This is a genomic window from Streptomyces sp. NPDC059851, assembly GCF_042732005.1.
Classification (GTDB): domain Bacteria; phylum Actinomycetota; class Actinomycetes; order Streptomycetales; family Streptomycetaceae; genus Streptomyces.
Window position 1 is genome coordinate 27,872 of record NZ_JBHWJJ010000030.1, and the last position, 44,499, is coordinate 72,370.

The following is a 44,499-nucleotide window of genomic DNA, read 5'->3' on the forward strand; positions in this document are numbered from 1 at the left end:
GGGGTGTGTGTTGCCCCGCCGCCCCCTCAGGGTGGTGGGGGGGGGGGGGCGGGGGGGGGGGGGGGGGGCCCCGGGGGGCGGGGGGGCGGCGCGGGGCGCCCCCCCCCCCCGCGACGCGCCCGCCGTTGAACCGGGCCACCGAGTAGAGGGCGACGGCGAGGGCGGCCCCGAAGTGCGGGATCAGCGGGGTCGTCAGGTTCAGCAGCACGCCGAGGGCGAGGACGGCCGCCAGCGTCCCGAGGGCGTGGCGGCGCCGGAGCACCAGGCACAGCCCGGCCGACACCAGCAGGGCCAGTGCGGGCACGGTCAGGGGCCGGCCTTCGCCGGTGACCCCGAGCGAGTAGCCGGTGAGGTCGACGGCCGCCGCCCCGACGGCCACCAGCGCGTCATTGCGGCTCCAGGCGAACGCCCGGGCCGGCGCCCGGGTCCGGGAACCCGCGGCCGGGTCGGCCGGCGCGCAGGCACCGGCCGACGAGCCGGCGGCTGCGCCCGCGGGCCGGGCTCCCGTGGCGGCGCGGCCCGGCGGGGCGGTCCACGACGTCAGCGGGGAGTCGTGTGTCCTGTCGTGGCGCGTCGGCATGCCCGTGCAGTCCCCTCCCTCGTCACCGGCCCCGCCGGTTGCCTCGCCCGGGCCGCGTACCGGTCCATTCTCGCAGCGCTGCCCCACCCCGCCCCGGGCCCTGAGGAGGGTTCCGACCAGGACCGGAGTCCTGGTCCGAGGGGCGCGCACCGGACCCGGGTCCCGGGGGCGGATCCTCCCCCGCCCCGACGTGTCGGGCCCCGCCGGGTGATGGTCTGAAGGGGCACCGGGGCCGGCAGCCCCGGCCGCACCGTCCGCCGTCCCGTACGAGGAGTCCCCCTTGATCCGCGCCCTGACCGGCTTCGCGATCCGGAGTCCGTGGAAGGTCATCGCCCTCTGGGCGGTGCTCGGGCTCGCCCTGTCCTTCCTCGGCCAAACCCTGGTCTTCCGCGCCACCCAGCCGAGCAACGCCGCGTTCCTGCCCGCGCAGTACGACTCGGCCGCCGCGCTGGAGGTCGCCGAGCGCCACTTCGGGTCCACCCCGGACACGAACCCGCTGACCGTGCTGGTGGCGCGTACCGACGGCGAACCGCTGTCGGCCGAAGACGAACGGCACATCGACGCCGAGGCCGCGAAGCTCTCCCGGCGGTGGGTCGAGATGCCCGTGTCCCGGGACGTCCCGCCCCTGTTCGCCCGGGACCATTCCCAGGTCCCCCGCCTCGCGCCCGCGATGACCGCCCCCGACCGGTCCTTCCGGCTGCTGTCCGCCGAGTTGACGGGCAATCCGGCCGACCCCGGGCTGCAGGCCACCTACCGGGCCTTCCGCGAGCACGCACGGGCCGCCTTCCAGGACGCGGGGCTGCGGACCGGCTTCACCGGCCCCCTGGCGGACACCGTCGACGCGGGCGATGCGGAGAAGACCCGCTCGCTGGTGGCCGGGTTGGTCGTGGTCGGGGCGATCGCACTGCTGCACGTACTGGTCTTCCGCAGCCTCCTCGCCGCGCTGCTGCCGCTCCTCGCGGTCTCGGTCGTGGGCGGCGCGGCCACGGGCACGGTCGTGGTCGCCGCGCTACTGACGGGCGTCGAACTCTCCCCGTCCACCCCGGCGTTGATCAACGTGGTGCTGGTCGGCATCGGCATCGACTACTTCCTGTTCCTGCTGTTCCGCTTCCGCGAGCACCTGCGCGACCGTCCCGGGCGGTCCGGCCGGGCGGCGGCCGCCGCGGTCGCGGGCCGGGTCGGTACGGCGATCACCTCGGCGGCACTCACCATCGTGGCGGCGTTCGCGACGCTCGGGGTGGCCTCCTTCGGCCAGTTCCGGGTGCTGGGCCCGGCCGTCGCGGTCTCCGTCCTGGTGATGCTGCTGGGCAGCCTGACGCTGATGCCGGCGCTCCTGGCCGTGTGCGGGCACCGCATGTTCTGGCCCTCGCGCGCACTGGACCGCCAGCCCCCGGCCGGGGTGGCGGCACGGCTCGGCGGGCTCACGGCCCGGCGCCCGCTGCTCCTCGTCCTCGCCTCCACGGCCCTGCTCGGCGCGCTCGCCGCGGGGCTCGCCGGGATAAGGATGGACTACGGCCAGGGCGGGCCGGGCGGCGGGCGCACCGCGTCCGCCCGTACGGCGGCCGAGATCGCCCGGGCCCTGCCCGCCGGGACGGCGGACCCGACGACCGTGTTCGTCACCGCCGACCACGGCGGGCCGGTGGCGCCCGAGCGACTGGGCGGACTCGCCCGGGCTCTGGCCGGGGTGCACGGTGTGGGCCGCGTGGCCCCGCCCGTGTTGAGCGAGGACGGCCGGGCGGCACGCATCGACCTGTTCCTGGCGGTCGATCCACAACACCAGGAGGCCCGCGACCTCGTGTCCGGACCGGTCCGGGACACGGTCGCCGCGCACCGGCCCGCGGGTACCGAGGCGCACGTCGGCGGCACGGCCGCGGTGTTCGCCGACATCTCCGCCGCGGTGGAGGAGGACCTGCGGGTGGTCTTCCCGGTGGCGGCGGCCCTGATCGCGCTGATCCTGCTCCTTCTGCTGCGGAGCCTGCTCGCCCCGCTGGCCCTGATGGTCTCGGTCGGTCTGGGCTTCGCCGCGACCCTCGGTGCCGCCGCCTTCGTCTTCCAGCACGCGCTGGGCCGGCCGGGCGTGGACTTCACCCTCCCGCTCGTCCTGTTCCTGTTCGTGGTCGCACTGGGCACCGACTACAACATCCTGGTGACGGACCGCATCCGAGAGGAGATGGAACGGCCCGGTCCGGCCCGTGCGGCGGTGGCCCGCGCCGTGCGGCACACCGCGCCGGCCGTCGCGACGGCCGGTCTGGTGCTGGCCGTTTCCTTCGGAAGCCTCGCGGTGAACCCGTCCGCGTCCACCCGGCAAACGGGGTTCGCGACGGCCCTGGGGATCCTGCTCTCCGCGTTCGTCCTGTCCATCGTGTTGGTACCGGCGCTGGCCGCGCTCCTGGGCCGGTCCCTGTGGTGGCCGGGCGCGGCCGCCCCGGCCACCACCGGCCACCACACCGCAGACCGCGGCTGGGGACCGGCGGCCGGACCACGGGCCGAGGACGTCGGAGGCGGGCGGACGCGGCCGCACACCCCCGTCAGCTGACGCGGAACCCGCCCGTGGCGCGGTCCCGGTGGAAGGTCAGCCGGTCCCAGGTGGGGAAGGCGAGGTCCGTGACGGCGAGCAGCCGGCCGGAGTCGTCGTGCAGCACGCGGCGCACGGTCAGGCCGCAGGCGGGGACGGTGGCCTGGGGGTGGCTGCTGCGGGTCATGGTGATGGTCTCGGCGACACGGCCCCGCTCGGCCGCCCGGTCCAGCCACCGGTGGAGGGGGCCGAGGTCCTCGTCGCGCACCGCCGCACGGTCGCGGTAGGCGGCCAGTTCGGGAGTCTGCGCCACGGCGCTCGGGCAGAGGTAGGTCACGGCGTGCTGCAAGGTCTGCCCCGCCGGGCCGCGCTCGCGCCGGTGGTGCACCAGCGTGCGCTCGCCGCCCCGCAGGCCGAGGAGCGGGGCGAGCCCGGGTGGCACGGTGACCAGGGCGAGCCAGCTCTGGGCGACCACGGCCGTGGGCGCCCCGGCCGGGCCCGCGTGGGGTGCGGCGGCCGGCCCGGCCCCCCTCGCACCCCCGGACACGACCTCGGACGCGGCGGGGACCGCGTACTCGTAGGGCCCCTCGGCCCCGTGGGCCCCGTAGACCCTGTCGGCCCCGGACCGCGCGGGCGGGCCGAGGACGGTGGGGGCGCCGGGGACCACGGGCGGCGCGGGCAGGGCCGCACGGGTGCCGCGGCGTTCGGTCACGATGAGGCCGGCCTCCCGCAGGTGCTGCAGCGCCGCCCGGACGGTCTGGCGGTTGACCCCGTGGCGCGCGGCCAGGGTGCGCTCCGAGGGGAGTCTGCCGCCGGGGCCGTGCACGCCGTCTTCGAGCTCCTGCCACAGCGCTGCGGCGATCCGCTGGTACTTGGGGACGGCGGCCGGGCCGCCGTCCCGCGAAGGGGAGGGCATGGCTTCTCCTCTGACGGGGGGTCAAGGAATGCGGACTGCCCACCCAACGTAGCATTGGTCTATACCTCTTGCCCGGGGTGGAACGAGGCCTCGCACCACCTTGGCCGGATCCCGCCGCCCTCCCGGCCTCCGCCTCCCCCGCCCCTACCGCAGGGGGTTCGGCAGCGGGATGTAGCGCGCGTCCGCGCCGTCCGCCCGGGTCCAGCGCAGCAGCAGGTTCGTCTTGGCCGGCAGGGCGGGGGCCGCGAGCAGTTCCGCGACCTCCGGCAGGCCCCGTTCGGCGTCGTAGCGCAGGAACTCCTGGCGCGCGGCGGGCCACACCATGTCCGCCACCGCGGGGTGCGCCTCGGCGAGGGCTCCGGCCACCTCCGCCAAGTGGTTGACGACCAGGCAGTAGACCAGGCGCTGCCAAGCGGCCGCCCGGTCCGGTTCCGGCAGCAGTTTCACGCCCTCCGCATCGCGGAACAGGGCCTGCACCGGCATCCCGTCCCCGTCGAACGCGACCAGGCTGTTCTGGAGGTGGGCCTCCAGGACGGCACCGTGCCGGGCGAACAGCTCCAGCACCGGCGGCACCACCTGGCGCACGTACGCCCGCCACCAGCCGGCCGGATCGCCGGTACGGGTCAGCGGGCTGTCCGCGTACCCCTCGGCGAGGGCGGCGGCGAGCACGGGCACGGCCCCGGGCACCACGTGCGCGCGCAGCCCGTCGCGGACCAGCACGGCGAGCTCCTCGAAGGCGAAGGCGGCGGTGCGGTAGCCGCGGTCGGCGAGCCAGGCCGCGTTCGACCCGGTGTGTTGCCGCAGTGCGGTGAAGCCCGCCTCGACGGCCGCGTCCGTGCGGCGGAGCTTCAGCAGGTCGTGCCGCCACAGCCGGCGTACGTCGTTGGTGATCCGGACGTCGAGGCTGAACTTCACGAAGAGGTCGCCGGCGGCACCGCCACCGGCGGCCACGCCCTGGCCCTCGCCCCCGGGCACGTACACCGTCCGGACCGAGGCGGTGGGCCAGGCTGCCCGCCGCCCCCGGCCGAGGTGCAGCAGCCGCCCGTCGGCGAAGGCCGCGCGGACCGCGACGGATCCGTCGAGCAGCTCCAGCTGCCACGGGTGGGCGGGCAACAGCCGGTAGCCGGCGGGCGGGCGGGGGCCGTCCTGCAGTTCCGCCAGGGCGTCGATCGCGTCGGCCGCGGCGGGTCCGCCCTCCTCCACGACCTGGTCCTCGCGCAGCCCGAGGAAGACCAGCGGGAAGCGGGCGTGGGCCTCCGGCGCGTACGGCAGCCAACTCGCGGCGGGCGCCCCGCCCCGGGCCTTGGGCGCGGGGTGGTGGGGGTGGCCCATGACGAGGGACTGCTCGGACAGGACGTACGGGTCCTCGGGCGGTTCGGCGACGGACCGGGCGCCGAGCAGGGCGGCGATGGCCGCGCGGCTGTCGGCCATCTCGACCGGGAGCTCGTCGTTCGGCGCGCCCGTGTACCGGAGCAGTTCGTCGGCGACGAGCTTCACCAGTGCGGAATGGGCGAGGGGGTGCCAGCCGTCGGCCGTGCCCAGTTCGGGGTGTGCGGGCCGGCGGCCGGGGCGCACCCGCAGCAGCCGGCCACTGCCGCGCAGCCGGTGGACGCCTCCGCCCTCGGGGTCGGCCGCCTCCCGCAGCAGGCAGTTGAGCAGGGGGGCGGCGGCGCGTGCGTCGGCGACGGCGTTGAGGTCCACGGATTCCATTCGGTCCATCCCATGCGCCGGAAGCCCGTTGCGCGGACGACCGGCCGTGATCATCAGTATCCGCGATGATGACGTGATCACCGCAACCATCCGCGAGAGCGAGAGGAACAGGGTGCTGCACCCCGGCATGAACCTCCCCGACTCCCCGGCCGAAGAGGCCGTATCCGCCGAACTGGCCGACGTACGCCCCGAACTCGGTGCCCCGTACGAGTCCGCCCTCGGCGGCGCCCGGGCCGCGGTGCTGACCCGGCTGTGGCGGGCGCTGGCGTACGAACCGCTGCCGTGGGTCGTGCGCCGCGAGCGGGGCTCAGGCGGCCTGGCCCTCCTGCTGGCCGACGGCAGGCGACTGGAGGGCCCGCCCGCGGACCCGTACGCCACCGGCGCGCACGTGGCCGAGCTACTCCTCGACGGCACCCCGTACCGGCAGGCCGGGCGGCTGATGGCGGCCCTGCGCGTGCCGCACGGGGACGCGTTCGCCGCCGAGCTCGACGGCAGCACCGCCTCGCTGGCCCTCTCGCGGGCGGGACAGCCGTCCGCGGGCGAGCCGGACCCGGAGACCACCCGGGAGTGGGAGCAGCGGGTGGTCGACGGGCACCCGTACCACCCGAACTGCCGTTCCCGCCCCGGGTTCTCGGTGGCCGAGCAGCTGGCGTACGCACCCGAGCACCGGCCGGTGGTGCAGCTCGGGCTGGTGTCCGTACGGGCCGAGGAGTGCTTGGTCACGGGCGACTGGCCGGCGGAGCTGCGGGCCGGGGGCCGGATCCTGCTGCCGGTGCACCCCTGGCAGGCGGAGCACGTCCTGAAGCAGACGGGCCGGGGACCGGACGCGCTGCACCCGGGTGGGACGGCGCATCCGCTGATGGCGCTGCGCACGCTCAGCCCGACGGCGGGCGGTGCGCACGTCAAGACGGCGCTGAGCACCCGTCTGACCTCCTCCGTGCGGGACATCTCGGGCTATTCGATCGAGACGGCGGAGGCGGTGTCCGCCTTCGCGCAAGCGCTGGCCGAGCGGCTGGACGGGCGGCTGCACATCACCCGCACCCTGGGTGCGGCGGCGCACGACCCGGACCTGGCCGCGGTGCTGCGCGAGCCTCCGGAGGCGTACGCGGACGCGGCGGCGGGCGAACGGGTGGTGCCGGTGGCGGCGCTGGCCGGGGCGGCGTTCGCCCGTTCGGCGGCGTGGCAGGCGGCGTTCGCCCGCCTCGCGCTCTCCGTGTGCCTGCGGGTGCTGGACCTCGGGGTGGCGCTGGAGGCCCACGGGCAGAACCTCCTCGTGGTCCTCTCCGCCGACCACGCCCCGCTGCGGCTGGTCTACCGGGACCTGGCCGACATCCGGATCAGTCCGGCCCGGCTCGCCCGACACGGCGTGCCGGCGCCGCCGGTGTCGGGCCGGCTGGTCACCGACGACGTGACGGCCTTGCGGCGCAAGTTGTTCGGCTCCCTGCTGGCCGGAGCCCTGGGGTCCACGGCCGGGTCGGCAGGGGCCTTCGCGGAGGTGCTCGGGCGGGCGGCGGACGGGCTGGCGCCCACCGCCGACACCGGCGCGCTGCTGGGCGCTCCGCTGCCGGCGAAGGCGCTGACCCTGATGCGGCTCAGCCCGGGGCTGCCGGGCGACCAGTGGACCGGCCTGGACAACCCGCTGATCGGTGGTGAGTCGGGCGGGCGCGCGGGCTAGTCTCCGGGGGCATGAGCGAGACCTCGTACCTGAGCTCCGTACGGGCGTCCTACGACGCCGTTGCCGTCGACTACGCCCGGCTGTTCGGGTCGGACCTGGACGGCAGACCGCTCGACCGGGCCATGCTGGCGGCCTTCGCCGAGTGCGTGCGGGGCGGAGGGGGCCGCGGGGCGGCCGGCCGGGTGGTCGCCGACCTGGGCTGCGGTCCGGGCCGGATCACCGCCCACCTGGACGCGCTCGGCCTACGGGCCTTCGGGGTCGACCTCTCGCCGGCGATGGTGGCGGTGGCCCGGCGGACCTATCCGGGCCTGCGGTTCGAGGTGGGTTCCATGGCCGCGCTGGACGTGGCGGACGGCGTGCTCGACGGGGTCCTGGCCTGGTACTCCACGGTGCACACCCCGCCGGCCGGGCTGCCGCCGCTGTTCGCGGAGTTCGCGCGGGTGCTGGCTCCGGGCGGGCATCTGCTGATCGCGTTCAAGGCAGGCGACCGGCGGATCCGCCTGGAGCACGCGTACGGGCACCGGGTCGACCTGGACGTGTACTGGACGCCCCCAGAGCTGATCGCCGAACTGCTGGCCGATGCCGGACTGGCCGAGGTGGCCCGCCTGGTACGGCAGCCCGGTGCCCGGGAGGCGGGCCCGCAGGGCTTCCTGCTGGCCCGCCGCGCCGGCGGAGCGGAGCAGGCAGCCGGGGAGGCCGCGGCCCGGGAGGTGGAACCCGCCACCTCCGGGCCGGAACCCGCCGCCGGGCCGGGGCCGGCTCCGGCGCGCTGACGGGCCGCCGGACGGCCGTCGGCCGTTCGGGGGGCAGCGGGGCGGCGGCGGTCCCGCCTGCACGGGGATCGGCGCGGGCGATGGCAGGAAGGAGGAATGAGCCTCCACCGACGCCAACTCCTGGCCGGCGCCCCCCTGGCCGTCCTCGCGGCCGCCGGGTCCTGCCTCGGAGCGGGCTCGGGGTCCGCCGCCGGGGCTGATCCGGGTTCCGCCGCCCGGCCCGGCGCGGGTTCCCCCGTCCGGTCGGGCCCCGGGTCCGGCACCCGGTCGGCGGCCGGTGCGGGAGCGCCCGGCCGGGGCCCGGACTACGGGGCGCTCGCCCGCGGCATCGACGGGCGGGTCATCCTGCCGGGCGACCCCGGCTACCCGGAGGCCCGGCAACTGTTCCAGCCGCGCTACGACACCGTCGCCCCGGCCGCCGTGGCCTACCCGGCGCACGCCGGGGACGTGGCCGTCTGCCTGGACTTCGCCCGCCGCTGCGCGGTGCCGGTCGTACCGCGCTCCGGCGGCCACAGCTACGCCGGCTGGTCCACCTGCGCGGACGGGCTCGTCGTGGACGTCAGCGCCATGGACGGCGTGGTTCCGTCGGGCGCCGGAGTGCGGATCGGCGCGGGCGCCCGGCTCGGCGACGTCAACCGGACCCTCGCCGCCCACGGTCGCGGCATCCCGACCGGACTGTGCCCCACCGTGGGCATCGCCGGGCTCACCCTCGGCGGCGGGCTGGGCCTCGCCTCCCGGGCGTACGGGGCCACCTGCGACCGTCTCACCGGCGCGACCGCGGTCACCCCGGACGGCGTCGTGCGGGAGGTCGACGCCCTCCGGGAGCCGGACCTGTTCTGGGCCCTGCGCGGCGGCGGGGGCGGCAACTTCGCCGTGGTCACCGAACTCCGCTTCGACACCCACCCGGCCGCGGACTGTGCCTACGCCGAACTCCAGTGGACCGACTCCGACGCGGACTCCTCGGCCGTGCTCCACGGCTGGCAGCGCTGGCTGCCCGCCCTGCCCGAACCGTTCTGGAGCCAGGTGGAGTTCCTCCTTCCGTCCGGCCCGCCGCCACCGCCCACCGTCCGCGTGCTCTGCCTCGACGGGCGCGCCGAGCTCGACCGGCAGCTGACCCGGCTGGCCGATCTGGTCGGCAGGCCGTCCCGCGACGCCCGCACCGTCGTCCGCGGCTACGAAGAGACCCTGCGGGCCATGTCCGGCTGCTCGGAGCGGACCGCCGCCCAGTGCCGACTGCCCGGCGCGCTGCCGGGCCGTGGCGCCGAGGGCCGGATCGACCGGGACTCCTACGGCGCCCGCTCGGACTTCTGGCCGGCCGCCGGACTCCCGGACCCTGCGGTGGCCGCGGTCCTGGCCCGGGTGCGCCGGTACGCGCGGGACGTTCCCTCCGGTGGCACGGGCGTCGTGCAGTTCACCGGGGACTGCGGCGGCGCCGTGAACCGGCCGGCGCCCGCCGACACCGCGTTCGTGCACCGCGACAGCGCCTTCCTCACCCAGTACTTGGCCTACTGGCCCGCGACCGCCACGGCCGCCGGGGCCGCCCGGCACCTGGCGTGGCTCGACGGGCTCTGGCAGGACCTGCGCCCCTGGGCGGGCGGGCGCGCGTACCAGAACTACATCGACCCGAAGCTGCCCGGCTGGCGCACGGCCTACTACGGGCCGAACCTCGCCCGCCTCGAAGAGGTCCGGCGCGCCCACGACCCGGGGCGGCTGTTCCGTTTCCCCCAGGCCGTCTAGCGGAGCCCCAAGGAGCCCGACATGCGACGACTGTTGACGGTGGCGGCGATCGCAGCCGCCCTACTGCTGCCGAGCGGGCCGCTGCCCGTGGCCGAGGCGGGCAGCGGTACGCCGCCGGCGACCGGCAGGTGGTCAGCCCGGGAGGCGGAGGCGTTCTGGACGGCCGACCGGATGGCGTCCGCCGCCCCCGTCAACGCGGGCACCCCCGACGGTCCGGCCGCGGCCGCCGAACCCCCGGGCACCGGCACGGACTTCGACGGGATCCCGGTCGTCGGCCGCATGTTCGTCATGAAGGACGGCGGCGCGTACTTCTGCACCGCCAGCGTGGTCTCCTCCCCCGGCCGCAACCTGGTGCTCAGCGCGGCGCACTGCCTGCTCGGCACCGACGCCCGGCAGGTGGCGTTCGTACCGCTGTACACGGCGGAGAACCCGCAGCCGTACGGCATGTTCCCCGTGCTGCGGGACGCGCAGGGGCGGTCGAAGGTGTGGATCGACCCGCGCTACAAGAGCCTCGGGGCCGACGCGGCGGCCACCCTCGACGTGGCGTTCGCACAGGTCGGCCCGGATGCCGACGGGTTCCCGGTCGAGGAGGTGGTCGGCGGGAACCGGCTGGTCACCGACGCGGGCTACGCGCACCCGCAGGTGACGCTGATCGGCTACCCGGCGTCCGCGGCGCGGCCCCGGCTGTGCGTCAACCGCACGACGGAGTTCACGAGTACCGATCCGGGCATCCCCGGGACCTTCCTGCGGATCGACTGCACCGGCTACCCGGGCGGGACCAGCGGTGGCCCGTTCCTGACCCACTACGACGAGGAGACCGAGACGGGGAACGTCGTCGGGGTCATCGGCGGCTGGAAGACCGGCGGGGAGACCGCGGACACCTCGTACAGCTCCTACTTCGGGGCCGACGTCAGGAAGCTGTACCAGAAGGCTGTTGCCGAGGCAGCGGCGGGGTGACCACCCGCACCCAGCGGGTCCGCCGCGGGTTGCCCACGCTGCGGGGCGTCGCCGGGACCTCGTCGGCGTCCAGCGGGTCGGCGGGCGCGAGGGCGAACTGGCGGCGCAGGTCGGCGAGGGCGGCGTGGACCGGTGCCAGGATGACCTCGGCACGCGGGTGGAGACACGCCAGCGCGTGCGCGGTGGTCTCGATGGTCTCGGCGGCGTCCTCGGCCGCCGTACGGCTCCACCCGCCGGTCCGGGCGGAGCTCCAGGGGGCGACGGCGTCGTAGAGGTGACAGGCGGCGTCGGCCGCGGCGTCGGCCCGCTCCCCGACGCCGGGGGCCGCGAGGGTCGGCAACTGCTCCATGCCGGGTCAACGAGCGGGACGGCCGCGGGGAACGAGCCGGCCCGCCCGTATCAGCCGGCCGGCCCGGTGCGGCGCCGCAGCCGTCGGGCGGCGGCCTGTGCGCCGGCCGCGGTGGCGGCGGCCAGGGCCAGCCCGAGCGCCGCGTCGCGCGGCCGGGTCGGCCGCAGCACCCCGGCGCGCCGGAGCCTGCCGCGGGCCCAGACGGTGAACGGGACGACGAGCAGCGGCGAGGTGACCACGCCGGGGGTGTAGCCGCGGGTGGCTGCGGCCTGGGCGACGTGGACCAGGCCGTGCAGGCCGAAGGCGTTCAGGGAGGCCTGGTAGAAGGCGGACCGCCCGCCGGTGCGGTACCCGTCGGCTGCGGCGGCGCCCACGACGACGGCCGCGACGGCGACCGCGGTGGCGAACTCCCGCCCGTCCACCGAGCCGAGGCGGTCCCACACCCGGTCGGGCACCCCGGGGTGGCGGGCCCGCAGCACGGGGACCCGGTCGCGGGACCAGCGCCCCATCGTCGCGATCTCCTCCGTGTCGTGCACGGCCCAGGCTGCCAGCAGACCGAGCGTGGCCGCTGCGGTGACGCCGGCCGGAGCAGTGGCCGGTGCAGGGGGCATGGCGGGGGTCCCGGGTGCGCTCATGGGCCACAGTCTGCAAGATCGACAGCCGCGGCGGGAGCGGTATTCGGCCGAACTCGCCTTCAGCGCACACCAGATGCCGGTCCCGGGGTCGGCCCCCGTACGACATCCGGGCGGTGGCCAGGGGCGCCTTCGCGGCGCATACGCTGGTCGGACCATGAGCGATCGCGATGAGCCCCGCAGCCGTTCCCGGTTCCGCCGGCGCCCCCGCGCGGTGGAAACCGACCCCGCGCCCGCGCCCGCGGCCGGCGTCGCAGCCGCCGACCCCGACCCCGACCCCGGCCCCACCCCTGCACCGGCACCGGCACCGGCACCGGCCCCTGCGGGACGCGGAACGCGGGCGCCGACGGCCCGGCTCGGCCGGATGCTGCGCTCGCCCGTCCGGCCGGGGGAACCGCTGTTCGCGCAGGCACCGAAGGCCTGGCAGCGGCTGCTGCCCTTCGCCGTGACCGCGGCGTGCGTGGCGTCCCTCCTGCCCGTCACGGTCGTGGTGCTGAGCGACGCGTACGGGGTCGGCGGAGGCTGGGCGGGGGCGCTGGGCGTGGCCCAGACCGTGCCGCTGCTGCTGGCCTTGACCCGGCCGCTGCGCGCCTGGGCGGTCGTGCTGGGCGCGGACACGGTGGGGGCACTGGTGGTGCTCCAGTCCGACGGCCTGACGGGGCTCGCCTGGCCGTGGACCCCGATGGGCATCGTCGGCTACCTGGTGGTGATGGTGTGCCTGGGGCTGCGCGAGCCCGTCAGGACGCTGGTCGGGGTCTGGCTGACGACGGGTGCGGTAGGGGTGGTACTGGACTTCTTCCAGCCGGCGGGGACGACGGACACCGTCGCCCTCCTCTTCGTCCTGAGCGGGGCGCTGCTCGCCGTGACGGGGTCCCTGCGCGGTCTCGGCGACGCCCAGCGGCGGATCGCCGAGCAGGAGAGCATCAGCGAGGCGGAGCGGGCCCGGCGCACGTTGCTGGAGGAACGGGCGCGGATCGCCCGCGAGTTGCACGACGTGGTGGCCCACCACATGTCGGTGATCACCGTGCAGGCGGATTCCGCGCCGTACCGGCTGCCGGGCATGGCGGAGCCGGTGCGCGAGGAGTTCGCGGCGATCGCGGCGAGCGCGCGGGAGTCGCTGGGCGAGATGCGGCGGCTGCTGACGGTGCTGCGCAGCGACCAAGGGAACGGAGCGGACGGCGGCGCCGGCGGCCCGGGCGGTGCGGGCGGTGCGGCCGGTGCCGAACGGGCGCCGCAGCCCGGCATCCGCCGCATCCAGCAGCTCGTCGAGGCGACCGTACGGGCCGGACAGCCGGTGGAGTCGTCGCTGGCCGCCGGGGCGGACGAGGCGGTTCCGCCGGCCGTGGGCCTGTCGGCGTACCGGATCGTACAGGAGGCCCTCGCGAACGTGGTGCGGCACGCCCCCGGGGCGCGGGCCCGCGTGTCGGTGACGTACGACGCGCAGGAGGTCCTGGTCCTCGTCGTCAACGGGCCCGGCCGGGACGGCGCTGCGGTGCTGGAGACCGCGGGCACCGGGCACGGCCTGGTGGGGATGCGCGAGCGCGTACGGTTGACGGGCGGGACGCTGGACACCGGTCCGCTGCCCGACGGCGGCTTCCGGGTGGCCGCCCGCCTGCCCCTGAACGGATCGAGCGAGGACGCCAGTTGACCATCCGAGTGATCGTCGTCGACGACCAGGCCATGGTGCGTGCCGGTTTCGCCGCGCTGCTGTCGGCACAGGCCGACATCGATGTGGTGGGCGAAGCCCCCGACGGGCGGCAGGGGGTGGCCCTGGCCCGGTCGGTCCACCCAGACGTGGTGCTGATGGACGTGCGGATGCCGGAGCTGGACGGGCTGAGCGCGGCCCGGGAGGTCCTCGACCCGCCGCCCGGGGTGGTGCACCGGCCCAAGGTGCTGATGCTGACCACCTTCGACATCGACGACTACGTGTACGAGGCGCTGCGCGCCGGCGCGTCCGGGTTCCTGCTGAAGGACGCGCCGCCCGCCGACCTGATCTCGGCGGTCCGGGTCGTCGCGTCGGGCGAGGCCCTGCTGGCGCCCTCGGTGACGCGGCGTCTGATCGCGGACTTCGTGCGGCGGCAGCGGCCGGCCCCGCGCCGGGACCCGGCGCTCCGACTGAACGGGCTGACCCCGCGCGAGAGCGAGGTGCTGGAGCTGATCGCGCGGGGGCTGTCGAACCAGGAGATCGCCGGGCACCTGGTGGTGGCCGAGCAGACGGTGAAGACGCACATCGGGCGGGTGCTGGCCAAGTTGGACCTGCGCGACCGGGCGCAGGCGGTGATCTTCGCGTACGAGGCGGGAGTCGTGCGTCCCGGCGACGGCGGCTGACCTCTTCCCCGGCCGGCCCGGTCGGGTACTCCTCCACCCCCTACCCGGGTATGAAGTCCCGCTTGGCTCCCCGGTCCGACGCGGCGGCGGACACCTCCTTCCTACCTTCCTCGGCGTCACGAGGAGAGGAGAAGGGGCATGCGCCGCTTCGGAAGGACCCTGGCCGCTGCCGCGATGGCGTTGGCCGTGGTCGCGGGGACCGTCGGCTGGGCCGCCGGGGACGGTCTGCAGACGGCGGTCACCGGCCCGCCGCCGGGGGCGTCCGCGTGGCGGGCCGACAGCGCGTCCGGGCGGCCGCTGCCCGATCCGGCGACCGCGTCCCCGTACGAGGTGGCCCGTTTCTTCGCCGGGCTGAACGAGGCGGGGCGGCGGGATCTCGTCCGCCGGCACCCGCTGGTGGTGGGCAATCTGGACGGGGCCCCGGTCGCCCTGCGGTACGAGGCCAACCGGCTGGCGGTGGCCGCCGCGGGGCGGGCGCACTACGCACCGCTCGCCGCGCCCGGGCGGCAGGTCCTCGCGTTCGACCCGCGGGGGCGGGGGCAGGTCGCCGAGGTGTTCGGGGACCTGGAGCGGGCCGCGCACGTCGCGGTGGTGGTACCGGGGTCGGACAACGACGCCGCCACCCACGACGCCGGCCGTGCCCCGCACACCGGCCCGGCAGGGATGGCCCGTGCGCTGCACGCCGCGGTCGGCGGGGACACCGCCGTGGTGGCGTGGACCGGCTACACCACACCCGTCGGGGTCGGCCTGGACGCGGCCGCCGGGCGACTGGCGGAGGCGGGCGCCGTCCGGCTGGCCCGGTTCACCGCGGGGCTCGACGCGGTCGGGGCGCCCGATCCGGTGCTGTTCGGGCACAGTTACGGGTCGGTGGTGTGCGGGCTCGCGGCCCGCCACACCGACGCCTCCGACATCGTCGTGTTCGGCTCCCCCGGCGTGCGTGCCGACACCGTCGCCGGCCTGCGCACCCGTGCCCGGGTCTGGGCGGCGCGGGGACCGTCGGACTGGATCGCGGACGTGCCGAACGTGGCGTTCGCCGGGCTCGGCCACGGCGCCGACCCCACCTCGCCCGCGTTCGGCGCCCGTACGGTGCCGGCCTCCGACGTCCGCGGCCACACCGGGTACTTCGTGCCCGGAACCCGGTCGCTGGCGGCGTTCGCCGCGATCGCGAAGGGGCAGGCCCGGTGAGCGCCGCGGCAGCGCTGCGGCGGACGGCCGACCGCATCGAGCGGCGGACGCCCGCCCACCGGGACCGGGCGGTCGACGGGCTGCGGGCGCTCGCCCTGCTGGCCGTGCCGACCGGGCACTGGCTGCTCGGCGGGTTCACCCTCGACGCCGACGGCGGCCTGCACAACGCCAGCCCGCTCTCCTCGGTCGGAGCGCTCGCACCGGCGAGCTGGGTGCTGCAGATGCTCGGCATCTTCTTCCTGGTCGGCGGCTACGCCTCGGTGCTGTCGTACCACCGGCGCGCGGGCTCCACCTGGGACTGGCTGCGGGGTCGGTCCGCCCGGCTGGGGCGGCCGGTGCTCGGGGTCACGGCGGTGTGGGCGCTGGCCGCGCCGGTCCTGTACGCGGCCGGGGTGCCGGAGGTGACGCTGCGGACCGCGGCGACGCTGGTGATCCAGCCGCTGTGGTTCGTCGGGGTGTACCTGGTGGTGACCGCGCTGACCCCGTACTGCGTGCGGGCCGCGCGACGGCTCGGCGGGTGGGCGGCGGCCCCGCTGCTCGTCTCGGTCGCGGTGGTGGACTTCCTGCGGTACGGGCCGTTCGCCGACTCGGTGCCGTCCTGGCTGGCAGTGCTGAACGTCTTGCCGGGCTGGCTGTTCGCCTACCAGCTCGGGGTGTCGTGGGGTGAGCGGCGGATCGGGCGGCGCGGGGCCCGGCTGCTGCTGGTGGGCGGGGGCGTGCTGTTCGCGCTGCTGCTCGTGGTGTTCCACTACCCGGCGTCGATGGTCGGCGTACCGGGGGCGGCGCGGACCAACTCGCACCCGCCGTCGCTGCTGGTGCTGGCTCTGGCCGCGGCGCAGTCGGGGGCGGCGGTGCTGCTGCGGGACCGGCTGGGGCGGCTGCTGGCGCGACCGGCGCTGTGGGCGCCGGTGGTGGTGGTCAACCTGTGTGCGATGACGATCCTGTGCTGGCACCAGACGGCCATGCTGGCGGCGGCCGTTCCCGGCTCGTTCGCGGGCGGGGTGGCGGGTCTGACGACGGCTCCGGACGGTCCGGCCTGGATCGCGGCGCGTTCGGCGTGGCTGCCGGTGTTCGCGGTGCTGCTGGCGGGCATCGCCCGGTACGCACGGCGGTTCGAGGAGCCGTGGACGGGGGTGACGGCGGTGCGGCGGACGGCTGCCGGGCTGCTGGCGGCGGGGTACGCGGTGTTCGCGCTGGGCCTGGCCTGATCCCGCAGTACGACGAGAGCGCCGCTCCCTTCCGGGTGCGGCGCTCTCGTGTCGGCGGTGGTGGGCCGGGGCTCCTTGCGTGTCGGTCAGGCGATCGAGGCCGCGACGATGGCGGCGACCGCCACGTTGCAGCAGGCCGTCACCCAGACCGCCGGGTGCGGCTCCGGGTCCACCACTATGGCGCCGAGCTTGCCCGGGGTCACCCAGTCCAGCACCAGGAAGGCCAGCGCCATCAGGACCAGGCCGAGGATGCCGAAGGCGGCCGTGGACATCAGGCCCTTGGCGAAATCGTCGTACGTCGTCCAGATCGAGGTGAACACGATCCCGCCGATGCCGAGGAGGGCCGAGCTGAGCGTGATCGCCGCGTTGCGGTTGCGCTCCTCCCAGATCTGCTTCGGGAGCTTCCCGGGGGTCAGCACGTCCACCAGGACGATCCCGAGGATCAGCAGGACCAGGCCCAGGGCGCCGTAGGCACTGGTACGGCCAAGTCCGTTGATGATGTCGCTCATTGTGAAGCCTGTCTTCGCGGGGGTGGAAAGGAACCGGTGGGAGGGGCCGGGAGTGGCCGAATCTATCGCACTGCCCGTCGAGGGACCATGGGGAGGTCAGGAAAGAGTAAAGGTCATGGACGGGCCACTGAGTTCACGGGACGGCCGACGACCCGACGGTTGACCTCAAGATTGGTTGAGGTTCTAGCGTTCCCCTCATGGACATGGAAGTCACCGCCTGGACCTCACTGCGCAGCGCGATCGACGCCCAGCAGGACCGCCGCCCCGTCTCCCGGGCGAGCCTGCACCGGATCGCCGCGTTCGCCCGCCCGCACCGCCGTGGGCTGATCCTGTTCCTCCTCCTCAGCGTCGTCACCGCCCTGCTCGCGGTCGCCACCCCCGTCCTCGCCAGCCGGGTCGTCACCACGATCGTCAACGGTGGCGGAAGCTCCACCGTCGTCCGGCTCGCCCTGCTCATCGCGCTCATCGCGGTCGCGGAGGCCGGACTCGGGCTGCTGTCCCGCAAACTGTCGGCCACCCTCGGCGAAGGCCTGATCCTGGACCTGCGGACGGCGGTCTTCGACCACGTCCAGCGGATGCCCGTCGCCTTCTTCACCCGGACCCGGACCGGCGCCCTCGTCAGCCGGCTCAACAACGATGTCATCGGCGCCCAGCGGGCGTTCAGCAACACCCTGTCCGGGGTGGTCGCCAACACCGTGACCCTGCTGCTGACCCTGGCCGTCATGCTGGGCCTCTCCTGGCAGATCACCCTGCTGGCCCTGGTACTCCTGCCGGTGTTCGTGGTCCCGGCCCGCCGGACGGGGGCGCGGATGGCCGCGCTCCAACGGGAGGCGTCCGCCCTCAACGCCGCCATGGGCACCCAGATGACCGAACGCTTCTCCGCGCCCGGCGCCACCCTGGTCAAGCTGTTCGGGCGGCCGGCCGACGAGTCCGCGGAGTTCGCGGCCCGGGCGGGCCGGGTGCGCGACATCGGCGTCCGTACGGCGATGGCGCAGTCGGCGTTCATCACCGCGCTCACCCTGGTCTCGGCCCTCGCCCTCGCGCTGGTCTACGGGCTCGGCGGCTACTACGCGCTGCGCGGCACCCTCGACGCGGGCAGCGTCGTCGCCCTGGCCCTACTGCTCACCCGGCTGTACGCCCCGCTGACCGCGCTGGCCGGCGCCCGCGTGGAGGTGATGAGCGCCCTGGTGAGCTTCGAGCGGGTCTTCGAGGTCCTCGACCTGGAGCCGCTCATCGCGCAGAAGCCGGACGCCCGCCGGGTCCCGGACGGGCCGGTCTCCGTCGAGTTCGACCGGGTCTCCTTCGGCTACCCCACCCCCGACAAGGTTTCGCTCGCTTCCCTGGAGGAGGTCGCGACCCTCGACGCCCGCGGGGGCGACCGGGTCCTGCACGAGGTGTCGTTCCGGGCCGAGCCCGGCCAGATGGTCGCCCTCGTCGGCTCCTCCGGCGCCGGGAAGTCCACCATCGCGCAGCTGCTGCCCCGCCTGTACGACGCGGACACCGGCGCCGTGCGCCTCGGCGGGGTCGACGTACGGGACCTCAGCGCGGACTCGATCCGCGAAACCCTCGGCATGGTCACCCAGGACGGGCACCTCTTCCACGAATCGGTACGGGCCAACCTGCTGCTGGCCCGGCCCGGAGCCACCGAGGAGGAGCTGTGGGAGGCGCTGCGCCGCTCGCGGCTGGACGGGCTCGTCGCCGCGCTCCCGGACGGCCTGGACACGGTGGTCGGCGAGCGCGGGTACCGGCTGTCGGGCGGGGAGCGGCAGCGGCTGACCATCGCCCGGCTGCTGCTGGCCCGGCAGCGGGTGGTGATCCTGGACGAGGCCACCGCGCACCTGGACTCCACCTCCGAGGCGGCGGTGCAGGAGGCGCTGGGCGAGGCCCTTGCGGGCCGGACCGCGGTGGTGATCGCGCACCGGCTCTCGACCGTGCAGGCGGCCGACCTGATCCTGGTGGTCGAGGACGGCCGGATCGTGGAACGCGGTACGCACAGCGCGCTGCTGGCCACCGGCGGACGGTACGAGGAGCTGTACCGGACGCAGTTCGCGCCGGCGGGGGAAGCGGCGGCCGAGCCGGCGCCGGCCGGGGCCTGAGGCGCCCGCCGGGCACGACGTACCGGCCGCGCCCGACGCACGCGTGCTGGCGGCGGGCGCCGTCCGGCGGCAGCATGAGGCGGACAGGTCCCGCACCGCACAGGCAACGTGGAGCAGCAGATGGACATCAAGCTGGAGCTGGTCGCCGTCCCCGTCACCGACGTCGACCGGGCCAAGGCCTTCTACGAGCAGGTCGGCTTCCGTGCCGACCACGACGTCACCGTCAGCGAGGAGATCCGTTTCGTCCAGCTGACCCCGCCCGGGTCGGGCTGCTCGATCGCCCTCGGCAAGGGGCTCACCCGGATGACCCCGGGGTCGCTGGACAACATGCAGGTGGTCGTCGCGGACATCGAGGAGGCGTACGCGGAACTCAAGGGGCGGGGCGTGGAGGTGAGCGAGATCGAGGACCTGCCGTGGGGGTCGTTCGTCCGCTTCTCGGATCCGGACGGGAACCGCTGGGCGGTGCAGCAGACCACCCCCCGTACGGGGGCGGCCGGCCGGTGACGGGTGGTTCTGCTGCGTCCGGTCCGTCACGCGACCGATTCCCGGGGGCCGTTGAACGGCTCCTCCGGTTCCGTCTGCGCGGCCACGCCGTCGTGCGGGCCGGCGATGACGGGGGACGGCGAGGTGACGGGCCGTGAGGGGCCGTGACGTGAGGGACGGCCGGCGCGTGAGGGTGGTGGTCATGGGCGTGACCGGCACGGGCAAGACGACGGTGGGCCGGCTGCTCGCGGACGCCCTCGGCGCCCCGTACACGGAAGGCGACGACCTCCATCCGCCGGCCAACGTCGCCAAGATGTCCGCCGGCGTCCCGCTGGACGACGAGGACCGCCGGCCCTGGTTGGACGCCGTCGCGGACCGGCTCCGCCGGCTGCCGGCCGGCCGGAGCGCGGTGGTGTCGTGCTCGGCGCTCAAGCGGGCCTACCGCGACCGGCTGCGGGACGCCGCGCCCGACGCGGTGTTCGTCCACCTCACCGGGGAACGCACGCTGATCGAGCGGCGGATGGCGGCGCGTACAGGGCACTTCATGCCCGCCGCCCTGCTGGATTCGCAGTTCGCCGCGCTGGAACCGCTCCAGGCTGACGAGCGGGGCGTGGCCGTCGACGTCTCCGGTACCCCGGAGGAGACCACCGGGCGCGCCCTCGCAGCCCTGGCCGCGCTACCGGCCCCGCACCGCCCCTGATCCCGCTTCCTCACCGGCCCTGGAGTCGGGCCACGGCGAGGGCGAGGCCGCTCGCGGCGGTCGCGCAGCGCTCGGCGAGGGACGCGACCTCGGCCCGGAAGGCGGCGGCGTGCGGGCTGTCCTGCCGCTCCAGTTCACCGGCGGCCGCGGCCAGCCGGTCGGCGTGGGCGCGCAGGGCCGCGCAATGGGCGCGCAGTCCCTCGACGGGGTCCGGCCGGGACGGCCGCAGGGGCGCCTTCACCGGGCGCGCCAGGGCTGCACGAGCAGGAGGCCGCCGGTGCCGAGGAGTCCCATGGTGTGGACGCAGCCGCGGTGTCCGGCGGGTGGCGGCGGGTCGGCGGCGGCCCGGGGGTCAGGGCCCGTCTTCCGCCCGGTTCCGTGCCCCCGGGCACGGCTCGGGGCACGGCCGCGGGTACGGCCGCGGGCGCCGTCGCGGGCGCCGTCGCGGGCGCCGTCCCGGTGCAGGAAGGCCCGAACGGCGGCGCCGAGGCCGAGGAGCGGCTCTGCAGTGGCGGCCCGGCCGGTCGCCACCTGCCACCCGGCGTGGTCGTTGAACGGATTCGCGTCGGTGAGGGCACGCCAGGCGAACACGTCGGCGAAGGCCGGGGCCAGCACGGTGAACGCGTGCTCGGTGCCCTGCTCCCGCACCACGCGGCGGAACACGCGGGCCGCCACGGCCTGCCGGTCCTCGTCCACGGCCCGCAGCAACGCTGCCCCGTCGGGGTCTGCCAGCAGCTCGGGGCGGTCCAGGCCGGTCGCCCGGATCCGGGCCTTGAGCCCGCACACGGCGAGGCTGACGGCGAGGCTCTCGCGTCCGGTGAGGATCCCCGCGAGCCAGCCGGCCCGCGCCACGCCCCTGCCGCGCGGGGCCCATCCCAGCCCCGCCGGGTCGGTGAGGGTGCGCAGGAGGGCGCGGCGGGCGAGGCGGCTCCGGCCGCCGCGGCTCCGGTGGGCGGGCGGGTCGGTGGTGCGGCCGTGGTCGGCGGCCGGGAAGCGGGGGCCGAGGGCCAGTTCGGAGGCGTAGCGGGCGGCCTCCGCGACGGCGTCGGCGGCCTCGGCGAGTTCGCGGGACACGGCGCCCAGCAGATCGGCGTCCGGGTCGGTGGACACGGAGGAGGTCGCGGCGTCGGACATGGGAATCCTCGCGGGATGTGGGGGCAGGAAGGAGGAAGGTGTGCCGTCGGCGGCGGTGCGTCAGCGGTGGGTGAGGGTCAGCCGGATGGCGCGCGGGTCGAGGACCGCGGGCAGCGGGCCCGTCGGGTCCAGGACCGGCCGGATGCCGGTGATCCGGCAGCGGCGCAGCACCTCGGCGCACAGGCCGGTGGTCACGGCCAGTCCCAGCCGGCTGCCCGGGCAGCGGCCGGGCCCGTGGCCGAACGGGGACATCCGGACGTCCTCGTCCGCCCCGGGCGTTTTCCAGCGCCCCGGGACGAACACGTGCGCGGCGGGCACGTGGTCGGGGTCGCGCTGGAGGAAGTGGACGGGCAGCAGCAAGCGGGTGCCGGCCGGATACCGCACCCCGCGCCACTCGGTGTCGGTCCGGGTGACCCGGAGCAGGTCGGGCACCGCCGGGTACAGTCGCAGCGACTCCCGGACGCAGGCGACCAGCCGGGCGAGGCCCTCGGGAGCGGCGCAACCGGCGGCCTCCGCAGCGGCCGCTTCCTGCTCGGCGGGATGCGCGCCGAGCAGCAGCAGGGTGCGCAGGACGGTCGCGGGGACGGTGTCCAGGGCCCGCAGCCAGGGGTGCGAGGGGGCGGCGGGACCGGCGTACGGGGTGCCGCGTCCGGCCGGGAGGTGCCCGTCGGCGGCGCCGTGGTCGGAGCGGCCCCGGCGGCGCAGCAGGCCGAGCAGGCCCGCGGTTCCCCGGTCCCCCGACCCGGGGAGGGGTGCGGGTACGGGTACGGCGTCCCGGTCGCCGAGCACGATCCGGCGGACGGCGCGGGCCATGGCCTGGCGGACGCGGACCAGTTCGAGGGTGGTGGCCGCGGTCAGCTGCCGGGCCTCCTCGGTGATCACGGCGTGCAGCGCCTCGCCCGGGAGCGGCGCGGGCTCCGCGGCATCGCTGCCCGCCCCGGCCGGAGCACCCGGTCCGCCGGCCGGTGCGGCGACCGGTTCGGCGTAGAACCGGCCCAGTTCACGGGGGTCCAGGAGGACGAGCACGGTGCCGGAAGGGCCGCGTACCGGGACGGGTGCCCCGCCGTGGCGGGTCCGCAGCTCCCGCAGGGTCTCCGCGGAGAACGCGGGGCGGGCGCCCGGGACACTGCGGACGAAGAAGGGGATCGCCCGGGTGGCGGCGAACCGCACGGACTCGGCGCGCCCGGCGCGTTCCGCCGGCCCGCGCCTTCCCTGCGTGACGGCCGCCCGGGTCGGCCCGCCGGGGGCGGCGTAGTGGAGCATGCGCATCCGGTACCTCCGCACAGCCGGGAACCAACGGTCGGTGACTTCGAGCTCACCGTACGTCGATCTTGGACGGGCCGCGCTCCGAGGACGGGTGGTCCGGGGCCGGGCGGGCGCGTCCGTACGGGCCTGCCGGGCCGCGGCGGCGGCCGGACCCCGGGGCGGCGGGCACAGCCGTACGGGCGATGTGGCTGCGGCGCCGGTGTGACGGCGGCCGCCGCTCAGGCGCCGTGCGGGGGCGCGAACACGGCGTCGCGGAAGGGCCTGCGCAGGGGTTCGCGGGGGTCGGCCGGGAGCAGGACCGCCCAACGCCGAAGGCCCGGGTGGACCCACACGGCGGCGGTGTCGCCGTGAGTCCAGGTGCCGTGGGCTGCGGGGTGCCACAGCAGGCCGCGGGGCGGGGTGAGTTCGCCGGTCCGGATGCGCAGGGACTCTGCCGTCCAGGCACGCGGGACGGGGTGGTCCGCCGGGGACAGGAGGTGGCCGAGGAAGCGGGCGAGGTCGGGGAGGGCGGTGTACAGGGTGCCGTCGGCGAAGCGGGTGCCGGTCATGCCGAGGGGCTGCCACACGCGGGCGGCGGCGAGTTCGGGGAGCGGGCCGCCGCCGAGGTGCTCGGCGAGGCGGGTGAGGGCGGCGGCCGGGGCCGGGGCGGAGCGGCCGCCCGCGTGGGTGAGGAGGTGGTGGGTGGTGGTGCCGGCGGGGGTTCCGGCGGCGGCCTCGGCCCCGTAGGCGCTCAGCGGGGTGTGCAGGTGCAGGGCCCCTTCGGCGACGAGGCCGCCGATCACGGGCCACAGGGCGAGGACACCGGCCAGGTCGCCTGCCTCGTGCCCGGCGGTGTCGCACCCGGATCCGTGGTGGCCGGGGCCCGTCCGGGGGCCAGCCCCGTCGCCAGCCCCGTCGCCAATCCCGTGGCCCGTCGCGTGGCCCGTCGCGTGGCCGGCCGAGCGGGCCAGGACCCCGTCCGGTCCGCCGACCGCCCAGTCGGCCCCCGGGTCGGCGGCTTCCAGGACCCGCCGGATCCGCTCCGCCACGTCGCCGCAGCCGGTTCGGTCGTCGCTCAGGAGCGTCATGGTGCCCCACGCTAGCGACCGCCGGGCCGCCCGCCCGGCCGCGCCGCAGCGGGGCCGGCGCCCGCCACCCGAATGCCCCGCGGCAGCGGTGGGGGGCGGGACGCCCGCGGCGCCCCGCCCCCGGTCAGCCGGCGGAGCCGTGCTCGATCACCTGCCCGGCTGGTTCTTGTCGGGCCGGTCCGTCACCCGCAGCGTGTTCAGCAGCGGCTTGCCGAAGCCGGTGTGCGTGACGAAGCGGAGGTTGAGGACCCCGTCCGTGACCATGACCGTGTAGGTGCGGGTCAGGGCCGTGTAGCTGCCCGCCTCCAGGGCGACGTCCAGGGACGGCAGGACCTGCGTGCCCTCGGCGAGCACGTCGAAGACCCGCTTGTTCGGCCTGGTGGAGGACAGCTCGGCGAAGCCGAGTTCCACCGTGTACGTGCCGTTCGGGACGTTGTCGAAGCGGTATTCGTACATGCCCTCGCGGGCACTGCGGAACAGCTGCTGCTCGTCCGTCCCGGAGATGCCGCGGCCGGTGGACCGCACCGAGCTGCTGCCCTGGTAGCCGTACGAGCCGGGGGCGTACTTGCGGTCCGGGGACCAGCTGTCGCCCACCGTGTCCGTGACCGTGCGGTCGGAGCCGGCGTCCAGGGCGACCTGGTAGCGCGGCACGACCACCTTCACCGGCACGGTGAGCACGGGGCTGCGGCCGCTCACCGAGCCGATCCGCAGGTCGGTGGTGAGGACCGAGCCCGCGGGCAGGCCGGCGGTGTCGACGGCCAGGGTGACCGTGGCCTTGCCCCCGACCGGAAGGTTCGCCGTGTCGGCGGTGGCCGTCAGCCACGGCGCGTCCTCGGCTACGGTGACGGCCGTGTCGATGCCGCCCGTGTTGGTCAGGCCGAGGGTGCGGGTGCGCTTGCGGTCGGCGGTGAGGACGACCTCCACCGACGGCTGGGAGGCGGTGACCCGGCCCGTGGCCAGGGACGGCGCGACCGTGGTGACGCCGCCCGCCTCGACGTTCAGCGCCTCGGTGAGCCCCCGGTAGTTCTCGGCCAGGATCGTGACGGTGTTCCGGCCGGCCCGGGCCTGCAGGGCGTAGCTGCCGTCGGCCGCGGTGGTCGCCGTGACGGCGTCGCTGCCGGTGCCGACGGTGACGGTCGCGCCCGCGATGCCCCCGCCGTCGTTGGCGTCGAGCACCCGGCCCGCGACGACACCGGTCCTGGTGGTGCGGAAGGAGACGACCGTCCCGTCGCTGATGACGGGCGTGTTGAAGGAGTACTTGAAGGCGTCCGTGCCGGTCGCGTTCTCCACGCCGACCGTCGCGGTGGACCCGCCCTTGATGCCGGTGCCGCCGGTCCCCTTGTACGCGTAGGTGACGCTGCCGTCCTCGCCGACGGACGCGGAGAAGGAGAACGTGTCGGCCTGGGCGGACCAGTGGGCCACGTTCCGCCACTCGATCACGTACTGCCGGTGCGGGGCGGTGCCGGTGACGGCGGTGAAGACGCCCGAGCCGCTGCCGGCCGGACCGACGACCAGGTCGTCCCAGAAGGGGTAGAGCGCCGCATTGGGCGTGGCCGTGCTCGGGAGGTCGCCGTTGATGTCGCCGGTGTGGGCGCCGCCGAAGCTGACCGTGCCGTTCGTGCCGATCCAGGCCTGCCCGTACGTCTTGCCGTACAGCGGGAGCGGGAACGGGAGGTCGACGCGCTCGGTGGTGTTGTCGCCGGTCAGCGCGAGCTGGCGGGTGCCTGCCTGGTACGGGCGGCCGCTCGGGGTGGAGCAGGCGTAGCCGTAGCCGTCGGTGCGCTCGGGCAGGGTGAGGGCGACGGTGGTGTCGCCGGAGACGACCGCCTGCGCGCTGCCGCCCGTGACGCAGCGGGAGGCGTGGGAGGCCCGGATCTCGTACGTGCCGTGCGGCAGGGTGACCTCGAAGCGGCCCTGGTCGTCGGCGGTGGCGGTCACGGGGGTGTCGGCGACGGTGACGGCGGCGCCCGCGGCGGGCCCGGCGGGCGCGGTCACGGTGCCGGTGACCTTGCCGGACGGGGCCTGGGTGAGGGAGAAGTCACCGGTGGCGGTGGTGTTCTCGGTGACCGTCGCGGTCGCGGTCTCCTGGCCGTAGCCGAACTTGGCGGCCGTCAGGGCGTACGAGCCCACCGACAGCGAGCGGAAGGTGTACGTGCCGTCGGCGGCGGTGGTCGCCGTCCGGGCGATCGGGCCGGTCGCGGTGACCTTGACCCCGGCGAGCGGGGCGCCGGCGGAGCGGACGGTGCCGCTCAGCGCGCCGGTCGCGCCGCGCGGGGCGGAGGTGACCGCGGCGAGCGCGTCGAGCTTGCCCTCGCCGAAGACGTTGTTGTTGGCGGCGGTGCCGCCGCACTGGCCGTTGTCGGTGTCCTGGGCGGTGGTGCCGAGGAGCGCCTCGGTCTGTGCGATGTCGCCCGTGAGTGCGGGGGCGGCGGACCAGAGCAGGGCGACGGTGGCCGCGGTGTGCGGGGAGGCCATCGACGTGCCGGAGAAGGCCTCGTAGCCGCCGCCGGGGACCGAGGAGCGCACGTTCACACCGGGGGCGGCGATGTTCGGCTTGACGATGCCGCCGGGCCCGGCTCCGCGCGAGGAGAACGGGGCGATGGTGCCGTTGATGTCGAAGGCCCCGGAGCTGTACGAGCCGGCGTAGTCGCCGGGGGACCCGCTGGTGGAGCAGTTGGGGCCGGCGTTGCCGTTGGAGAAGGCGGGGAAGATGCCGGCGGCCCGCCAGGCGTCGACGATCTGGCGGTACCAGTCGTCGTGCACGGCGCTGCCCCAGGAGTTGTTGACGATGTGCGGGGCGAGGTCGGGGCGCGGGTTCTGCCCGTTCAGGTCGGTCGGGGCGACGATCCACTGGCCGGCGGCGAGGAGGGAGGCCTCGGAGCAGGAGTTGGTCTCGCAGCCCTTCGCGGCGATCCAGCGGGCGCCGGGCGCCACGCCGATCCGGTTGGTGCCGTCGTCGCCGACCATGGTGCCCATCGTGTGGGTGCCGTGGTCGTTGTTGTCGCACGGGGCGGCCGTGGGGCAGACGCCGGCGGGGTCGAACCAGTTGTGGTTGTGGTCGTAGGTCCCGTCGGCGTTCTTGCCGCGGTACTGGGCGTTCACGGCCGGGTGGGTGTGGTCGACGCCGCTGTCGATGTTGGCGACGACGATGCCTTCACCGCGCACGCCGAACCGGTCCCACACCTGGGGTGCCTTGATGCGGTCGATGTTCCACTCGACGGCGTCGGCCGCCGTCTTCTCGCGCGTCCCGTCGGCGGGGGCGGGAAGGGTGACCTTGTCGTCGGCGTCGATGCGGGAGACCTCGGAGCGCTGGGCGAGGCTGCCGGCGAGCTTCTGGGTGCCGACGACGCGGACCGCGTTGACGATCCAGTACGAGGTGTACTCGGCCTGGGCACCGTCCAGGGCCTTGATGAGCCCGGCCTGGCTGCGCGCGGCGTGCTCGCGCTTGGTCTTCAGGACGGTCTCCGCCTTGGCCGCCCGGGTGGTCTGGTGCTGGGCGGCGCTCAGGTCGGCGGCGCTGTCGAGGTAGACCCAGAAGGCGGCTTTGCCGGAGTCGCCGAGCTGGGCGCGGAGCTTGGGCTCGATCTTGCGCTCGACCGCACCGGGCGTGGGGCCGGGTTCCGGTGCGGCGGCTGCGGTACCCGCGCCGAGGGGCAGGAGCAGGGCTGCGGTGAGGGCGGCGAGCGCCGCGCGTAAGGGGTGCCGGGATCGACGGGATCGTCGTGTGTCGCGTTGGGCCACGTGTGTCTCCTCGTACGCCGTGTGCAGGTCGTGCGGATAGGACGTGCGTGACGTGCGCGGCAATGGTGAAGGAGGCGTCATGCTCACTACAAGAGTGCCTAACGAGCCGTCGACGCGGCCCGGCCGCCCGGTCCGTCCCGCCCGGTCCGAGCGACCCGCCCGCCCGGTCCGCGGGTCCGAGTGGCCCTTCCGCGGCCCGGGGGCGAGGCTGGGGGCATGACCGGTCCAGCTCCTCGCGAGCCGGCGCCGGACCGCGGACCGCAAGGGCCCGACACCGGCCCCGGCACTCCCTCCGGTGCGGGGCCCGGCGCCACGCCCGATCCCGTGGCCGGCGCCGATTCCGGGGCCGCGCCCGATGCCGCGCCCGGCGCCGTTGCGGGCGCCGCCGGTGGGGCCGGGGTGCCGCTCGCCACCGCCCGAGGCCGGTGGATCGTGCTGGTCACGGTGCTCGGCTCGACCATGGCCCTGCTCGACGCCACCGTGGTGAACGTCGCCCTGCCCAGCATCGGCCGGGACTTCGGCGCGGACCTGGCCGTCCTCCAGTGGATCGTGAACGCGTACCTGCTGACCCTGGCCGCCCTGATCCTCGTCGGCGGCGCGCTCGGCGACCGGTTCGGGCGGCGCCGGATCTTCGTGCTGGGCGTCGTCTGGTTCGCCGCCGCCTCGCTGCTGTGCGGCATCGCCCCCGACGAGGGGGTCCTGATCGCGGCGCGCGCCCTGCAGGGCGTGGGCGGGGCACTGCTGACCCCGGGATCCCTGGCGCTGATCCAGGGCTCGATCGCGGCCGGCGACCGGGCCAGGGCCGTGGGCCTGTGGTCCGGGTTCGGCGGCGTGGGTGCGGCCGTGGGCCCCTTCTTGGGCGGCTGGCTCGTGGACGGGCCCGGCTGGCGCTGGGTGTTCCTGCTGAACGTACCCCTGGCCGCGGCGTGCGTGCCGGTGGCCCTGCGGCACGTTCCGGAGTCGCGGGATCCGTCAGCGCGCGGGCGGTTCGACGTGCTCGGCGCGGCCCTGGGCGCAGTGGCCCTCGGCCTGGTGACGTACGCGCTGATCGAGGCGCGCTCCGGGTCGCCCGCGGTGGTCGCGTCGGCGGTCGTCGGGGTCCTGTTGGCGGTCGCGTTCGTCCTGGTCGAGCGGCGGCGGGCCGAGCCGATGATGCCGCCGGACGTCTTCGCCTCCCGGCAGTTCACCGCGGTCAACCTGGTCACCCTGTGCGTGTACGCGGCCTTCGGCGGGTTCTTCTTCCTGATCGTGCTCCAGCTCCAGGTGGTCTCCGGGTACTCGGCGCTGGCCGCCGGGGCCGCGCTGCTGCCGACGACCGTGCTGATGCTGCTGCTGTCGTCCCGGGCGGGGGCGCTCGGGGAGCGGATCGGGCCGCGGATCCCGCTGACGGTGGGGCCGCTGCTGTGCGCGGCCGGATTGCTGCTGATGCTGCGGGTGGGGCCCGAGGCCTCGTACGTGCGGGACGTGCTGCCGGGGATGGTCGTGTTGGGCATGGGCATGGTGACCCTGGTCGCGCCCTTGACGGAGGCCGTGCTGGCCTCGGTGGACCCGGGCCGGGCGGGCCTCGCCAGTGGCATCAACAACGCCGCGGCGCGGGTGGCGGGGCTGCTGGCCGTGGCGGCGCTGCCGCTGCTGGCCGGCATGGGGCCGGACGCCTACCTCTCCGCCGTCCGGTTCGACGGCGCCTTCGGGCGGGCCATGGTGTGGTGCGCGGGGGCGCTGGCCGTCGGCGCCGCCCTGGCCTGGGCGACCGTGCGCCCCCCGCGGCCCGGGGCGTGCCATCCGCAGTGCCGCACCCACTGCGCGCTGACCGCTCCCCCGCTGGAGCCGTCCGAGCAGGGCCCGCCCGCTGCTTGACTGAAATTTCAGTCAGTGCGAGTGTTGGCCTGGCCTGACCAAGCTTTCAGTCAGGCCGCAGTGGAGGCGCGCACCAGCCCCACCCGTTCCCCGGGAGACCGATCCACATGACACCCAGCCGCAGGACCGTGCTCCGCTCGGCCGGCGCCGGGGCCGCCGGGGCGGCTCTCACCTCCGCGGGCGCGCAGCCCGCACAGCCCGCACACCCCGCACTGCCCCCGCACCCGGCACGGCCGGCGCATCCCGCCCCGGTCTGGGCCGCTGCGGGCCGGATGACCGTGCCCCGTGACGAGGTCCCGCACCTGCGCACGTGGATGGCCTGGCCGTCCCGCCGCACGGTCTGGGGCCGCGGCCTCGCCGGCGTCCAGCAGGACATCGCCCTGATCGCCCGTACCATCGCCCGCTTCGAGCCGGTGGTGGTGTGCGCGGCCGACGAGGGCGCGGCAGCCGCCGCCCGGGCCCGCTGCGGGCCGACCGTCACGGTCGTTTCCTCCATCCCCGTCGACGACCTGTGGATGCGGGACACCGGACCCGTCTTCCGCCTGGGCGGAGGTGCGGTGGACGCACTGGGGCTGGGCTTCAACGGCTGGGGCGGCAAACAGTCCCACCGCCGGGACGCCACGGTCGCCCGGCGGGTCGCGGCGCACACGTCCCTGCCGTTCACGGCCGCCGCGTTCACCGGCGAGGGCGGCGCCGTCGAGACCGACGGGGACGGCACCCTCATCGCCACCGAGAGCAGCCTGGTCAACGCGAACCGCAATCCGGGCCTGACCCGGGACGAGGTGGAGGCCCGGGTCCTGGCCGCCTACGGCGCGGAGCGGATGATCTGGACTCCCGGCATCAAGGGCCGCGACGTCACCGACGACCACATCGACACCACCTCCCGCTTCGTCCGGCCCGGCGTGGTGATGGTTCAGCTCCCGCCCGCCGGACGCACCGACATCTGGGCCCGGGACGCCCGCGAGCAGTTCGCGATCCTCTCCGAAGCCACCGACGCACGGGGGCGCCGGCTCCGCGTCATCCCGGTCGAGGGCCCGGACACCCTGCGCTCCACGAACCCGGACTTCGTGGACTCGTACCTGAACTTCCACGTCGTCAACGGCGCGGTGATCACCGCCGGGTTCGGGGACGCGGCCAAGGACCCGGCGGCGCGGCAGGCCCTGGCCGCGGCCTTCCCCGGGCGCGAGGTCGTCCAGCTCGACGTGGACCGCCTGATGGCCGGTGGCGGGGGCATCCACTGCGCGACGATGCAGCAGCCGGCGCCGGACGCGGAAGCACGACCCGGGGCGTAGCCGGGGCGGCGGCCCGCCCGCTGCCGATCGCGGCGCTGCCGCTGCTGCTCGGCGTCCACCAGCTGGTCGAGACCTTGTTCACGGCGTGAATGTTCCGTGGACACCCCTCGTCCGGCGGGCCACCCCTTCGCCACGCCCGGCGCCCTCCCGCTCGCCACGGACCGCCGCCTGCGCCTCCTCGGAGGCGTGCTGACGGCCGGAGCCCTGGCCTGCTCAGCGCCGTGGAGGCTGGAAATCGCCTCCCCCTGGTGCGCCTCCGCCGCGGTCGCGTCCCTGCTCGTACCGGGGTGGGGGCGGCACGCGGGGCCGCCGTCGCGCACGGCCGGAGCGGCCGGAAGTTCTCCGTTCACGGCTAGTGACTTCACAACCCCGCAGCAGTAGAACTCGTTCCCATTCCGTCGAAAGTGAGGAACGTCACATGAGTGACAGAACCCTGCACGGAAACGACTCCAAGGAAATCTCGCGGCGCGGATTCATGGCGGGAACCGGTTCCCTTCTCGGGGCCGTCGCCCTCGCCGGGCACACCCGTGCTGCCCACGCCTTCGACCGGACCGCCGCGCCGGCCGCGGCAGCCGGGCCGATCGAGTCCGGGGCCGACGTTCCCGTCCTGGTCATCGGCACCGGCTACGGGGGTTCCGTCGCCGCCCTGCGCCTCGCCGAGGCCGGGGTGGACGTCCACATGGTCGAAATGGGCATGGCCTGGGACACCCCGGGCCCGGACGGCAAGGTGTTCTGCAACACCACCAGCCCGGACCACCGCGCGTACTGGCTGCGGACCCGCACCAAGCAGCCGCTGAGCAACTTCCTCGGCTTCCCCCTCGACAAGGACGTCCCCCGCTACACCGGGATCCTCGACGCCGAGGAGATGGGCGGCATCACCGTCTACCAGGGCCGCGGAGTCGGCGGCGGCTCACTGGTCAACGGCGGCATGGCCGTCACACCGAGGAGGGCGAACTTCCCCGCGATCCTGCCGTCCGTCGACCCCGAAGAGATGTACGCCACCTACTACCCGCGTGCCAACGCCGGCCTCGGCGTCGGCCTGGTCGACCCGGCCTGGTTCGACTCGGTGGACTGCTACCAGTTCGCCCGCGTCGGCCGCAAGCACGCCCAGCGCTCCGGCTTCCCCTTCGTCTTCGTCCCGGACGTCTACGACTGGGACTACATGGAGCAGGAAGCCGCGGGCACCGTCCCGAAGTCGGCGGTGGCCGGCGAGATCCTCTACGGCAACAACCACGGCAAGAAGTCCCTCCAGCAGACCTACCTGGCCCGGGCCCGGGCCACCGGGCGGCTCACCGTCTCCCCCCTCCACAAGGTCACCTCGGTCGCCCCGGCGCCCGCCGGCGGCTACACCGTCACCATCGAGCAGATCGACACCACGGGCGCCACCACCGCCACCAAGACCGTGACGGCGGACCGGGTCTTCTTCGCGGCCGGCAGCGTCGGCACCAGCAAACTGCTCGTCCGGTTGAAGGCCACCGGCGCCCTCCCCGGCCTGAACGGCGAGATCGGCAAGGGCTGGGGCGACAACGGCAACGTCATGTGCGGGCGCGCCAACCACCTCTGGGACCCCACCGGGAAGGTCCAGGCCTCCATTCCCTGCGGTGGCATCGACAACTGGGACGCCGGCGGCGCCTTCGCCGAGATCGCACCCCTGCCGACCGGGATCGAGACGTACGCCTCCTTCTACCTGTCGATCACCCGCAATCCGCACCGCGCCCAGTTCACGTACGACGCGGGCGCGGGCCGGGTCGAGCTGAACTGGCAGACCGCCTGGAAGCAGCCGTCCATCGACATGGCCCGGACCATCTTCGACCGGATCAACGCACGGGAAGGGACGATCTACCGCAGCGACCTGTTCGGCCTGAACAAGGTCTGGGGCGACCACCTCACCTACCACCCGCTCGGCGGCGCCGTCCTGGACAGGGCCACCGACAACCACGGGCGCCTGTACGGCCACCCGGGCCTGTACGTGATCGACGGCGCGCTGATCCCCGGCAACACCAGCGTGAACCCGTTCGTCACGATCACGGCCCTCGCCGAGCGCAACATCGAGAAGATCATCACCACCGACCTGTAGGCGCAGGACGACTGCGCCGACGGGACCGGGGCCGCCCGCTGCACCGGCCGGCCCCGGAGCCACGAACCCCGCACACCCCCGGATCCGCGCCGCTCAGTGGCCCGGCAGGACGCACACGGTGTCGAGGCCGAGGACGTGGTTGAGCCGGCCGAAGGCCAGCCAGGACCCGATGCTCATGGTCAGCTCCACGACCTCCAGCTGGCTGTAGTGCGCGGTCATCCGCTCCCAGAACGCGTCGTCGAGGTTGTGGTGGTCGAGCGCGTACCGCTCGGCGTATTCCGCGGCGAGCCGGGTCCGCTCGTCGAAGCGGTCCGTGGTGCGCCAGTCGGTGACCGCGTCGGCGAACTCCTCCTCGACCCTCTCCCCGTCGCGATCGGTACGCCAGTCCAGGCAGAAGGCGCACCCGTTGATCTGTGCGACGCGCAGCCTCGCGGCCTCGAACTCGCGCAGCCCCAGGGTGGTGTGGGCGTACACCGACAGCGAGAAGTTCGCGGCGGCCGGCCCGATCCCGGGGACCATGTCGCCCCAGACGTACTCGATCGGGTGCTGCCCTTCGGGTATGTCGATCCTCATGCCTGTCATGGCCGTTTCCTTCCGAGTCTGCCGACGGCGGGGCGCAGCGGAACGTCCAGGGCGTCGTAGAGGCCCGGTGCGGCGTCCACCAGCCAGTCGATGGCGCCGACGAGGCGGCCGACGGCGGTGGCGTTGCCCCCCGCCGAGCGGTTCTCGCCCTCGTCGGTGGCCTCGACGGTGACCTCGATGCGGGGGCTGCCCTCGATGACCACGCGGTGGGCCCCGTCACCGCCGTCGGGCGGCAAGGGCCAGTCGGGCGCGCAGGAGGGGTGGATGCGGGTGACGTGTTCGATGACGAGGCGGGGTTCGCCGTCGACGATGCCCTGGACCTCGAAGCGGATCGCCCCCTGCGTGCCGGCCTCGAAGACGCCCATGGTGCGGGTGGTGACGGTGTGGTCGAGGGGGCGGCGGTCCACCGTCTCGCGGATCCCGTCGAGTTCGACGCCGAGGGCGCGGGCCATCATGCGGATCTGGCCGCCCCACACCATGGTCGGGACGGACGGCGCGAGCATCATCGGCTGGTGGTCCATGGGCCGGCCCATGCCGACCAGGTCGCGTACGGAGTCGGGCTGGTCGTAGGTGGAGTAGTCGAAGACCTCCTGGCAGCGGATGGCGTCGATGGCGGTGCCCAGTCCGCTGATCAGGAGCGGAAGCACGTCGTTGCCCCAGCCGGGGTCGACGCCGGAGGCGAACAGCGAGCCGCCGCCCTCCGCGACGGCGGCGACCACCGGGTCGCGGAACTCCGGCGGGGCGCTGCGGTGGTCGTAGAGGGGGTAGAGGGCGGGGCTGACGACGACGGCCCCCGCCCTGATGGCCCGGGTGATGTCGGCGAGGGCGCCGTCGGGGCGGACGTCGCCGGTGGCCGCGTAGACGACGGCCCGGGGCCGGGTCGCGAGGACGGCCCCGACGTCGTCGGTGGCCGTGACGCCGGTGTCGTGGTCGAGGCCGGCGAGGCGGCCCGCGTCGCGGCCGACCTTGTCGGGATGGTGGACGACGACGGCGGCCAGTTCCAGCGCCGGATGGGCCTCCACGGCACGGATGGCCAGACGGCCGACGTTGCCGGTGCCCCAGACAACCGTGGGAATCATGCGCGGAGGGTAGCGACAGGACCCCGAGGTTCCCAGAGCCGGGCGGGGAAATCTCCGCGCAGCCCCTACTGGTTCTGGCCGCCGAGGAGGAAGAGGAGGTAGACGAAGAAGGCGAAGAGGTGGCCGACGAACAGGTAGGCGATCAGCCGTATCAGCAGTCCGCGCGGGAACTTCATCTGCATGCGCATGGTGGTGCTCCTAGCCTTTCAGTGGTGGGTGGTCGGGCGGCCGCTGCTGCTGCCGCCCCGGCCGGTACCGGTACCCGCGCCCGCGCCGCCGAGGCACAGACCGGTGAGGCTGCTCTGCAGCAGCGTGTGGACGAACAGCAGGTCGGCTCCCGCGCGGGAGGCCGCGGCGATCCGGTGCGGGGTGAGCGAGTCGAAGTGGGCGCTGTCGCCGGGTTCCAGCAGGTACTCGGACTCCCCCAGGTGCAGCCGCAGCCGCCCGCCGAGGACGTACAGCCACTCCTCGCCGGGATGGACACGGACCAGCTCGCCCTGACTGCGCTCGCCGTACGGGACGTGCACGCGCAGGGCCTGCATGCCGCGGCCGGAGCCGCCCGCCTGCCAGTACGTCCAGCCGTCGGCCTCGCGGGCTCCGGGACCGCCCGCGCGTACGATGGGATCGGCCGCGGCGGGGGTCTCGCCGAGCAGCTCGGAGACCGTCGTACCGTAGGTGCGGGCGAGGCCGAGCAGCAGCGGCAGTGAGGGCTGGCGCCGCCCCGTCTCCAGACGGGAGAGGTGGGCGGGTGAGAGCCGGGCCCGCGCGGCTGCGGCCTCCAGGGTGAGTCCGGCGCGTCGGCGCAGCTCGCGCAGTTGCGGGGCCACCGCGGGCAACTCGTCGGCTTCGGTGCCGGGGTCCGCCCCTTCGGGGCCGACCGGACCGGGGGGACCAGGTGTCATGCCCCCGATTGAGCCAGAATCTTACCTGCGTGGCAATCCGTCTTGCCTCTGAGGCAAAACCGGTCCGATCTGCACTCAGGGCTCCTTCGGCGGCTCCGACGGGGTGGCCCCGACGGACCGGCCGAGGACCGTCTCCACCGTGTCCGCCTCGTCCGCGCTCTTGTCCGGCCGGTGCCGCAGCACTCGTGCGAAGCGCAGCGCCACCCCTGCCGGGTAGCGGGGGGAGCGCTGCAGGCCGTCGTAGGCGATCTCGACGACGAGCTCCGGCCGGACCCGCACCGTGTGCCCGTCGTCCTCCACGGCGAGTTCCCGCAGCCGGCCGGTCTGCCAGCGCAGCATCTCGTCGGTCAACCCCTTGAAGGTCTTGCCGAGCATGGCGTACGAGCCGCCGCCGGCCCGGGCGCCCAGGTGCAGGTTCGACAGGGTGCCCGTACGCCGTCCGTGGCCCCATTCGGCGGCGAGCACGACGAGGTCCAGGGTGTGCACGGGTTTGACCTTGAGCCAGTACTTGCCGCGCCGGCCGGCCGCGTAGACGGAGTCGAGGGCCTTGGCCATGATCCCCTCGTGGCCGCGGCGCAGCGTCTCGGCCCAGAACTCCGCGGCCTCGTCCGCCTGGGCCGCCGGGTCCTCGACGGCGAGCCGGCGGACCCTGGAACCCTCCGGCACGAGGGCGGCGAGCACCGCGTACCGTTCGCGGACGGGCAGGTCGAGGAGGACGGAGTCGCCGACGACGAGCACGTCGAAGAAGTACGGGGTGACGGGCAGGGCCCGACGGGCGGTCTCGACGTCGATCCGGGAGCCGACCCGGCTCGCGATGTCCTGGAAGGGCACCGGGCGGCCGTCCGCGCCCTGGCCGATGACCTCGCCGTCCAGGATGAACCGCTCCCCCGCGAACCCCTGAGCCGCCCGCACCACCTCCGGCAGGCGGTCGGTGATCTCGTCGAGGGAGCGGGTGTAGACGTGGACGGCGTCCCCGTCGCGGTGCACCTGCACCCGGATCCCGTCGAGCTTCTCCTCCACCGCGCAGGGCCCCAGCGCGGCCAGGGCCTCGGCCACCGACCCGGCGGTGTTCGCCAGCATCGGCTGGACGGGCTGCCCGACGCGGAGGGTGACGTCGCGCAGCACGGCCGGGCCACCGGCGAGGACGGCCGCGCCGACCCGGGGCAGGGAGCCGTCGAGCATCACGGCCCGGCGCAGCTCGGCCGCCGGCACCCCGGCTGCCGCGGCCACACCCTCCAGGGCCACCGCGTCCAGGGCGCCCTGGCGGACCTCGCCGGACAGCAGGCTGCGCAGGAAACGCTGCTCGGGCCCGGTGGCGGCGGCGAACAGGGCGTCGACGATGCGGTTCCGCGCGGCCTGGGAGCCCGGGCCGGCCAGGGCGGCGAGTTCGGTCACTGCCGCGTCGACCTCGGCGACGCCCAGGGTCGGCCGGTCCGCGGGCGCGACGGGCCTGCCGAGGGTGCGCCAGCCCAGGCCGGGCCGGCCCTGCGGGAGCCGCCCGGCGAGGTACGAGATGGCCAGGGCGGCCTCTTCCGCGGGCACCGCCGCGAACAGCTCCGCGAGCAGGGCGGTCTTGCGGGACCGGGCGGAGGTCTCGGCGACCGCCCGGGACACGCGCGCGATCTCGGCGAGCAGCATGCGGCCATCCTCCCGCCGCCCGGGGTACGGCGCAGGTCGGCGGGAGGAAGGACCCAGCCCTCACGGCGTACCGCGGATGCGGTACGCCGGCAGTCGCCCGCATCCTCCTCAGGGAGGTGACCGGCTCCGCCCGGGGGCGCTCAATGCGGGCAGGTGATCGGTCTAGGGTGCCCGTATGACGCTCCGACTGCCGAAGCTCCCGCCGCCCCGGCGCCGCCGGAACCGCCTGCTCGCAGGACTGGCCGTGCTCGCCGCCGTCGCGGGGGCCTGGACCTGGACGGCTGCCGCGACCGGGGAACCGCCCGTGCACCGCGAGGACCGGGTGCTCCAGTCCGCGGGCACCGGGATCGACACGTCCTACTTCACGGCCCCGGGCGGGCAGAAGCGGCCGGCCGTACTGTTGGGCCACGGCTTCGGCGGCAGCAAGGACGACGTCCGCGCGCAGGCGGAGCGCCTGGCCCGGGACGGGTACGCGGTGCTGACCTGGTCGGCACGCGGCTTCGGCCGCTCGGGCGGGCAGATCGGACTGAACGACCCCGAGTACGAGGTCAAGGACGTCTCCCGGCTGCTCGACTGGCTCGCGACGCGGCCCGAGGTGCAGCTCGACACTGCCGGGGACCCGCGGGTCGGCGTCACCGGCGCCTCGTACGGCGGGGCGGTCGCACTGCTCGCCGCCGGGTACGACGGCCGGGTGGACGCGATCGCCCCGCAGATCACCTACTGGAACCTCGCGGACTCCCTCTTCCCGCAAGGGGTGTTCAAGAAGCTGTGGGCGGGGCTGTTCTTCACCACCGGCTCGGCGGGCGGCATGCAGCCCGTGCAGCCGGGCCGGCCGGCGGAGGTGTCCGCGGTGCCCTCGGCCGGTCCGGGGACGGCGGGGCCGCAGGCGACCGCTGCCGCAGCCGGTGCCCCCGCCGCCGCGTGCGGGCGGTTCCGGCCCGAGCTGTGCGCGATGTACGAGCGGGTCGCCGCGTCCGGAAGGCCCGACGCCGAAGCCCGCGCGCTGCTGGAACGGCGCAGCCCGTCGGCGGTCGCGGACCGGATCCGGGTTCCGGCGCTCATCGTGCAGGGCCAGGACGACTCCCTCTTCCCACTGGACCAGGCCGACGCCATGGCCCGGGCCATCTCCGCGAACGGCGCGCCCGTGGCCGTCGACTGGGCGGCCGGCGGGCACGACGGCGGGATGCGTGAGGCCGCCCGCGTCGAGGCCCGGGTGGCGGCCTGGTTCGACCGTCACCTCAAGGGTGAGGCGGGCGCGGACACCGGCCCCGCGTTCCGCGTCTCGCGCTCCGGGGGCATCGACTCCACCGACGGCGTGATGCGGCTGCGCGGCGCGAACGGCGAGAGCTACCCCGGGCTGGCCGCGGGCCGGAGGGAATTCACCCTGGCGGGCGCCGGCAGCGGCAGCGGCCGGGAGCAGGACCGGGACCGGGGGCGGGAGCAGACCTTCGCCAATCCGGCGGGCGGCGCCCCGTCCGCGCTGTCCTCCGTCCCGGGGATCGGCGGCCAGCTGGCCGCCTTCGGAACCGGGCTGTCCTTGGACTTCCCCGGGCAGCACGCCCGGTTCGACACGGACCCGCTGCCCCAGGAGGTGCGGATCACCGGCACCCCGGTCGTCACGCTGAACGTGCGGTCGACGGCCGCGGACGGTGCGGCCGTGCTGTTCGGGAAGGTGTACGACGTCGGGCCCGACGGGCGGCAGCAGGTGCTCCCCCACCAGCTCGTCGCCCCACTGCGGGTGGAGGACGCCCAGCAGGGCCGGACCGTGGAACTGCGGCTACCGGCCGTCGACCACGCCGTGCCGGCGGGGCACCGGCTGCGGCTCGTCGTGGCGGCCACCGACCTCGGCTACGCCTCCCCGGCGGCCCCGGCCTCGTACGCGGTCGCGGTGCAGGGCCCCCTGGCGGTGCCCGTGGCCGACGGGGTGCGGACGGCTGCGGCGGGGCTGCCCGCCTGGACCTGGGGCCTGCCGCTGGGCGCGGTGCTCGTGGCGGCCGCACTGCTGGGGATCCGCCGGCCCGTCCGGACCGCGGCGGCGCCCACACCGGGGCAGCCGCAGCCGGGGGCGGCGGCGGGCTCGGCCGCGGGCCTGGCTGCGGGCCCGGCGCTGCCCGCCCCCGGGCCGGGCGACGACGTACCACTGGACATCAGGGGCCTGACGAAGCGGTACGCGAAGGGACAGGACCGGTACGCGGTGCGGGACCTGTCGTTCCGGGTGGAGCGGGGCCAGGTGCTGGGCCTGCTCGGGCCCAACGGCGCCGGGAAGACCACCACCCTGCGCATGCTGATGGGGCTGATCACGCCGGACGCCGGCGAGATCCGGGTGTTCGGTCATCCGGTGCGGCCCGGGGCCCCGGTGCTGTCGCGGGTCGGGGCCTTCGTCGAGGGGGCCGGGTTCCTGCCGCACCTGTCGGGGCGGGCCAATCTGGAGCTGTACTGGCGGGCCACCGGACGGCCCGCCGAGGACGCGCACACGGCGGAAGCCCTGGAGATCGCCGGCCTCGGCGACGCACTGGAGCGCGCGGTGCGCACGTACTCGCAGGGCATGCGGCAGCGGCTCGCCATCGCCCAGGCCATGCTCGGGCTGCCCGACCTGCTGATCCTCGACGAGCCGACGAACGGTCTGGACCCCCCGCAGATCAGGGAGATGCGGGACGTGATGATCCGGTACGCCGCCGACGGCCGCACGGTGATCGTCTCCAGCCATCTGCTGTCGGAGGTCGAGCAGTCCTGTACGCACCTCGTGGTCATGGACCGCGGGCGGCTGGTGCAGGCCGGCGAGGTCGGCGAGATCACCGGCGGCGGGGACACGCTGCTGGTCGCGGTCGACGGACCGGTGGACGGGGCCACCGTCGCGAAGGTGGCGGCCCTGGAGGGCGTGGAGTCCGCCGGGCCGTGCGAGGAGGGGCTGCTCGTACGGCTCGGCGGTGCGACGGCCGCGGAACTGGTCGCCGACCTGGTGCGGCTGGAGGTGCCGGTGAGCGGGGTGGGCCCGCACCGGCGGCTGGAGGACGCTTTCTTGACCCTGATCGGAGGAACGGCGTGAGCGGCGCGGGCGCTGTGAGGAGCACGGGCGGCGCCGCGGCGGAAGGGGCCCCCGGCTACCGGCCGGGCCGTACCCTTCCGCTGCGCGTGGAGGCCCTGCGGCAGTGGCGGCGGCGACGGACGCTGGTGATGGGCGGGGTGCTGGCGGCACTGCCCTTCGTCATGATCATCGCGTTCGCGGTGGGCGGCGGGCGGGAGGGCGGCGGCCGGAACGACCGGATCACGTTCATCGACACGGCGACGGCCTCGGGCGCGAACTTCGCGGCCACCTGCCTGTTCGTGTCGGCCGGGTTCCTGCTGGTGGTGCCGGTGGCACTGTTCTGCGGTGACACGGTGGCCTCGGAGGCGAACTGGTCCTCGCTCCGCTACCTGTTGGCCTCGCCCGTGCCGCGGGCACGGCTGCTGTGGAGCAAGCTGGTGGTGGCGCTGGGCTTCAGCCTGGCGGCGATCGTGCTGCTGCCGGCGGTGGCGCTGGCGGCGGGTACGGTCGCGTACGGGTGGGGGCCGCTGAAGCTGCCGGCGGGCGGGGTCCTGGCGGCCGGGGACGCGCTGCCGCGGCTCGCGCTCGTGGTGGCGTACGTCTTCGTGTCCCAGCTGGTCACGGCCGGCCTGGCGTTCTGGTTGTCGACGCGGACGGACGCGCCGCTGGGCGCGGTGGGCGGGGCGGTCGGCCTGACGATCGTCGGGAACGTGCTCGACGCGGTCACGGCGCTGGGGTCCTGGCGAGAGTTCCTGCCCGCCCACTGGCAGTTCGCCTGGGCGGACGCCCTCCAGCCGAACCTGGAGTGGGCGGGCATGGTGAAGGGGACGGCCGTGTCGGTGTCCTGCGCGATCGTCCTGGTCGCGCTCGCCTTCCGCGGCTTCGCCCGCAAGGACGTCGTCTCCTGATCCGCCCCTGCGCCGGAGCCGGAAACGCCCGCCGCGGGAGCCGCGGACGCCGGCCCGGGACCCGCACCGGGGCCCCGGCCCGGCGGCGTCTCACACCGCCCGGCCTGCGGTTCCCGCCACCGCGTCGACCTCGGCGAGGAGTTCCGGTTCCAGCGGGCGGTCGGCGACGGCGGCGTTCGCGCGCACCTGCTCGGCGGAGGTGGCGCCCGCGATGACGGAGGCACAGCCGGGCTGGGCGGACAGCCAGCCGATGGCGAGTTCGAGGATGCTCCGGCCGTGCTGGTCGGCGATCGCAGCCAGTGCCTCGACGGTGTCGAGCCGCGCCTCGGTCAGGTAGGAGTCGCGCCCGTCCAGCCGGGAGCCGGCCGGGACGGGCCTGCCCCGGCGGATCTTGCCGGTGAGCAGGCCGTTGGCGAGCGGGAAGTACGGGAGGACACCGAGGCCGTAGTGGCGGGCGGCCGGGACGAGCTCCGCCTCCGCCGAGCGTTGCAGCAGCGACCACTCGTTCTGTGCCGATACGAACGGCACCGCGCCCGTTTCGCGTGCGACGTGCGCGGCTTCGGCGAGCTGCCAGCCGCTGAGGTTGGAGTGGCCGACGTAGCGGACCTTGCCCTCGGCGACGAGTTCGGTGAGCGCGGCGAGGGTCTCGGCGATGGGGACGGCGGGGTCGGGGCTGTGCAGCTGGTACAGGTCGATGTGATCGGTGTCCAGGCGGCGCAGCGACTCCTCGACGGCACGCCGGACGTAGGCGCGGCCGCCGCGGGACCCGGCGGCGGGGCCGTAGCCCATGTCCACGCCGTCGTAACCGAACTTGGTGGCGAGGACCACCTGGCCGCGGCGGCCCTTGAGGGCCTGGCCGAGGTGGGACTCGGAGCCTCCGCGGCCGCCGTAGATGTCTGCGGTGTCGAGGAGGGTGATCCCCGCGTCGAGGGCGGCGTCCACGACGGACCGGGTGGCCCGGGCGTCGAGGCGGCCGCCGAAGTTGTTGCAGCCGAGGCCCACGACGGAGACCTGGAGTCCTGAACTGCCCAGGGGCAGGTAGCGCATGGGGGTTCCTCCACCCTTGTCCGGTTCATGATCGTCAACTGGGGCCAGTCTAGGCACCGCGGCCGGGCCGCAGTGCGCGGCGGCGCTGGGCGGGCGACTGCCGTACGGGTCGAACGGGCTGCCCGGGGCGGCCGGGCGGGAGCTGCGGCCGTGGTGGGGCTGCGGGGGCGGGGCGCCGCGGGTGTGGCGGGCGCGTGACGGGAGGCGCGGCGCTCGGCGTCGGCGCCGGTGGTGAGGTCGTGAAGAGACGCTCTCACGGAGACCCGGTCCGGGGACGGAAGTGCGCGGGCGGTGACATAGCGTGCCCTGCATGCATCAGGAAAATACGACCGGACACGGTGAAGCCGCGGCCAGGCGACGGTTCCTCACCATCGCCACGGGGGCGGCCGCCGCGGCCGGCCTCGGGGCCCTGGCCGGCTGCGGGACCGGCGACAGCGACGGGGCGAAGGGCGCGGGAGCGGACCAGACCCCGCCCGCGGGCGGACCGGCCGGCACGACCGCGCCGGGCGGCTTCGACGTCAAGGCCGAGAACACCAAACCCGGGAACGCCGACTGGCACGTCACCGAAGCCGGACCGGCCCGGGCCGTCGAGGGCTTCGCCGACAAGGTGAGCGTGCTGCCCGGCGAGTCGTTCGGCCTGCACGTGTCCACCACCGCGCCCAGGTTCACCGTCTCCGCCTACCGGATGGGCTGGTACGGCGGCGCCCGCGCCCGGCTCGTGTGGCGCTCCGAGGCCCTGCCCGGGGTGCGGCAGCCCGAGCCCACCGTGGATCCCGCGACCCGGACGGTCCGCGCCCGCTGGCCCCGGACGGCCACGGTGGACACCAAGGGCTGGCCCGAGGGCTGCTACCTGCTCCGGCTCGACGCGCAGGGCGGCGAGGGCCAACGCTTCGTACCGGTCACCGTGCGGTCGGCGACCACCGCCGGGCGTACCGTCGTCGTCAACGCGGTGGCGACCTGGCAGGCGTACAACCGGTGGGGCGGCTACAGCAGCTACGACGGCCCGAGCGGCGGATACGCGTCCCGCTCCCTGGCCGTGACCTTCGACCGGCCCTACGAGTACGACGACGGCGCCGGCCTGTTCCTGGTGTACGAGGCCCCCTACTCGCCCTCGCCGAACGGCTCGGCATACCACTGGCCTACACGACGACCACGGACGTGGCACGCGAGAAGCGGCTGCTGGAAGGGGCCGCGGCGGTCCTGTCCCCCGGCCACGACGAGTACTGGTCGCCGGAGCAGCGGGCCCACTTCACCGCGGCCCGCGACGCCGGCACCAACATCGCGTTCCTGGGCGCGAACTGCTGCTTCCGCCGGATCCGGCTGGAGCCCTCCGAGCTGGGGCCCGAGCGCACCGTGGTCTGCTACAAGACCTCCTACGCACAGGACCCCGGGCACGAGCGGGGCCACCCGGCGACCACCGACTTCCGCTCGGCGCCGGGCGCCGACCCGGAGAGCACCCTGCTCGGCGTGATCTACGACGGCTACCCGGTCGACGCCCCGTACGTGGTGACCCACCCGAGCCACTGGCTCTTCGAGGGCACCGGCGTGAAGGCGGGCGACCGCTTCCCGCACCTGGTGGGCGTGGAGTACGACAAGGTCAACACCGGATTCCCGACACCCCGGCCGATCGAGATCCTGGCGCACTCCCCGGTGGTGTGCGAGGGCCGGCCGAGCCACCAGGACACTGCGTACTACACGGTGCCGAGCGGCGCGGGCGTGTTCGCCACCGGGACCATGCGCTGGGTGGAGGCCCTGGACGCTACGGGCGACGGCAGCAGCGGCGCGAACCACGGCCTGGACGCCCGGGCGGGCGCCCTGACGACCCGCGTGACGGAGAACCTCCTGCGCGCCTTCGCAGCGGGCCCCGCGGGCCGCACCCACCCCGCACGGGACAACGTCGAGACCGTGTACGGGCCTTGAGCGGTGGACTCCTCCGGGAAGGGGCGTCTACGATCGTGATCACGGCATCGCGTGTCGGTCACCGACCGGGTGAGGCATGGAGGTGCCCGTGATGTGCCTTGCGGAGGCATTCACACATGTCAGTCATGCTGAACCACACGATCGTCCGTTCCCGGGACAACCGGGAGTCCGCCGAGTTCCTCGCCGACCTCCTCGGCCTTGAGGTCGGCACGGAGTGGGGACCGTTCATCCCCGTCGAAACCGCCAACGGCGTCACCCTGGACTTCGCGACCGTTCCCGCCGAAACCATCGCCGTCCAGCACTACGCCTTCCTGATCTCCGAAGAGGAGTTCGACGCCTCGTTCGAGAAGATCCGGGCTGCCGGAATCGACTACTGGGCCGACCCCCAGCAGAAACACCCGGGCGAGATCAACCACAATGACGGCGGCCGCGGCATCTACTTCCTCGACCCGTCCGGCCACGCCCTGGAGCTCATCACCCGCCCCTACGGGTACCAGGAACCCACCGGGAAGTAGCCGACCCGGCCAACGAGAAGGGGGGGGCGGGCGGGGGCGCGCCGGCCGCGCACCCGGGGCCCCGGGCCGGCCGGCGACCCGGAGGCGGGGTGGGGC

At 75.3% G+C, this 44,499-nt stretch carries 36 protein-coding genes and 2 pseudogenes; 21 read left to right on the forward strand and 17 right to left on the reverse strand.

Features of this window, described 5'->3' with window-relative positions; all coding sequences use genetic code 11:
* Positions 1-580 (reverse strand): annotated as a pseudogene (locus ACFV7Q_RS13445) (hypothetical protein); the annotation flags it as partial.
* Positions 581-860: 280 nt separating this feature from the next.
* On the opposite strand from ACFV7Q_RS13445, the gene ACFV7Q_RS13450 reads away from it, so the two are divergent.
* Positions 861-3,116 (forward strand): MMPL family transporter, encoded by a 2,256-nt coding sequence (locus ACFV7Q_RS13450; protein WP_385427823.1) that lies wholly within the window; start codon positions 861-863, stop codon positions 3,114-3,116.
* Here ACFV7Q_RS13450 and ACFV7Q_RS13455 read toward each other — a convergent pair.
* Together ACFV7Q_RS13455 and ACFV7Q_RS13460 are read right to left on the reverse strand one after the other, a co-directional pair.
* On the reverse strand, positions 3,109-4,011 hold the full coding sequence (locus tag ACFV7Q_RS13455) for a GntR family transcriptional regulator (RefSeq protein ID WP_385427826.1): 903 nt from the start codon (positions 4,009-4,011) through the stop codon (positions 3,109-3,111). The two genes, ACFV7Q_RS13450 and ACFV7Q_RS13455, sit on opposite strands and share 8 nt — an antisense overlap.
* 144 nt (positions 4,012-4,155) lie before the next feature.
* The gene (locus ACFV7Q_RS13460) at positions 4,156-5,730 is read right to left on the reverse strand and encodes an IucA/IucC family protein (protein WP_385427829.1); all 1,575 of its coding nucleotides are present in this window, start codon (positions 5,728-5,730) and stop codon (positions 4,156-4,158) included.
* A gap of 118 nt (positions 5,731-5,848) precedes the next feature.
* Between ACFV7Q_RS13460 and ACFV7Q_RS13465 the strand changes: the two genes are divergently transcribed.
* The 4 genes from ACFV7Q_RS13465 to ACFV7Q_RS13480 all read left to right on the forward strand — a co-directional run bounded on the left by ACFV7Q_RS13465 (position 5,849) and on the right by ACFV7Q_RS13480 (position 10,863).
* Positions 5,849-7,396: an IucA/IucC family protein gene (locus ACFV7Q_RS13465; protein WP_385427913.1), complete on the forward strand. Its 1,548-nt coding sequence runs from the start codon at positions 5,849-5,851 to the stop codon at positions 7,394-7,396.
* 11 nt (positions 7,397-7,407) lie between these two features.
* Positions 7,408-8,169, forward strand: coding sequence for a class I SAM-dependent methyltransferase (locus tag ACFV7Q_RS13470; RefSeq protein ID WP_385427832.1), 762 nt, complete (start codon positions 7,408-7,410; stop codon positions 8,167-8,169).
* A gap of 96 nt (positions 8,170-8,265) precedes the next feature.
* Positions 8,266-9,906: an FAD-binding oxidoreductase gene (locus ACFV7Q_RS13475; protein WP_385427835.1), complete on the forward strand. Its 1,641-nt coding sequence runs from the start codon at positions 8,266-8,268 to the stop codon at positions 9,904-9,906.
* A gap of 21 nt (positions 9,907-9,927) precedes the next feature.
* A complete protein-coding gene (locus tag ACFV7Q_RS13480; protein WP_385427838.1) occupies positions 9,928-10,863 on the forward strand; it encodes a serine protease in 936 nt (311 codons plus the stop codon).
* Here the strand turns inward: ACFV7Q_RS13480 and ACFV7Q_RS13485 are convergent.
* Both ACFV7Q_RS13485 and ACFV7Q_RS13490 read right to left on the reverse strand, forming a co-directional pair.
* Positions 10,817-11,212 (reverse strand): hypothetical protein, encoded by a 396-nt coding sequence (locus ACFV7Q_RS13485; RefSeq protein WP_385427841.1) that lies wholly within the window; start codon positions 11,210-11,212, stop codon positions 10,817-10,819. The two genes, ACFV7Q_RS13480 and ACFV7Q_RS13485, sit on opposite strands and share 47 nt — an antisense overlap.
* 50 nt (positions 11,213-11,262) lie before the next feature.
* Entirely contained in the window at positions 11,263-11,847 is a 585-nt protein-coding gene (locus ACFV7Q_RS13490) for an HXXEE domain-containing protein (RefSeq protein WP_385427843.1), read from the reverse strand.
* Positions 11,848-12,001: 154 nt separating this feature from the next.
* On the opposite strand from ACFV7Q_RS13490, the gene ACFV7Q_RS13495 reads away from it, so the two are divergent.
* The 4 genes from ACFV7Q_RS13495 to ACFV7Q_RS13510 all read left to right on the forward strand — a co-directional run bounded on the left by ACFV7Q_RS13495 (position 12,002) and on the right by ACFV7Q_RS13510 (position 16,565).
* Positions 12,002-13,492, forward strand: a complete 1,491-nt coding sequence (locus ACFV7Q_RS13495; protein ID WP_385427845.1) for a sensor histidine kinase — start codon at positions 12,002-12,004, stop codon at positions 13,490-13,492.
* Complete coding sequence (locus tag ACFV7Q_RS13500) at positions 13,489-14,172, forward strand: response regulator (protein WP_385427848.1); 684 nt, start codon at positions 13,489-13,491, stop codon at positions 14,170-14,172. The genes ACFV7Q_RS13495 and ACFV7Q_RS13500 overlap by 4 nt, the downstream gene beginning before the upstream one ends.
* A gap of 138 nt (positions 14,173-14,310) precedes the next feature.
* A complete protein-coding gene (locus tag ACFV7Q_RS13505; protein WP_385427850.1) occupies positions 14,311-15,357 on the forward strand; it encodes an alpha/beta hydrolase in 1,047 nt (348 codons plus the stop codon).
* On the forward strand, positions 15,354-16,565 hold the full coding sequence (locus tag ACFV7Q_RS13510; RefSeq protein ID WP_385427853.1) for an acyltransferase: 1,212 nt from the start codon (positions 15,354-15,356) through the stop codon (positions 16,563-16,565). Before ACFV7Q_RS13505 ends, ACFV7Q_RS13510 begins: the two co-directional genes overlap by 4 nt.
* An 86-nt stretch (positions 16,566-16,651) precedes the next feature.
* On the opposite strand, the gene ACFV7Q_RS13515 is transcribed toward ACFV7Q_RS13510, so the two are convergent.
* Positions 16,652-17,074 (reverse strand): DUF350 domain-containing protein, encoded by a 423-nt coding sequence (locus ACFV7Q_RS13515; protein WP_385427856.1) that lies wholly within the window; start codon positions 17,072-17,074, stop codon positions 16,652-16,654.
* A gap of 197 nt (positions 17,075-17,271) precedes the next feature.
* Between ACFV7Q_RS13515 and ACFV7Q_RS13520 the strand changes: the two genes are divergently transcribed.
* The 3 genes from ACFV7Q_RS13520 to ACFV7Q_RS13530 all read left to right on the forward strand — a co-directional run bounded on the left by ACFV7Q_RS13520 (position 17,272) and on the right by ACFV7Q_RS13530 (position 20,353).
* Positions 17,272-19,170, forward strand: a complete 1,899-nt coding sequence (locus ACFV7Q_RS13520; protein ID WP_385427859.1) for an ABC transporter ATP-binding protein — start codon at positions 17,272-17,274, stop codon at positions 19,168-19,170.
* A gap of 120 nt (positions 19,171-19,290) precedes the next feature.
* The gene (locus tag ACFV7Q_RS13525; RefSeq protein ID WP_385427862.1) at positions 19,291-19,674 is read left to right on the forward strand and encodes a VOC family protein; all 384 of its coding nucleotides are present in this window, start codon (positions 19,291-19,293) and stop codon (positions 19,672-19,674) included.
* Between the two features lie 181 nt (positions 19,675-19,855).
* Positions 19,856-20,353 carry a gluconokinase gene (locus ACFV7Q_RS13530; RefSeq protein WP_385427865.1) on the forward strand — a complete coding sequence of 166 codons (498 nt, stop codon included), beginning with the start codon at positions 19,856-19,858 and terminating at the stop codon, positions 20,351-20,353.
* A gap of 10 nt (positions 20,354-20,363) precedes the next feature.
* On the opposite strand, the gene ACFV7Q_RS13535 is transcribed toward ACFV7Q_RS13530, so the two are convergent.
* From ACFV7Q_RS13535 to ACFV7Q_RS13555, 5 genes are all read right to left on the reverse strand, one after another.
* Positions 20,364-20,594: a hypothetical protein gene (locus tag ACFV7Q_RS13535; protein WP_385427867.1), complete on the reverse strand. Its 231-nt coding sequence runs from the start codon at positions 20,592-20,594 to the stop codon at positions 20,364-20,366.
* The gene (locus tag ACFV7Q_RS13540) at positions 20,591-21,487 is read right to left on the reverse strand and encodes a hypothetical protein (RefSeq protein ID WP_385427869.1); all 897 of its coding nucleotides are present in this window, start codon (positions 21,485-21,487) and stop codon (positions 20,591-20,593) included. The genes ACFV7Q_RS13535 and ACFV7Q_RS13540 overlap by 4 nt, the downstream gene beginning before the upstream one ends.
* A gap of 60 nt (positions 21,488-21,547) precedes the next feature.
* Positions 21,548-22,756, reverse strand: a complete 1,209-nt coding sequence (locus ACFV7Q_RS13545; RefSeq protein WP_385427872.1) for a cytochrome P450 — start codon at positions 22,754-22,756, stop codon at positions 21,548-21,550.
* Between the two features lie 215 nt (positions 22,757-22,971).
* Complete coding sequence (locus ACFV7Q_RS13550) at positions 22,972-23,820, reverse strand: hypothetical protein (protein WP_385427875.1); 849 nt, start codon at positions 23,818-23,820, stop codon at positions 22,972-22,974.
* A 147-nt stretch (positions 23,821-23,967) separates the two neighbouring features.
* Positions 23,968-27,561: a S8 family serine peptidase gene (locus ACFV7Q_RS13555; protein ID WP_385427877.1), complete on the reverse strand. Its 3,594-nt coding sequence runs from the start codon at positions 27,559-27,561 to the stop codon at positions 23,968-23,970.
* 216 nt (positions 27,562-27,777) lie between these two features.
* Between ACFV7Q_RS13555 and ACFV7Q_RS13560 the strand changes: the two genes are divergently transcribed.
* The 4 genes from ACFV7Q_RS13560 to ACFV7Q_RS13575 all read left to right on the forward strand — a co-directional run bounded on the left by ACFV7Q_RS13560 (position 27,778) and on the right by ACFV7Q_RS13575 (position 32,787).
* Positions 27,778-29,418, forward strand: coding sequence for an MFS transporter (locus ACFV7Q_RS13560; protein ID WP_385427880.1), 1,641 nt, complete (start codon positions 27,778-27,780; stop codon positions 29,416-29,418).
* A gap of 107 nt (positions 29,419-29,525) precedes the next feature.
* Positions 29,526-30,710 carry an agmatine/peptidylarginine deiminase gene (locus ACFV7Q_RS13565; RefSeq protein WP_385427883.1) on the forward strand — a complete coding sequence of 395 codons (1,185 nt, stop codon included), beginning with the start codon at positions 29,526-29,528 and terminating at the stop codon, positions 30,708-30,710.
* 96 nt (positions 30,711-30,806) lie between these two features.
* Entirely contained in the window at positions 30,807-31,091 is a 285-nt protein-coding gene (locus tag ACFV7Q_RS13570) for a DUF6629 family protein (RefSeq protein WP_385427886.1), read from the forward strand.
* A 37-nt stretch (positions 31,092-31,128) separates the two neighbouring features.
* Complete coding sequence (locus ACFV7Q_RS13575) at positions 31,129-32,787, forward strand: GMC oxidoreductase (RefSeq protein WP_385427888.1); 1,659 nt, start codon at positions 31,129-31,131, stop codon at positions 32,785-32,787.
* A 93-nt stretch (positions 32,788-32,880) separates the two neighbouring features.
* On the opposite strand, the gene ACFV7Q_RS13580 is transcribed toward ACFV7Q_RS13575, so the two are convergent.
* From ACFV7Q_RS13580 to ACFV7Q_RS13600, 5 genes are all read right to left on the reverse strand, one after another.
* Positions 32,881-33,360, reverse strand: coding sequence for a carboxymuconolactone decarboxylase family protein (locus tag ACFV7Q_RS13580; protein ID WP_385427916.1), 480 nt, complete (start codon positions 33,358-33,360; stop codon positions 32,881-32,883).
* Between the two features lie 5 nt (positions 33,361-33,365).
* Positions 33,366-34,448 (reverse strand): dihydrodipicolinate reductase, encoded by a 1,083-nt coding sequence (locus ACFV7Q_RS13585; RefSeq protein WP_385427891.1) that lies wholly within the window; start codon positions 34,446-34,448, stop codon positions 33,366-33,368.
* Between the two features lie 65 nt (positions 34,449-34,513).
* Entirely contained in the window at positions 34,514-34,636 is a 123-nt protein-coding gene (locus tag ACFV7Q_RS13590; RefSeq protein WP_360623728.1) for a DUF6126 family protein, read from the reverse strand.
* A gap of 18 nt (positions 34,637-34,654) precedes the next feature.
* Positions 34,655-35,350 (reverse strand): helix-turn-helix domain-containing protein, encoded by a 696-nt coding sequence (locus tag ACFV7Q_RS13595; protein ID WP_385427894.1) that lies wholly within the window; start codon positions 35,348-35,350, stop codon positions 34,655-34,657.
* A gap of 75 nt (positions 35,351-35,425) precedes the next feature.
* Positions 35,426-36,988 carry an ATP-dependent DNA ligase gene (locus ACFV7Q_RS13600; protein WP_385427897.1) on the reverse strand — a complete coding sequence of 521 codons (1,563 nt, stop codon included), beginning with the start codon at positions 36,986-36,988 and terminating at the stop codon, positions 35,426-35,428.
* 175 nt (positions 36,989-37,163) lie between these two features.
* On the opposite strand from ACFV7Q_RS13600, the gene ACFV7Q_RS13605 reads away from it, so the two are divergent.
* Positions 37,164-40,034: an alpha/beta fold hydrolase gene (locus ACFV7Q_RS13605; protein WP_385427900.1), complete on the forward strand. Its 2,871-nt coding sequence runs from the start codon at positions 37,164-37,166 to the stop codon at positions 40,032-40,034.
* Complete coding sequence (locus tag ACFV7Q_RS13610) at positions 40,031-40,921, forward strand: ABC transporter permease (protein WP_385427903.1); 891 nt, start codon at positions 40,031-40,033, stop codon at positions 40,919-40,921. The genes ACFV7Q_RS13605 and ACFV7Q_RS13610 overlap by 4 nt, the downstream gene beginning before the upstream one ends.
* 90 nt (positions 40,922-41,011) lie before the next feature.
* Here the strand turns inward: ACFV7Q_RS13610 and ACFV7Q_RS13615 are convergent, their stop codons facing one another.
* The gene (locus tag ACFV7Q_RS13615; RefSeq protein WP_385427906.1) at positions 41,012-41,968 is read right to left on the reverse strand and encodes an aldo/keto reductase; all 957 of its coding nucleotides are present in this window, start codon (positions 41,966-41,968) and stop codon (positions 41,012-41,014) included.
* Positions 41,969-42,653: 685 nt separating this feature from the next.
* Here ACFV7Q_RS13615 and ACFV7Q_RS13620 point away from each other — a divergent pair.
* From ACFV7Q_RS13620 to ACFV7Q_RS13630, 3 genes and pseudogenes are all read left to right on the forward strand, one after another.
* Positions 42,654-42,992 (forward strand): annotated as a pseudogene (locus tag ACFV7Q_RS13620) (N,N-dimethylformamidase beta subunit family domain-containing protein); the annotation flags it as partial.
* Positions 42,993-43,126: 134 nt separating this feature from the next.
* Positions 43,127-43,888 carry a N,N-dimethylformamidase beta subunit family domain-containing protein gene (locus tag ACFV7Q_RS13625; RefSeq protein WP_385427909.1) on the forward strand — a complete coding sequence of 254 codons (762 nt, stop codon included), beginning with the start codon at positions 43,127-43,129 and terminating at the stop codon, positions 43,886-43,888.
* A 116-nt stretch (positions 43,889-44,004) separates the two neighbouring features.
* Positions 44,005-44,403 carry a VOC family protein gene (locus tag ACFV7Q_RS13630; RefSeq protein ID WP_385427911.1) on the forward strand — a complete coding sequence of 133 codons (399 nt, stop codon included), beginning with the start codon at positions 44,005-44,007 and terminating at the stop codon, positions 44,401-44,403.
* Positions 44,404-44,499: the final 96 nt, after the last annotated feature.

Bases quoted from the DNA above. Each gene is read 5' to 3' on its own strand.
- ACFV7Q_RS13455 (WP_385427826.1), bottom strand. From the start codon at position 4,011: ATGCCCTCCCCTTCGCGGGACGGCGGCCCGGCCGCCGTCCCCAAGTAC.
- ACFV7Q_RS13460 (WP_385427829.1), bottom strand. From the start codon at position 5,730: ATGGACCGAATGGAATCCGTGGACCTCAACGCCGTCGCCGACGCACGC.
- ACFV7Q_RS13465 (WP_385427913.1), top strand. From the start codon at position 5,849: ATGAACCTCCCCGACTCCCCGGCCGAAGAGGCCGTATCCGCCGAACTG.
- ACFV7Q_RS13470 (WP_385427832.1), top strand. From the start codon at position 7,408: ATGAGCGAGACCTCGTACCTGAGCTCCGTACGGGCGTCCTACGACGCC.
- ACFV7Q_RS13475 (WP_385427835.1), top strand. From the start codon at position 8,266: ATGAGCCTCCACCGACGCCAACTCCTGGCCGGCGCCCCCCTGGCCGTC.
- ACFV7Q_RS13480 (WP_385427838.1), top strand. From the start codon at position 9,928: ATGCGACGACTGTTGACGGTGGCGGCGATCGCAGCCGCCCTACTGCTG.
- ACFV7Q_RS13485 (WP_385427841.1), bottom strand. From the start codon at position 11,212: ATGGAGCAGTTGCCGACCCTCGCGGCCCCCGGCGTCGGGGAGCGGGCC.
- ACFV7Q_RS13490 (WP_385427843.1), bottom strand. From the start codon at position 11,847: ATGAGCGCACCCGGGACCCCCGCCATGCCCCCTGCACCGGCCACTGCT.
- ACFV7Q_RS13495 (WP_385427845.1), top strand. From the start codon at position 12,002: ATGAGCGATCGCGATGAGCCCCGCAGCCGTTCCCGGTTCCGCCGGCGC.
- ACFV7Q_RS13505 (WP_385427850.1), top strand. From the start codon at position 14,311: ATGCGCCGCTTCGGAAGGACCCTGGCCGCTGCCGCGATGGCGTTGGCC.
- ACFV7Q_RS13515 (WP_385427856.1), bottom strand. From the start codon at position 17,074: ATGAGCGACATCATCAACGGACTTGGCCGTACCAGTGCCTACGGCGCC.
- ACFV7Q_RS13520 (WP_385427859.1), top strand. From the start codon at position 17,272: ATGGACATGGAAGTCACCGCCTGGACCTCACTGCGCAGCGCGATCGAC.
- ACFV7Q_RS13525 (WP_385427862.1), top strand. From the start codon at position 19,291: ATGGACATCAAGCTGGAGCTGGTCGCCGTCCCCGTCACCGACGTCGAC.
- ACFV7Q_RS13530 (WP_385427865.1), top strand. From the start codon at position 19,856: ATGGGCGTGACCGGCACGGGCAAGACGACGGTGGGCCGGCTGCTCGCG.
- ACFV7Q_RS13540 (WP_385427869.1), bottom strand. From the start codon at position 21,487: ATGTCCGACGCCGCGACCTCCTCCGTGTCCACCGACCCGGACGCCGAT.
- ACFV7Q_RS13545 (WP_385427872.1), bottom strand. From the start codon at position 22,756: ATGCGCATGCTCCACTACGCCGCCCCCGGCGGGCCGACCCGGGCGGCC.
- ACFV7Q_RS13550 (WP_385427875.1), bottom strand. From the start codon at position 23,820: ATGACGCTCCTGAGCGACGACCGAACCGGCTGCGGCGACGTGGCGGAG.
- ACFV7Q_RS13560 (WP_385427880.1), top strand. From the start codon at position 27,778: ATGACCGGTCCAGCTCCTCGCGAGCCGGCGCCGGACCGCGGACCGCAA.
- ACFV7Q_RS13565 (WP_385427883.1), top strand. From the start codon at position 29,526: ATGACACCCAGCCGCAGGACCGTGCTCCGCTCGGCCGGCGCCGGGGCC.
- ACFV7Q_RS13575 (WP_385427888.1), top strand. From the start codon at position 31,129: ATGAGTGACAGAACCCTGCACGGAAACGACTCCAAGGAAATCTCGCGG.
- ACFV7Q_RS13580 (WP_385427916.1), bottom strand. From the start codon at position 33,360: ATGAGGATCGACATACCCGAAGGGCAGCACCCGATCGAGTACGTCTGG.
- ACFV7Q_RS13585 (WP_385427891.1), bottom strand. From the start codon at position 34,448: ATGATTCCCACGGTTGTCTGGGGCACCGGCAACGTCGGCCGTCTGGCC.
- ACFV7Q_RS13590 (WP_360623728.1), bottom strand. From the start codon at position 34,636: ATGCGCATGCAGATGAAGTTCCCGCGCGGACTGCTGATACGGCTGATC.
- ACFV7Q_RS13595 (WP_385427894.1), bottom strand. From the start codon at position 35,350: ATGACACCTGGTCCCCCCGGTCCGGTCGGCCCCGAAGGGGCGGACCCC.
- ACFV7Q_RS13600 (WP_385427897.1), bottom strand. From the start codon at position 36,988: ATGCTGCTCGCCGAGATCGCGCGCGTGTCCCGGGCGGTCGCCGAGACC.
- ACFV7Q_RS13605 (WP_385427900.1), top strand. From the start codon at position 37,164: ATGACGCTCCGACTGCCGAAGCTCCCGCCGCCCCGGCGCCGCCGGAAC.
- ACFV7Q_RS13615 (WP_385427906.1), bottom strand. From the start codon at position 41,968: ATGCGCTACCTGCCCCTGGGCAGTTCAGGACTCCAGGTCTCCGTCGTG.
- ACFV7Q_RS13630 (WP_385427911.1), top strand. From the start codon at position 44,005: ATGTCAGTCATGCTGAACCACACGATCGTCCGTTCCCGGGACAACCGG.